The 57,671-nt window shown below is 52.9% G+C and carries 44 protein-coding genes and 2 tRNA genes (1 of these 46 running past the window's edge); 29 read left to right on the top strand and 17 right to left on the bottom strand.

What is annotated here, in order from left to right; translation table 11 throughout:
- From hrpA to L2731_RS18315, 6 genes are all read left to right on the top strand, one after another.
- On the top strand, positions 1 to 80 hold the end of the coding sequence (gene hrpA, locus L2731_RS18340) for an ATP-dependent RNA helicase HrpA (RefSeq protein WP_249254778.1). 3,808 nt of this gene lie to the left of the window's left edge; the window shows 80 of its 3,888 coding nt (coding positions 3,809-3,888); its start codon lies off the left edge, out of view; its stop codon occupies positions 78 to 80.
- 419 nt (positions 81 to 499) lie between these two features.
- Positions 500 to 658, top strand: coding sequence for a periplasmic nitrate reductase, NapE protein (locus L2731_RS18335; RefSeq protein ID WP_239850383.1), 159 nt, complete (start codon positions 500 to 502; stop codon positions 656 to 658).
- 39 nt (positions 659 to 697) lie between these two features.
- Positions 698 to 955, top strand: a complete 258-nt coding sequence (locus tag L2731_RS18330; RefSeq protein WP_041406610.1) for a chaperone NapD — start codon at positions 698 to 700, stop codon at positions 953 to 955.
- A 2-nt stretch (positions 956 to 957) separates the two neighbouring features.
- Positions 958 to 3,447, top strand: coding sequence for a nitrate reductase catalytic subunit NapA (napA, locus tag L2731_RS18325; RefSeq protein WP_249254789.1), 2,490 nt, complete (start codon positions 958 to 960; stop codon positions 3,445 to 3,447).
- Between the two features lie 11 nt (positions 3,448 to 3,458).
- Positions 3,459 to 3,938, top strand: coding sequence for a nitrate reductase cytochrome c-type subunit (locus tag L2731_RS18320; RefSeq protein WP_239850384.1), 480 nt, complete (start codon positions 3,459 to 3,461; stop codon positions 3,936 to 3,938).
- Between the two features lie 10 nt (positions 3,939 to 3,948).
- Positions 3,949 to 4,536 (top strand): cytochrome c3 family protein, encoded by a 588-nt coding sequence (locus L2731_RS18315; protein WP_160793176.1) that lies wholly within the window; start codon positions 3,949 to 3,951, stop codon positions 4,534 to 4,536.
- 96 nt (positions 4,537 to 4,632) lie between these two features.
- Here L2731_RS18315 and L2731_RS18310 read toward each other — a convergent pair whose 3' ends face one another.
- Positions 4,633 to 5,553, bottom strand: coding sequence for a LysR family transcriptional regulator (locus L2731_RS18310; protein ID WP_249254777.1), 921 nt, complete (start codon positions 5,551 to 5,553; stop codon positions 4,633 to 4,635).
- A 399-nt stretch (positions 5,554 to 5,952) separates the two neighbouring features.
- Between L2731_RS18310 and L2731_RS18305 the strand changes: the two genes are divergently transcribed.
- On the top strand, positions 5,953 to 6,405 hold the full coding sequence (locus L2731_RS18305; protein ID WP_415837013.1) for an excinuclease: 453 nt from the start codon (positions 5,953 to 5,955) through the stop codon (positions 6,403 to 6,405).
- Between the two features lie 137 nt (positions 6,406 to 6,542).
- On the opposite strand, the gene ilvN is transcribed toward L2731_RS18305, so the two are convergent.
- The 5 genes from ilvN to L2731_RS18280 all read right to left on the bottom strand — a co-directional run bounded on the left by ilvN (position 6,543) and on the right by L2731_RS18280 (position 12,689).
- Positions 6,543 to 7,037 carry an acetolactate synthase small subunit gene (gene ilvN, locus L2731_RS18300; RefSeq protein ID WP_041511445.1) on the bottom strand — a complete coding sequence of 165 codons (495 nt, stop codon included), beginning with the start codon at positions 7,035 to 7,037 and terminating at the stop codon, positions 6,543 to 6,545.
- Complete coding sequence (locus L2731_RS18295; RefSeq protein ID WP_249254776.1) at positions 7,037 to 8,758, bottom strand: acetolactate synthase 3 large subunit; 1,722 nt, start codon at positions 8,756 to 8,758, stop codon at positions 7,037 to 7,039. The genes ilvN and L2731_RS18295 overlap by 1 nt, the downstream gene beginning before the upstream one ends.
- 404 nt (positions 8,759 to 9,162) lie before the next feature.
- Positions 9,163 to 10,311 (bottom strand): multidrug effflux MFS transporter, encoded by a 1,149-nt coding sequence (locus tag L2731_RS18290; protein WP_415837020.1) that lies wholly within the window; start codon positions 10,309 to 10,311, stop codon positions 9,163 to 9,165.
- A gap of 347 nt (positions 10,312 to 10,658) precedes the next feature.
- Complete coding sequence (locus L2731_RS18285; RefSeq protein WP_249254774.1) at positions 10,659 to 11,531, bottom strand: class II glutamine amidotransferase; 873 nt, start codon at positions 11,529 to 11,531, stop codon at positions 10,659 to 10,661.
- 504 nt (positions 11,532 to 12,035) lie between these two features.
- Positions 12,036 to 12,689 (bottom strand): glutathione S-transferase, encoded by a 654-nt coding sequence (locus L2731_RS18280; RefSeq protein WP_249254773.1) that lies wholly within the window; start codon positions 12,687 to 12,689, stop codon positions 12,036 to 12,038.
- A 238-nt stretch (positions 12,690 to 12,927) separates the two neighbouring features.
- Here L2731_RS18280 and trhO point away from each other — a divergent pair, with 238 nt between their 5' ends.
- The 4 genes from trhO to L2731_RS18260 all read left to right on the top strand — a co-directional run bounded on the left by trhO (position 12,928) and on the right by L2731_RS18260 (position 17,327).
- Positions 12,928 to 13,908, top strand: a complete 981-nt coding sequence (gene trhO, locus L2731_RS18275) for an oxygen-dependent tRNA uridine(34) hydroxylase TrhO (RefSeq protein ID WP_249254772.1) — start codon at positions 12,928 to 12,930, stop codon at positions 13,906 to 13,908.
- Positions 13,909 to 14,745: 837 nt separating this feature from the next.
- Positions 14,746 to 15,225 (top strand): transcriptional regulator SlyA, encoded by a 480-nt coding sequence (gene slyA / locus L2731_RS18270; protein ID WP_249254771.1) that lies wholly within the window; start codon positions 14,746 to 14,748, stop codon positions 15,223 to 15,225.
- A gap of 5 nt (positions 15,226 to 15,230) precedes the next feature.
- Complete coding sequence (locus tag L2731_RS18265) at positions 15,231 to 16,289, top strand: HlyD family secretion protein (RefSeq protein ID WP_239884457.1); 1,059 nt, start codon at positions 15,231 to 15,233, stop codon at positions 16,287 to 16,289.
- Between the two features lie 9 nt (positions 16,290 to 16,298).
- Positions 16,299 to 17,327: a DUF2955 domain-containing protein gene (locus L2731_RS18260; protein ID WP_041511438.1), complete on the top strand. Its 1,029-nt coding sequence runs from the start codon at positions 16,299 to 16,301 to the stop codon at positions 17,325 to 17,327.
- On the opposite strand, the gene L2731_RS18255 is transcribed toward L2731_RS18260, so the two are convergent.
- Together L2731_RS18255 and L2731_RS18250 are read right to left on the bottom strand one after the other, a co-directional pair.
- A complete protein-coding gene (locus L2731_RS18255; protein ID WP_249254770.1) occupies positions 17,324 to 18,127 on the bottom strand; it encodes a slipin family protein in 804 nt (267 codons plus the stop codon). The genes L2731_RS18260 and L2731_RS18255 overlap by 4 nt on opposite strands.
- Positions 18,128 to 18,136: 9 nt before the next feature.
- Entirely contained in the window at positions 18,137 to 19,651 is a 1,515-nt protein-coding gene (locus tag L2731_RS18250; protein WP_249254769.1) for an NfeD family protein, read from the bottom strand.
- 137 nt (positions 19,652 to 19,788) lie between these two features.
- Between L2731_RS18250 and yegD the strand changes: the two genes are divergently transcribed.
- Together yegD and L2731_RS18240 are read left to right on the top strand one after the other, a co-directional pair.
- Positions 19,789 to 21,171 (top strand): molecular chaperone, encoded by a 1,383-nt coding sequence (yegD, locus tag L2731_RS18245; RefSeq protein ID WP_249254768.1) that lies wholly within the window; start codon positions 19,789 to 19,791, stop codon positions 21,169 to 21,171.
- 59 nt (positions 21,172 to 21,230) lie between these two features.
- Positions 21,231 to 21,725 (top strand): CreA family protein, encoded by a 495-nt coding sequence (locus L2731_RS18240; protein ID WP_239850396.1) that lies wholly within the window; start codon positions 21,231 to 21,233, stop codon positions 21,723 to 21,725.
- Between the two features lie 263 nt (positions 21,726 to 21,988).
- Here L2731_RS18240 and L2731_RS18235 read toward each other — a convergent pair whose 3' ends face one another.
- From L2731_RS18235 to pdsR, 3 genes are all read right to left on the bottom strand, one after another.
- A complete protein-coding gene (locus L2731_RS18235; protein ID WP_249254767.1) occupies positions 21,989 to 23,191 on the bottom strand; it encodes a cystathionine beta-lyase in 1,203 nt (400 codons plus the stop codon).
- Positions 23,192 to 23,310: 119 nt separating this feature from the next.
- The gene (gene pdsS, locus L2731_RS18230) at positions 23,311 to 25,482 is read right to left on the bottom strand and encodes a proteobacterial dedicated sortase system histidine kinase (protein ID WP_249254766.1); all 2,172 of its coding nucleotides are present in this window, start codon (positions 25,480 to 25,482) and stop codon (positions 23,311 to 23,313) included.
- Positions 25,483 to 25,484: 2 nt separating this feature from the next.
- Positions 25,485 to 26,177: a proteobacterial dedicated sortase system response regulator gene (pdsR, locus tag L2731_RS18225; protein ID WP_011865589.1), complete on the bottom strand. Its 693-nt coding sequence runs from the start codon at positions 26,175 to 26,177 to the stop codon at positions 25,485 to 25,487.
- A 219-nt stretch (positions 26,178 to 26,396) separates the two neighbouring features.
- On the opposite strand from pdsR, the gene pdsO reads away from it, so the two are divergent.
- The 3 genes from pdsO to L2731_RS18210 are packed head-to-tail and all read left to right on the top strand — an operon-like array spanning position 26,397 to position 30,145.
- Positions 26,397 to 27,152: a sortase-associated OmpA-like protein PdsO gene (gene pdsO / locus L2731_RS18220; protein WP_249254765.1), complete on the top strand. Its 756-nt coding sequence runs from the start codon at positions 26,397 to 26,399 to the stop codon at positions 27,150 to 27,152.
- A gap of 39 nt (positions 27,153 to 27,191) precedes the next feature.
- Complete coding sequence (locus L2731_RS18215) at positions 27,192 to 29,477, top strand: marine proteobacterial sortase target protein (RefSeq protein ID WP_249254764.1); 2,286 nt, start codon at positions 27,192 to 27,194, stop codon at positions 29,475 to 29,477.
- Positions 29,477 to 30,145, top strand: coding sequence for a class GN sortase (locus L2731_RS18210; protein WP_249254763.1), 669 nt, complete (start codon positions 29,477 to 29,479; stop codon positions 30,143 to 30,145). The genes L2731_RS18215 and L2731_RS18210 overlap by 1 nt, the downstream gene beginning before the upstream one ends.
- A gap of 3 nt (positions 30,146 to 30,148) precedes the next feature.
- Here the strand turns inward: L2731_RS18210 and L2731_RS18205 are convergent, their stop codons facing one another.
- The 4 genes from L2731_RS18205 to L2731_RS18190 form a co-directional block, all read right to left on the bottom strand.
- A complete protein-coding gene (locus tag L2731_RS18205) occupies positions 30,149 to 31,168 on the bottom strand; it encodes a GGDEF domain-containing protein (RefSeq protein WP_249254762.1) in 1,020 nt (339 codons plus the stop codon).
- A gap of 156 nt (positions 31,169 to 31,324) precedes the next feature.
- A complete protein-coding gene (locus tag L2731_RS18200; RefSeq protein WP_249254761.1) occupies positions 31,325 to 33,949 on the bottom strand; it encodes a PqiB family protein in 2,625 nt (874 codons plus the stop codon).
- Complete coding sequence (locus L2731_RS18195) at positions 33,936 to 34,568, bottom strand: paraquat-inducible protein A (RefSeq protein WP_041511400.1); 633 nt, start codon at positions 34,566 to 34,568, stop codon at positions 33,936 to 33,938. Before L2731_RS18195 ends, L2731_RS18200 begins: the two co-directional genes overlap by 14 nt.
- Positions 34,561 to 35,187: a paraquat-inducible protein A gene (locus tag L2731_RS18190; protein ID WP_249254760.1), complete on the bottom strand. Its 627-nt coding sequence runs from the start codon at positions 35,185 to 35,187 to the stop codon at positions 34,561 to 34,563. Before L2731_RS18190 ends, L2731_RS18195 begins: the two co-directional genes overlap by 8 nt.
- A gap of 509 nt (positions 35,188 to 35,696) precedes the next feature.
- Between L2731_RS18190 and L2731_RS18185 the strand changes: the two genes are divergently transcribed.
- The 13 genes from L2731_RS18185 to L2731_RS18125 all read left to right on the top strand — a co-directional run bounded on the left by L2731_RS18185 (position 35,697) and on the right by L2731_RS18125 (position 56,516).
- Complete coding sequence (locus L2731_RS18185) at positions 35,697 to 35,981, top strand: YebG family protein (RefSeq protein WP_041511398.1); 285 nt, start codon at positions 35,697 to 35,699, stop codon at positions 35,979 to 35,981.
- A 17-nt stretch (positions 35,982 to 35,998) separates the two neighbouring features.
- A complete protein-coding gene (locus tag L2731_RS18180; RefSeq protein WP_239850406.1) occupies positions 35,999 to 36,457 on the top strand; it encodes a GAF domain-containing protein in 459 nt (152 codons plus the stop codon).
- A gap of 272 nt (positions 36,458 to 36,729) precedes the next feature.
- Positions 36,730 to 37,374 (top strand): RNA chaperone ProQ, encoded by a 645-nt coding sequence (gene proQ / locus L2731_RS18175; RefSeq protein ID WP_041511396.1) that lies wholly within the window; start codon positions 36,730 to 36,732, stop codon positions 37,372 to 37,374.
- 31 nt (positions 37,375 to 37,405) lie between these two features.
- On the top strand, positions 37,406 to 39,451 hold the full coding sequence (gene prc / locus L2731_RS18170; protein WP_249254759.1) for a carboxy terminal-processing peptidase: 2,046 nt from the start codon (positions 37,406 to 37,408) through the stop codon (positions 39,449 to 39,451).
- A gap of 72 nt (positions 39,452 to 39,523) precedes the next feature.
- Positions 39,524 to 42,085, top strand: coding sequence for an aminopeptidase N (gene pepN, locus L2731_RS18165; protein ID WP_249254758.1), 2,562 nt, complete (start codon positions 39,524 to 39,526; stop codon positions 42,083 to 42,085).
- A 127-nt stretch (positions 42,086 to 42,212) separates the two neighbouring features.
- Positions 42,213 to 42,431 carry a DUF2835 domain-containing protein gene (locus tag L2731_RS18160; RefSeq protein WP_415837014.1) on the top strand — a complete coding sequence of 73 codons (219 nt, stop codon included), beginning with the start codon at positions 42,213 to 42,215 and terminating at the stop codon, positions 42,429 to 42,431.
- A 325-nt stretch (positions 42,432 to 42,756) separates the two neighbouring features.
- The gene (locus tag L2731_RS18155) at positions 42,757 to 44,820 is read left to right on the top strand and encodes a DUF1302 domain-containing protein (RefSeq protein ID WP_249254757.1); all 2,064 of its coding nucleotides are present in this window, start codon (positions 42,757 to 42,759) and stop codon (positions 44,818 to 44,820) included.
- A gap of 18 nt (positions 44,821 to 44,838) precedes the next feature.
- Positions 44,839 to 46,203: a DUF1329 domain-containing protein gene (locus tag L2731_RS18150; protein WP_239850409.1), complete on the top strand. Its 1,365-nt coding sequence runs from the start codon at positions 44,839 to 44,841 to the stop codon at positions 46,201 to 46,203.
- A gap of 93 nt (positions 46,204 to 46,296) precedes the next feature.
- On the top strand, positions 46,297 to 47,310 hold the full coding sequence (locus tag L2731_RS18145; RefSeq protein WP_249254756.1) for a WD40/YVTN/BNR-like repeat-containing protein: 1,014 nt from the start codon (positions 46,297 to 46,299) through the stop codon (positions 47,308 to 47,310).
- 12 nt (positions 47,311 to 47,322) lie between these two features.
- Positions 47,323 to 49,626: an efflux RND transporter permease subunit gene (locus L2731_RS18140; protein WP_249254755.1), complete on the top strand. Its 2,304-nt coding sequence runs from the start codon at positions 47,323 to 47,325 to the stop codon at positions 49,624 to 49,626.
- Between the two features lie 264 nt (positions 49,627 to 49,890).
- Positions 49,891 to 54,735, top strand: coding sequence for an NAD-glutamate dehydrogenase (locus L2731_RS18135; protein ID WP_249254754.1), 4,845 nt, complete (start codon positions 49,891 to 49,893; stop codon positions 54,733 to 54,735).
- A gap of 62 nt (positions 54,736 to 54,797) precedes the next feature.
- Positions 54,798 to 55,823 carry a quinone-dependent dihydroorotate dehydrogenase gene (gene pyrD / locus L2731_RS18130; protein ID WP_249254753.1) on the top strand — a complete coding sequence of 342 codons (1,026 nt, stop codon included), beginning with the start codon at positions 54,798 to 54,800 and terminating at the stop codon, positions 55,821 to 55,823.
- A gap of 159 nt (positions 55,824 to 55,982) precedes the next feature.
- Complete coding sequence (locus tag L2731_RS18125) at positions 55,983 to 56,516, top strand: cell division protein ZapC (protein WP_249254752.1); 534 nt, start codon at positions 55,983 to 55,985, stop codon at positions 56,514 to 56,516.
- A gap of 820 nt (positions 56,517 to 57,336) precedes the next feature.
- Here the strand turns inward: L2731_RS18125 and L2731_RS18120 are convergent.
- Positions 57,337 to 57,413 (bottom strand) — tRNA-Met (locus tag L2731_RS18120).
- Positions 57,414 to 57,563: 150 nt separating this feature from the next.
- Positions 57,564 to 57,640: transfer RNA gene (locus tag L2731_RS18115), tRNA-Met, on the bottom strand.
- Positions 57,641 to 57,671: the final 31 nt, after the last annotated feature.

Genomic DNA, 57,671 nt, shown 5'->3' with positions numbered 1-57,671 from the left:
TCTCCTGTTTCGCCCAGGTGTTAGGCACCGCCTATCCGATTTCGGAGAAGCGCATCCTCAACCGCATCGCCGAAGCCTAATCATTGTCATAAAGACTAAGGAAGCACCCGCAACGGGTGCTTTTTTTATGCCCGTGAAAATCACGCCTACCCCCATCGATATATTTTAACGATTTAGATCACACTTTGACTTACCTATTCGCCGTTTTATGACTATGTTTTAGTTGTTTATGAATAGCTAATTTATTCATTTTGTTGCTTTCTCAATCGAAATTGCTGTGTAGGAGAAGTGATCTGAGTTTTATCTGCTGCAAAAGGATGATCCAGATCAAACCTGCATGGAATTTACCGATTTAGGGGTATACAGAATGTTAAGAAGTTATTGATACCATAAAAAACAGGAAGAAAAGTATGGTCTTTAATGTTTGATTGACACAATCCAACCAGAAGTAGACCAACTTTATCTGCTATGAAAACCGGCATGACCCGTTGGAGGATGCATGAGTTCCACATCTAATGAAGAGAAAAGTTTAGAGCTAAAAATATTTGTGTTTCTAACCGTTTTTCTTGCTCCCCTGCTGTCAGTGTTACTCGTTTCTGGTTTGGGCTTTGCTATCTGGTTTAGCCAGATACTTACTGGCCCACCAGGTGCAGGTTAACCCACTGTATTCGAACAATTATTAAGAGTGAAAATGTCAATGAGCAATGAACTTCACGTCACCAGTTTAGTGGTTCAGGTTAAGCCTGAATTTATGTCCAGTGTCAGACAGACAATCATGAAGATGGAAAACGCAGAGTTGTCTGTTAACGATGAGGTCAAGTTGGTGGTTGTGCTGGAAGGCATGACCCAGAAGGGCCTGATGGCTGATATTGAGGCGATCAACAAGATTGAGGGCGTGCTGTCCGCAGCCATGGTGTATCACCAAAGTGAAGTGCTTGAAGAGGTTGAAAAATGAAGATGAATCGACGCGAATTTATGAAGGCAAATGCGGCCATTGCCGCTGCCTCGGTGGCTGGTTTGGCCTTGCCCGCAACGGCAAGCAACCTAATTACCAGTTCAGAGCAGACTAAACTTGAGTGGAACAAGGCACCTTGTCGTTTCTGCGGTACAGGTTGTTCAGTGATTGTTGCTACCCGCGATGGCAAAGTGGTGGCCACCCATGGTGACGCCGAGAGTGAGGTGAACCGTGGTCTTAACTGTATCAAGGGTTACTTCCTGTCTAAGATCATGTATGGCAAGGACAGACTGCAGACACCTATGCTGCGTATGACCAATGGTAAATACGACAAGCACGGCGAATTTACACCGGTAAGCTGGGATACTGCCTTCGACACCATGGCAGAGAAGTGGAAAGCCACCATCAAGAAGAAGGGCCCAACCGCTATCGGTATGTTCGGCTCAGGCCAGTGGACCGTTTGGGAAGGTTATGCCGCCTCTAAGCTAATGAAGGCGGGTTTTGGCTCTAACAACATCGACCCTAACGCCCGTCACTGTATGGCGTCAGCTGTAGGTGGCTTCATGCGTACCTTCGGTATCGATGAGCCTATGGGTTGTTATGATGACATGGAAAACGCCGATGCCTTCGTGCTTTGGGGTTCTAACATGGCCGAGATGCATCCTATCCTCTGGAGCCGTGTCACCGACCGTCGTTTGAGCGCGCCTCATGTTAAGGTGTCTGTGCTGTCTACCTTCACCCACAGAAGCTTTGACCTTGCCGATCTGGGTATCGTCTTCACGCCGCAGACCGACCTGGCCATTCTGAACTTTATCGCCAACTACATCATTCAGAACGATGCGGTAAATTGGGATTTCGTCAATAAGCACGTCAACTTCCGCAAGGGTGAGACCGACATAGGTTATGGCCTACGCCCAAGTCATCCACTGCAGCAGAAAGCCAAGAACGTTAAGACCGCCGGTAAGTCTACCCCAATCGAGTTTGACGCCTTCAAGGCCTTCGTTGCCGATTACGATGTCGCCTCTGTCAGCAAGCTTTCAGGTGTACCGGAAGATAAGCTGATTGAACTGGCGAAACTCTACGCCGATCCAAATACCAAGGTGACCTCATTCTGGACCATGGGCTTCAACCAACATACCCGTGGCGTGTGGTGTAACAACCTGATGTATAACATTCACCTGCTAACAGGTAAGATTTCGACGCCGGGTAACAGCCCATTCTCTCTCACTGGTCAGCCTTCGGCTTGTGGTACCGCCCGTGAAGTGGGTACCTTCTCGCATCGCTTACCGGCAGACCTGGTAGTGAAAAACCCAGAGCACAGAAAGATTGCCGAGAAGATCTGGAAGATCCCGGATGGCATCATTCCACCTAAGCCTGGCTATCACGCGGTTGAGCAGAACCGTCGCCTCAAAGATGGTGACATCAATGCCTACTGGGTGCAGGTGAACAACAACATGCAGGCCGGCCCGAACATTAATGAAGAGGGTCTACCTGGCTACCGTAACCCTGAAAACTTCATTGTGGTATCAGATGCTTACCCAACTGTAACCACTCAGGCTGCCGACCTTATTCTGCCAACCGCCATGTGGGTTGAGAAAGAGGGTGCCTATGGTAACGCCGAGCGTCGTACCCAGTTCTGGCACCAGATGGTGAAGGCACCTGGCGAGTCTCGCTCGGATCTGTGGCAGTTAATGGAGTTCTCTAAGCGCTTCACCACAGATGAAGTTTGGCCAAAAGAAGTACTGGCGGCGAACCCTCAGTACAAGGGCAAGACACTGTTCCAGGTACTTTACCAGAACGGTAACGTGGATAAGTTCCCGCTCGAGCAGGCCGATCCTAAGTACATGAACGATGAAGCCAAGCACTTTGGTTACTATGTACAAAAAGGTCTGTTTGAAGAGTACGCCGCCTTCGGTCGCGGCCATGGTCACGATTTGGCAGACTTCGATACCTACCATGAGGTGCACGGCCTGCGCTGGCCTGTGGTTAACGGTAAAGAGACCAAGTGGCGCTTCCGTGAAGGCAGCGATCCTTATGTGAAACCAGGTACTGGCTTCCAGTTCTACGGCAAGCCTGATGGTAAGGCGGTTATCTACGCATTGCCATACGAGCCTGCCGCCGAGTCGCCAGATGAAGAGTTCAACCTCTGGCTCTCTACCGGTCGTGTACTGGAGCACTGGCACTCAGGTTCTATGACACAGCGTGTACCTGAGCTGTACCGCGCCTTCCCGGATGCCGTCTGCTTCATGCATCCAGATGACGCCAAGAAACGCGGCCTGCGTCGTGGCGACGAGGTGAAGGTGGTTTCTCGCCGCGGTGAGATCAAGACACGTGTCGAGACCCGTGGCCGTAACAAGCCGCCTGTCGGTCTGGTCTTTGTGCCTTGGTTCGATGCCAGCCAGCTGATTAACAAGGTGACGCTAGATGCGACGGATCCTTTGTCTAAACAGACTGACTTTAAGAAGTGCGCAGTTAAAGTAGTTAAGGCATAAGGAGAATCACCATGAAATCATTGAAACTTGTAACTTTGGCGACTCTGGTGACTCTCTCTGTCGGCGCGACCTTTAGCAGCCTGGCTGCCAGCGTGCCCGAAGAGAAGCTTGCCACCCTCAGGCAGGCGCCATTGAACACTAACCCGACACCACCTGTGATGCAGAAGGTGCGTAACACAGACGTTAAGCAGGTGCGTAACTATCCGATGCAGCCGCCGGTGATCCCTCACAAGATCGACGGCTACCAGATAGACCTTAAGGTGAATAAGTGTATGTCTTGCCACGCTCGCAAGCGTGTCGGGGATTCACAGGCACCTATGGTGAGTGTCACTCACTACATGGACAGGGAAAACAACTTCTTAGCGGATCTGTCTCCACGTCGCTATTTCTGTACTCAGTGCCATGTGCCACAGCTGGATGCGAAAACCATGGTCGATAATGAATTTATCGATATCGACCACCTGATTAAAGCTGAAGCTGTTAAGCACTAGGAGCGGCCCTATGTTAGATAAGTTGAAAAAGATCTGGCAGGTATTAAGAAAACCCAGCGTGCACTTTAGCTTAGGTTTTCTCACCTTGGGTGGCTTCGTCGCTGGGGTGATCTTCTGGGGGGGATTTAACACCGCCCTGGAAGCCACTAACCAGGAAGCCTTCTGTATCGGCTGTCACGAGATGGAAAATAACGTGTATCAGGAACTCAAGTCGACGATACACTTTACCAACCGTAGTGGTGTGCGTGCGACCTGTCCGGATTGTCACGTCCCCCATAACTGGACAGACAAGATCGCCCGTAAGATGCAGGCCTCTAAAGAAGTTTGGGGCAAGATATTCGGCACCATCAATACTCGTGACAAGTTTGAGGCCAAGCGCCGCGAATTGGCAGAGCATGAATGGGAACGACTGAAGGCCAACGATTCGCTTGAATGTCGTAACTGCCACAATTTCGACTACATGGACTTTACTCGTCAATCGACACGTGCGGCCAATATGCACTCCACGTCATTGGCCAGTGGCGAGAAGACCTGTATCGATTGTCATAAGGGTATTGCTCACCACTTACCTGATATGAAAGGGGTCGAAGGCTTCTAGTTAAGCCTGCTAGTTGGGCATTAGCGCTTAAGACACCATCTCCAAGTAAAAACGCCAGCATTCATCTCGCTGGCGTTTTTTTATTTGTATATGGGGTCATGCTTGCACTGCGTCGATGATCAGCTCTCTGAGCCAACGGTGGCTGGGGTCGAGATCGAAATGTTTGTGCCAGAGCAACACATAGGTGCCGGGCACCATCTCGGTGGGGATCGGCAAGGTGACCAGCTTAAACTGGCCCATCATCTCTTTGGCGTATTTAGCCGGTGAACAGAGGATAAGGTCGCTCTGCTCACACAGCTGCATGGCGCTGTTGAAGTCGGTGAGGTTAACGGCGATGTCCCGCTTGAGGTGCTTTATCTGCAACACATCATCCAGCAGCCAGTGGGAGATACCGCCGAAGGTGACTTGTATGTGGCGATACTTGAGGAAGGTACTCAGGTTCCATTCTTCGTTGAGTAGCGGATGACCTTCGCGCACCATGGCGAGCGAGTGATCCCTGGTCAGCTCGACGAAACGTAGGGCGTCGGGGAGGTTGTTGACGTGCTGCAGCGAGCGCTCGTCCCATTCGCGGCAGGCGATCCCAAGGTCGGTGTCGCATCTTAGCAGGCGCTCCATGCTCTCGCTGTGCCAGGTGTGGCTGTCTAGGGTGATCTTAGGTGCCTGCTTGAGCAGCTTGGGCATGAAGCGTGGATAGGTTAGCGAGTAGGCGGTCTCCACCAGCTCGAGCCGAAAGCGTCTATGGCTCTTGGAGGGATCGAAGTCGCTGGGGCGGGTGAGGGAGGAGACCTGGCTCAAGATCTGACGGATCTCCGGGCCCAGCTGCTTAGCCTTGGGGGTTGGACGCAGGCCGTGGGCGGTGCGCTCGAACAGCTGGTCGTCGAAGGACTCTCTGAGCTTGTTGAGCTGCTTGCTGACCGCCGACTGGCTGAGATGCAGGCGCTCTGCGGCGGCGGTGACGCTCTGCTCCTCGAGCAACACCTCGAGTAGGGGAAGCAGGTTAAAGTCGAATGTTTTCAATGGGAATTCCGTTAGGGGATGGCTTTAACTGCTGCCATGATAGCCAGCCGATAGGTTTTTAGGTAGTCCATTCTCAAAGTTTGCCTATTTATCTGTTTATCTACCTATTTACCTATTTACCTAGGACCATGGAGTTGGTTATGCTCGGCGACGCGCGTTGTGCTTGCATGGATTGTCCATCCTTGTGGCCCACGGCGATTTAAGTTGGACGCTGACAGGATTGTCGGCCTGGTAATGTTAATGGACGCCCTAGTGATACCAAATCTAGTCGCTAACTGATCATCCTAGCCTGTTGTTAAAGGTTTTTTCTCCGCTATGTTTGATCACCTAGTGACTGCAATGGGTATTAGCCAGTGCGTGGCGTGACTGTGTGTATGCGCCGAGTCAATGGAATTAGTCATGATGAAAAAGATACTGCTTGTAGGTTTGACCTCTCTCTCCCTGTGTTCGCCGCTGGCCTTTGCCAGAGACGATGTCGGCAATTATAACATCGCTTCTGTGCTGAATTCAGATATGGCCAAGTCAAAGCTGGGTAGCGACGTCAGCTTCTACTTTGGTGAGCAGGCCTATGGCGAGCCACTACAGAAACTGGGTGAGCTGAAGACCAATAAGAAGACCAATGCGTTTAATAAATCCGACCAGGAAGCCTGTGAATGGGTGTTTCTGTCGGCGATGATTGCACTTAAAAACAGTGCCGTGAAGCAAGGCGGCAACGCAGTGGTGAATATCAAGTCGAACTATAAGAACAATCTGACCTCGAGCGAAGAGACCTTCCAGTGTGGCGCCGGTGCGCTGATGGCCGGGGTTGCGCTCACAGGTGAGGTGGTTAAGCTGCCCGAGAGCTCTAACTAGGCCAATACCGCCAATTTGGGGGCAGACAATAAAAACGCCAGCAATTGCTGGCGTTTTTTGTGCCTATTCTTAAAGGCGAGTATCTTAGTTATCTAGGCGCTAGGTTTTTAGCTGCTAGGTGGTTTAGCAGCGAACACTCAGGCGCGCATCGCCTTCTCGCCGCGACATAGGCCGACGACGCCGGAGCGTGACACCTCGATCACCTTAGTCACCTCGCCGATGGCGGCGATGAAGGCGTCGAGCTTGTCCGAGGTACCGGCCATCTGAATGGTGTAGAGCTCGGAGGTGACATCCACTATCTGACCGCGGAAGATATCGGCGGTGCGTTTCACCTCTTCGCGCCCCGCGCCCTTGGCTTTCACCTTGACCAGCGCCAGCTCACGTTCGATATGGCTCGACTCGGTAATGTTAGATACCTTGAGAATGTCGATGAGCTTATGCAGCTGCTTCTCAATTTGCTCAAGCACCGCCTCGTCTGCCACCAAGGTGATGTTAAGTCTGGACAGGGTGACATCGTCCGTGGGCGCCACGGTCAGACTCTCGATGTTATAACCGCGCTGAGAGAAAAGGCCTACCACACGGGATAGGGCGCCGGGCTGGTTTTCGAGTAATACAGAAATAATTCGACGCATTAGCTTTTCTCCGTCTTGCTTAGCCACATTTCATTCATCCCGCCACCGCGGATCTGCATTGGGTAGACATGCTCTGTCTCATCGACGCTGATGTCGACAAAGACTAGCTTGTCCTTCATGGCAAGGGCCTTCTCTAGCCCGGCTTCCAGCTCAGCAGGGTCGCTGATGGTCATGCCCACGTGGCCGTAGGCCTCGGCGATCTTGGCGAAGTTAGGCACTGAGTCCATGTAGGAGTGGGAGTGACGACCCGAGTAGATCATATCCTGCCACTGCTTCACCATACCGAGGAAACGGTTGTTTAAGTTGATGATTTTGACTGGCGTATCGTATTGCAGGGCGGTGGATAGCTCCTGAATATTCATCTGGATCGAGCCATCGCCCGTGACACAGATAACCGTCTCGTCCGGCTTGGCCATCTTTACCCCCATGGCGGCCGGTAGGCCAAAGCCCATGGTGCCTAGGCCGCCTGAGTTGATCCAGCGTCTTGGCTTGTTGAAGGGGTAGTAGAGGGCGGCAAACATCTGGTGCTGGCCCACGTCAGAGGCCACATAGGCATCGCCCTGGGTTAGCTTATGCAGTGTCTCGATCACCTGCTGTGGTTTGATCCGCTCGCTGCTCTTGTCATAGGCAAGGCTGTTGCGGCTGCGCCATTGGTTGATCTCACTCCACCAATAGTCGATGGCCCCTTCATCGTTTTTCATCGATGGCTCATCGTCTAGCAGGGCCAGCATGTCATTGAGCACGCTGTCGGCCGAGCCGACGATGGGGATATCCACCCTGACCGTCTTCGAGATGGAAGAGGGATCGATGTCGATATGCAATATGGTGGCGTTGGGGCAATACTTTTCCACATTATTAGTGGTGCGATCGTCGAACCTTACGCCGATGCCGAAGATAAGGTCGGCATTGTGCATCGCCATGTTGGCCTCATAACAGCCATGCATGCCGAGCATGCCGACGCTGTTGGCGTGGGTGCCGGGAAAGGCGCCCAGCCCCATGAGGGTGCTGACTACCGGCAGGCCGAGTCTATCCGATAGCTTAAGTATTTGTTGGTCTGCGCCCGAGATCACCGCGCCGCCGCCCACATATAGCACGGGCTTCTTGGCCTTTAGCAGGGCCTGCAGGCCGCGGCGGATCTGTCCCTTATGGCCCGAGGTGGTCGGGTTGTAAGAGCGCATGTTGATCGCCTCTGGATACTGGTATTCGTGCAATATTTGCGGGTTGAGACAATCCTTGGGAATGTCTACCACCACAGGGCCGGGACGACCCGTGGAGGCGATATAAAACGCCTTCTTGATGATGGCCGGAATATCCTTGGCGTCTGTTACCAAGAAGCTGTGTTTCACCACGGGGCGGGAGATACCTATCATGTCGCATTCTTGGAAGGCATCATTACCAATTAAGTTGCTGGGTACCTGACCCGAGAGAACAACTAAAGGGATGGAGTCCATGTAGGCGGTGGCGATGCCCGTGATGGCATTGGTCGCGCCTGGGCCCGAGGTAACCAGGACCACGCCCACCTTGCCGGTGGCGCGGGCATAGCCGTCGGCCATGTGTACGGCCGCCTGTTCGTGGCGCACGAGAATATGTTCTATGCCGGATTTTTGGTGCAGGGCATCGTAAATATCGAGCACCGAGCCACCTGGGTAGCCGAAAATATGTTTAACGCCTTCATCGATTAATGATCGGACGATCATACTGGCGCCGGAAAGTTTTTCCATTGGTGATCCCTCTTAAGTTACCGCGACGGTATGCAGTATCTTGATACAGCGACGGTAATCGCTCTAAACATAGAGTCTGGAGGGTAATCCAGACTCGCGCTTCACCCTAAAGTGACTGTTGCCAATGAACAGAATTTCATCATATTCAATAGATGAATGAATTCAAGCCTTTTATGAGCAATCTTTGCCAAGTTGAGTAAAACTCAACATCGACTCGCTCCGGAAGCAGTATAGCGTGACGGTTTGATGGGCTTTGGACGGCGTTTATAGCGTCAAGACGGGCGAATTAGACTTTAGTCTCAGAGGGCGAGTTTCAAAGGTTTAGGCTCAAAGGTTTAGCCTTAAAGGTTTTGTCTATGTGATCGCCGCCTTGAAGAGGGCGGCGATCACACAGAGTTCTTTGGTTATAACGATTTTTGCTGGGAATGCGCCAGAAACTGACAGAGACCGACTAATAGCACGGCACCTAGCATCAGCGCCGAGAAAGGCACGGCGGTGCCCGTGTAGAAGAGCGCCAGCAGCGGCCCGGCCAGGGCGCCACAGCCAAATCTCAATGTGCCGATCACCGCGGTTGCCGTGCCGGTTTCCTGCTGAAACTTCATCAGCACTATGGCGTCGGCATTGACCGACATCACCCCAAGGAAACCCATGAAGGGAATAAGCGCCGCGACGGTAAAATGATAGCTAAGGCCGAGCAGGTTAACGCTCAGCAGGCACAGACCAGCGACGGTCGCCAGCAGAGTAGATACCTTGAGCATACGCCGCGAGCCATATTTGACCACGATGCGACTGTTGATCACATTGGCCAGCATCAGGGCACCGACATTGGTGCTGAAGAGGATGGCAAACAGGCTCTTATCCAGCCCAAACACCTCCATATAGACAAACGGCGAGGCGGTGAGGTAGCAGAAAAACGCAAACGAGGTCATCACGCCGCTGGCGATATGCAACTTGACGCCGGGTTTGGTAAACACCACCGCATAGGCGCCGAAGAAGGATCGCTGGCTACGTGCGCCCGAATGAGTATCGCTAGGCATTCGCAGCTTGGTCAGTACTAGAACCAGCAGCAAGCTGGCATAGAAGGCCAAAATGAAGAAGATCAGATGCCAATCACCCAGCTCAAGGATCAGACTGCCCATGGTGGGCGCAATGAGTGGTGCCAGCATCATGATCAGGCTGACATAGGACATCCCCTTGGCGGTATTCTTGCCATAGACCTCCTTGATGTAGCCGGGGACCACTACCGTGGCGGCGGCGCCGATGAAGGCCTGAATGAATCTCAGGCCCAGGAACACCTCGACGCTGGTGACGAACGCCAGTGCCAGACTGATCAAGCCAAAGCCGGTTAAGCCGAGCAGCACCAAGGGGCGGCGGCCTATGCGGTCGGCAATGGGGCCGAAGGTAAGCATACCCATGGCATAGCCGGCCAGATAGAGACTCAAAGATTGCTGCACCGTGGTGACACTGGAATGAAAGCTGCTGGCCAGGGTCGACATGGCCGGCAGGTACATGTCGATCGCCAGCGGTGTGATGGCCACTATGGCCGATAACATGGGGATCAATAGGGCGAGATTAGGGATACCCTGGGTTTGGATAGGCTCAGATGACGGGATCGACGCTTTGTTCACTCATACCTCTTGTGACCGATTTAAGACAATTTGTGGGGGTGATAACAGGTGATGGGGATGTTATCTGGGAGAAGATCGATTGTACGGGATCTCACAGGACAAAGGCCAATGCTTTATTGTGCTTTGGCCTCTGGCTGAGGAGGCGATTTGTAACAAAACCTTGCTGCAGGCATTGGCGGTGTTGATCGCCTGATTGGCTAAAAACTCAGTTCAAAGCCCTGTTCAAAAACCTCCGCTTATAGCTCGGCTTAGATGTTGGCTTAGATGTTGGCTTAGATATCGGCCTGAAAGGGTAAATCCAACCGACGCTGACTGACCCGCTCGTTAGCGACAGCGCTGACCATGTGATTGCGCTCGACCTTGACCCAGTGATCGCTCTCATCTGTGGGGGGCTCAGAGCAGATGATGATACAGGCATCGTCATTATCATGGGGCACAAAGTCGATACCCTCTTGGCAAAGGCGGATTTCTCCCCGACCAAAGAAGAGCGAGGCGGGTTTGACTCCCTCAAGCGTGGCGAAACGTGTGACTACTGTGTGTTTACCATCAGTCACCGCAAAGTTGATGAAGGCATTGGTGTCGGCGCCCGCATCCTTACGCAGCGTCATGATCGTGGCTATGGTTTCCTCCATCGCCTGTTCCAGCTGACTCAGACTGGCCTGCTCGGCAAATTCCAGCTTGTCCATGAAGAGGGCGAAGGCATATTCCGAATCTGTGTTGCCCTTGATCAGGCTAAAGGCCCGATCCGAGAGCTGATTGAGCAGTTGACGACGAAACTTATCGAACTGATCCAGGCGGCCGTTGTGCATCCACAGATAATGCATGCAGGAGAAGGGGTGGCAGTTCGCCTGGCTAACCGGCATCCCCTTGGAGGCATCGCGCACGTGGGCAAAGTAGTGTTGCGTCTCCACCTTCTCGGCAATCATCTTGAGGTTACGGTTACTCCAGGCGGGATCCACGTTGACGAAGGTCGCCGGGATGGGGTCATTCTGGGTGGGGTACCAGCCCAGGCCAAAGCCATCGGCGTTGGTGGGCACCTTACGCTTCTGAGCATACTTGCTCTGCATCACCAGTGAGTTGGAGGCCTGAAAGATCAGGGGAGACATCAAGGCCTTCGGGCCGCTATAGGTTAAAAATCTGCACATGGACTCTTTATCCAAAATCATACCGAGTCAAAATTTAGCGCGAATCATGCAAGTGACAAAGATAAATTTACACCAGAGCCAAATTTTCTATCTGCCTGTCGTTAAACTGTTATCTTGAGGCCATGAATTCATCTTATCCCCGCCTTAGCTTTGCGCCATTTATAGCCTGTTTGTTTTCCTTTGTGAGGAGCTTACTTGGGCGTACACAGGGCAAGGATTAGCGAATGAAAAACAACATGAAAAAAACGGCAATAGCACTGCTAGTGGCGACAATGGGGCTGGCGGCCCGAGCGGTAAGCCGCTGCTGAGCATAGGCAATGAGGTGAGCGGCAGCAGCATGTATCAGCTCTCATTGCAGTGATAGTGCACTGTGACGTCAGCAGCTTATCTAAGCAACTTATGCAAGAACTGATATAAGAACTGATATAGGAACTTATGTAATCGAGTTAGGTTGAAGCTGATTTATAGATGAGTAAAGGCGCCGAAGGGCGCCTTTTTTGTCGGTTATTGCTGGAGCAGGGCGAAGCTCTCACCACTGTCTAGCCAGGTGGGATATTTTTTCATGACCGCGTTAAAGGCTGTGCTTTGCAGATGAGCGTTTAACCAGGCGCGCACCTTAGGGTAGGGAGCTTGTTGCCACCAGTGATTATCGACGTGGGCGAACTGGCGCACGAAGGGGAAGATGGCATAGTCAGCTATACTAGCAGCGTCTGACACGAGCTGGTCATGTTCGCTTAGCCTGGCTTCTAACAGGGCAATGAATCGCTCGCCCTGGGCGCGATAATCTTCTTGGCTCTGCTCTGGGTGGCGATCGGCGTATTTATACTTGTCTAGCCAGGGCTTAAAGCTATTATCGTTTGCATCGATCAGTGCCATGGCGGCTTGTTGCAGGCCAGGCTCATGGGTGAGAAGTAGGGCGTGTTTTCCCTGCTTGGCGAGCGCCCATTGCATGATGGCCAGGCTTTCGTCGACCACCCGGCCATCTTCTAAGATCAATACAGGTACTGTGCCCTTGGGGCTGGCCGCTAACATAGGCTCAGGCTTATGTTTAAGTACTATCTCTCTTAATTCCACCTCTTTCCCGGCCAGATACAGGCCCAGGCGGGCACGCATGGCGTAGGGACAACGACGAAACGAATATAAAATGGGGTAGGCCATGGGGTCTCCTTGATTGCTGGCGCTATTCTTCATGGCTTTGGCCTAAATCGCAAGTCCGTTTGCTATTACACTCTTTGGCTGAAAATACCCTTACTTTTTCTGCCTGTTTGTTTAACTGTGATTTAGGTAGAATTCGCCTCCATTTTGCGCTCTGGGTCACCTTGGGTAACCCTTTAAGTGTGAGAGCGTCTATTCATGCACTGGGGATTAAGCCTCAGCGAGCAGTTAAGAGGTTGATATGTCTCAGTTTGTAGTATGTGCGTTATATAAGTTTGTCTCTCTGCCGGATTTTGAGGCCCTGCAGCAGCCTTTGCTGAAGGAGATGGAAGCCTTAGGGATTAAGGGCACCTTGTTGCTGGCCAGCGAAGGGATCAACGGCACGGTCGCCGGTAGCCAGGCAGGTATCGACAGTCTACTGGCCTGGTTAGATGGCCAACCAGGGCTGGATAACATAGTCCACAAACTCTCCTTCGACGATGAGATGCCTTTCTATCGCACGAAAGTGAAGCTGAAGAAAGAGATAGTCACCATGGGGGTCGAAGGCATAGATCCCCGTAAGGTAGTCGGCACCTATGTTAAGCCCAAGGACTGGAACAAGTTGATTTCAGATCCCGAGGTGCTACTTATCGACACCCGCAACGACTATGAAGTCAACATAGGCACCTTCAAGAATGCGGTCGATCCTAAGACGGCAACCTTCAGAGAGTTTCCCGAATACGTGAAGCAGAACCTGGATCCTAAGCAGCATAAGAAGGTGGCCATGTTCTGTACTGGTGGCATCCGCTGTGAGAAATCAACGGCTTACCTTAAAGAGCAGGGGTTCGATGAGGTCTATCACCTAGAGGGTGGCGTGCTCAAGTATCTGGAAGAGGTGCAGCCCGAAGAGAGTCTCTGGGAAGGTGAATGTTTCGTGTTCGACAATCGCGTTGCGGTCAATCATCAGCTGGAGAAGGGCCAGTACGATCAGTGTAATGCCTGCCGTCTGCCGATCACAGAGGAAGACAAGCAGAGCGAGCATTATGTGCAGGGCGTGAGTTGCCCGCATTGCATCGACAAGCTATCCGATAAGCAGCGTAAGCGTTTCGTCGAGCGTGAGCGTCAGGTGCAACTCGCCAAGTCGCGTGGCGAAAGCCATATCGGCAGCGACGTGAAGCAGGTGATCGAGCAGCGCCGTCAGCACAAGGTCGAGCGCAAACAGCGTCAGCAGCCGGAGGGCTAATAGTCTGCGACTCTGCACGACTAGCGCTGAACCTTGGTAAAAATCGGCGCGGCAATGCCCGTGAATACAATGGCCGTGAATATTTGTGGCTGATATTTGTGCGCGAATATTTGTGATTAATGGCGAACAGCTTCTATACTTAAAGGGCTGCTAGAGATGAGTTGCATCGGGCGACCTGTCTGCTTGATGAGCAGTATTGGTGAAGATGTAGATAGCCTTTCAGTTTTTAGAGAGTCTGAGCCAATGTATTCAGAGTAAGAAGCAAAGGCGAGTGTTGTGTTATGCAATGCTCGCTTTTTTATTGGCCGCTTTTTACTCGCTAGCGAATCTTATTTGCCCATAGCGAATCTTGTTCCCCCATAGCGAGTCGTGTGGTTTATTTTCCGCCGTGTCTTTTGCGCCCTAAGCCCTAAGCCCTAAGGCTTGAGCCTGAGCCAGCCCTACTGAGTGATAGCGAGTCCTTGTCTGCTTGTAGGCTAGAGCTCGGCGTGCTCGACGGCTATTAGCCTTTTTACCATTCGACAAAATATCGCATCCAATAGACTTATCTCGCCAATTTGCAGCTGGTTATAAGTTGCCTGACGACTATTTCACTTCTTCTGCATCACCGACTAACTGCTTGCGCTTTTTCTGATCCCATCTTGCTCTTATTAGGCTTCGGCTAATGCCCACTTAAGTTGTTATTTCTAAGCGCTTTAAAGGGGGCGAGGGGCTAAGGCACCACGCCCCACATGTAATTTATTCTCATCTTGCCATTTACTTAGCCTGCTAAATAAATATAATGCTTAGCTTGCTAAGTAATTTGCCAGGTATCACAAGCCTAACGAGGAGGGCGAGATGACAGAGGAAAATCGAGATAGGGCCGAGTCATCCAACGCGGAGCGTGTGGCCAGGCTGGCACGTTTATGGCGCATGGTCGCCGATGCAGAGCTTGCGCCCCTAGGTCTGACCCATAGCCGTTGGGTCGTGCTTTGGAAACTCTATCGCATGGGGCAGGAAACCAGCCAGAAGGCGCTGGCCGAGGCGCTTGAGATAGAGTTGGCGTCCTTAATGCGCACCCTGAGTCAGCTGGAGCAGCAGGCCCTTATAGAACGTCACTGCTGCGAGCATGACAAGCGCGTGCGTCGCGTCTCTCTGACCCAGGCTGGCCTGGATCTGCTGGCCTTCATTCGACAGCGCATTATCGACCTGCGCGCCGAGCTCTATGCCGGAATCGGTGCCGAAGAGTTAAAGGTCTTCGAGTCGGTACTCAATCGCATTACAGATAACGCCTTCAATAAATTACATCCAACCGCCACAGATAAAGAGGAAAAGTAGTCAGCATGACACCGGATCAGCAATTTGCCCGTTTAGTTAAGTTTGCCAGTATTGGCTTCATCCTGTTGTTTGGTTATTTCCTGGTGGCCGATCTTAAGATGCCCTTGACCACACAGGCGATGGCGACCCGCACCATTACCCAGGTTGCCCCTCAGGTGAGTGGCCGGGTCGTGTCGGTAGAGGTCAGCAACAACCAGAAGGTGAAGCAAGGCGATCTGCTGTTTAGTTTGGATGCCACCCCCTTTCTGCTGGCCCAGGAACAGGCCGAGTTGGCCCTGGAGCAGGCGAGACAAAATAACGCCGAGTTGGATGCGGCCATTGCCGCCGCCAGTGCGGAGGTGAATGCCAAGGAGATTGCCTATGCGCTTAAGCAGCGAGAGGCTAAGCGTATTCAGTCCCTCTATGCTAACCAGAGTGTGTCTCAGCAGATGATCGATCAGGCGCAGACAGAGGTGAAGGCAAGCCGCTCTCAGCTCTTGGCCGCCAAGGCACAGCTTACCAAGGTGCAAACACTCAGAGGCTTGCCAGGTGAAGACAATCTCAAGTTGCGTCAGGCCAAGAACCGTCTGTCTCAGGCGAGACTGGCGCTGAGCTATACCCAGATCCGTGCGCAGCATGACGGTGTGGTGACCAATGTGCAGCTGGCCTCGGGCAACATGGTTAATCAGTCGACGCCTGTCATGGCGCTGCTGCTGGACAATGTCGATGTAATAGCCGACTTTCGTGAGAAGAACCTGCGTCATATCACCCCGGGGGCTACCGCGCTGGTGGCCTTCGATGGTCGTCCCGGCGAGCTGTTCAGCGCCAGCGTAAGTAGTGTCGATGCCGGTGTGAGTCAGGCCCAGTTCGATGCCAACGGGCGCCTGGCCACGCCAGCCCAGTCAAATCGTTGGGTGCGTGATGCCCAGCGTTTTCGTCTTCACCTCGAGTTAGCGCCCGATGTGCAAATCACCCTGCCGGCGGGGGCTAAGGCGACCGTGCAGCTACAGTCTAACAATGCTGTTTATGAGTTGCTGGCGAAGATGCAGATCAAGTTCATCAGCCTGCTGCACTACATCTACTAGGGGCGCCTTGTGTTAGTTCGTCATCACGCGCTTAGCCGTAACGACCTGCGCCAATGTTTGCGTATTGCCACCGGTGCCACCCTGGGCTTTCTCAGCTGTAAGGTGCTGGAGTTCAACTACGGGGTCTTCTTTACCGTGCTGCCCATGTTGTTACTTGGCATTTTGCCCAAGATGTCGATGCATGTGGTTCGTCAGGTAATGGCCTCCTCTGTCATCGCCATCTTGGAGGTGGCGCTGCTGGCCGAGTATCTGGAGTCTTACCCCTTGTTGATGGCCATGGTGGCCTTCTTACTGTTTCTCTATCGTTTCGCCTGCATGTCACGCGGCAGCCTGTTTTTGTTTGGTGCCACTGGGGTGATCAGCCTGAGTATCATGCTGCATTTTGCCAGTTATCCGGATACCGATGTGGTTGAGCTGGCAAACAATAACTTTATGGGCTGTGCGTTTTCGATTTTGATCGCCTACCTGATGATGTATCTGTTTCCCGACGTCGATGCACGGGCGCCTATGGCTGCCATGCCTAAGGCGCCCCATCGCATGCGTCACGAGGCGCTGATGGGCGCCACCATCGCCACCATCTCCTTTGTGGTGTTTCAGGTGTTTGATCTGCGTGATTCGCTGGCGGCTCAGGCGACGACCCTGTTGCTGCTCTTTCCCATGCACTGGAACGGCGCCCTGGGGTACGCCAGACGCCGCGCCATTGGGACTGTGCTGGGGGTGAGTTGTGGTGTCTTGATGCAGTTGCTGCTCTATACCTGGGCCCACGAGCTGGTGCTCTTGCTGCCGCTGTTCTGGTTGGTGACTCTGTTGTTTAGTCAGGCTCACGTCACCGAGGCGATGGGTTCCGGTGTCGGATTTGGCGCCATGACCACCTTGGGCACCCTCTATGGGCAAAATCTGACACCGAATAACGATCTGATCTATAGCAGCTTCTATCGCGCCTCGAGTATCTTAGGCGCCATAGTCTTGACCCTGATGGCCTGTTATCTGGTGCATCTGCTGCTTAATCGATTCGAGGCGACCCGCTTCGGTCATTAATCCTCGGCTTTCTTAGCCGATGACTTCTCCTGCTCGCTAGCCCGGCCGAGTACCCCCTTGAGCAGATCCATCGGCAGCGGGAAGAGGATGGTCGAGTTCTTCTCGCCGGCGATCTCCGTGAGGGTCTGTAGGTAACGCAGCAAGATGGCGTTGGGGGATTTTTTCAGGTTCTGCGCCGCTTCCACTAGCTTGGTTGAGGCTTCCATTTCCCCTGAGGCATGGATAACCTTGGCGCGTCTGATCCGCTCGGCTTCGGCTTGTTTGGCGATGGCGCGCACCATGGTCTCGTTGAGATCCACATGTTTTATCTCGACATTAGAGACCTTGATCCCCCAGCCGTCGGTGCGGCTATCTAGGATAGACTGAATGTCGGTGTTGAGCATGTCTCGATTGGCCAACATCTCATCGAGCTCGTGTTGCCCAAGTACAGAGCGTAACGTGGTCTGTGCCAGCTGCGAGGTGGCCTGCAGATAATCTTCCACGTTGATGATCGCCTTCTGGGCATCGATCACCCGAAAGTAGATCACCGCATTGACCTGTACCGAGACGTTGTCGCGACTGATCACATCCTGCGTCGGCACATCCATCACCACGGTGCGCAGATCCACGCGCACCATTTGTTGTATCAGGGGGATCACTATGATGAGGCCTGGGCCCTTGACCCGGTAGAAGCGTCCCAACATGAAGATCACCCCACGCTCATATTCGCGCAATATCTTGAAGGTGCTGATCAGTAGTGACACCAGCAGGAAGATAAGGGCGACGAAGAAGAGCTGGGTATTGTAGGCTAAGGCTTCCATGGTTACCTCCTAAGGATTGTGTGAATCGGGCTGGGTCGCCTTTGGTGTGACGATCAGGGTGAGCTTGTCGCGCCCAAGCACCCGCACCGTTTCTCCGGTCTGGGTCTGAGTGTCGGATCTGGCCTGCCAACATTCGCCGCCCAGGGTAACCAGGCCGTACTTCTCAAAGCCCTTGACGACCCGGGCACTGGCGCCGATGAGCAGATCGTCACCGCTGACATTGGCGGCCTTGCGGGCCTTCCACAGGCTGGAGAGAACCCAGAGTGAGAAGCCCGAGGCGGTGACGGTCACCGCAGCGATGAGCGGCAGCGAGATGGCGAGATCGCCAGCCTGTGCATCGATGAGAAACAGTGAGCCCAGAGCGAAGGCCGCGATGCCGCCAAGGCCCAGAATACCGAAGCTGGGCACCATGGACTCGGCGACGATAAGCGCTATGCCCAGCAGGATCAGCCCGAGCCCGGCGTAGTTGACCGGCAGCAGCTGAAAGGCGTAGAGGGCTACTAAGAGGGCGATACCACCGGTGACGCCAGCAACGCCTATGCCCGGGCTGTAAAACTCCAGCAGCAGGCCATAGATGCCGATTAGCATCAGGATATAGGCAATGTTGGGATCGGTTATGGTTGCTATGACACGGTTGCGCCAGCTCTGCTGGTGGGGCACTAATTTGGCCCCGGCCAGCGACAGGGTTTGAGTCTCGCCGTCTATCACCAGGTTAAAGCCGTCGAGTTTCGCCACGAGTTCTTCGGGATCGGCGGCGATCAGCTCTATCACATTCTGGGCGAGTGCCTCATCTGAGGTGAGGGTGGCGGCGTCGATGACGGCTTTCTCGGCAAACTCAACGTTGCGGTTTCTGAGTTTCGCGAGAGAGCGAATATAGGCCACGGCATCGTTGAGCACCTTTTGGGCCATGGCATCTTGGTTGTCTCTGGGGGTTGCCTGTGGCGTGGACTCGCCGGTGTCATCCTCTTGCGCGCCTTGTTTTTGGCTGGCTTTTTCTGATGAGCCGCGCTCCTTAGCACCTGAACCTGAATCCGGGCCAGAGTCTTGAGGCGAGGAGGGCATACCCAGCTGCACAGGTGTGGCGGCGCCAAGTGTGGTGGCCGGTGCCATGGCGGCGATATGGCAGGCGTAGAGCATGTAGGTGCCGGCGCTCATCGCCCTGGCACCCGGCGGCGCCACCAGACAGGCGATAGGGATCTCGGATGCAAGGATCGCCTGATTGATGCTTCTCAGACTGGTGACCAGCCCCCCCGGGGTGTCTAACACTATCATGATCAGCGGCGGTCTCTGGTCTCTTGGCAGACGGTTGGCCTGGTCAATTTCATCGCTGAGATACTCGCCTATGGCCGGGCCTATGGCGCCGCTAAATTGCAGCAGGGGGATCGGCTGGGGCGTGATTTCCGTAGCGGGCGCGTCATTTTGCTGCGCGGCAGTTTCTGCCTTAGACACGGCCGTTCCCTGGCTCAGCAGGATCAGCAAGAGCAGGGGGATAAAACTTAGTAGACGCAAGTTTAAATACTGCATAACGACTCCCAATATCCCTTTAAGTTTAGACGATTTCCCATTGGCGATAATTCTTGGTGATATTTGATTTGGCGGCTTGTCTTTTATGCTGAGTGTGTTATTTTTCTCGGCTTTTTTCATGGGCGGGAGCGCTTAGCATGTTTGTTGGATTCGATTATGGCAGCGCCAACTGCGCCGTCGGCATTATGGAAGGGGACAAGGTACGCCTCTTGCCCCTGTCGGGAGATTCTCACTACCTGGTATCGACCCTGTATGCCTTCGATCGAGAGCTTATCGCCGAGGCCGTCTATCAGCAGCTCCACAGTGACTTAAAGGCCGAGTATGCCAAGCTGCGCTCGGCTCAATTAAGCCGTGCCCGTCATGCCCGTCAGGCGCTGGATCTTGACAGCGATGAACAGGCGGTATTCGTCGGCGAGCAGGCGGTGCAGCACTATCTGGAGATGCCGGAAGAGGGTTTCTATGTTCGCTCGCCCAAATCTTTCCTCGGCGCGACAGGTTTGCGAGCGGATCAGATAGCTCTGTTCGAAGATATCGTTACCCTGATGATGATGCATATCAAGGCCTTAGCGGATAAACAACTAGGGGCCAAGGGCTGTGCCACCCACGCGGTGATCGGCCGTCCGGTAAACTTCCAGGGGATAGGCGGCGAGGAGAGCAATCGCCAGGCCGAAGCCATCCTAGCACTGGCCGCCAGACGCGCCGGTTTCAGTGAGGTGAGTTTCCTGTTTGAGCCCCTGGCGGCGGGAATGGATTTCGAGGCCAGCCTGACCCAGGATAAGACGGTACTTGTGGTGGATGTGGGCGGCGGTACCACTGACTGCTCTGTGGTGAAGATGGGACCGTCCCATATGGCAAAGGCCGATCGCAGCGCGGATTTTCTCGGCCACAGCGGGCAGCGTATAGGAGGTAACGACTTGGATATCGTCCTGGCCATGAAGGCCTTTATGCCCTATTTGGGACTGGGCTCTCAGATGGTTAATGGCTTGCCGGTACCCAGTCAGCCCTTTTGGAACGCGGTGGCGGTCAACGACATCAGTGCCCAGCGCGACTTTGTCAGCCTGACGACCCGTAAGATGCTCGAGGAGCTGATTAAAGATGCCGAGCGCTCGGATCTGCTGTCGCGTTTGCTCAAGGTGCAGCGGGATCAGCTCGGCTATCGCTTGGTTCGCAGCGCAGAGGGCGCCAAAATTGCCCTGTCGGACAGTGCGACCACTCAGACGAGTCTGGATTATGTCGATGCGGCGCTGAGCGCCGAGGTAGACCAGCAAGGTTTCGTTGATGCGATCGCCCAGCCTGTGAGCCTGATTCAGTCCTTGATGGCCGAGGCGATGACGCAGGCCCAAGGCGAATTAACCCAGTCACAAGCGGACATCATCTATGTGACCGGTGGTACGGCAAAGAGCCCGGCGATTTACCAGAAGATTGCGCAGATGTATCCTGATACTGAGATAGTGGTCGGCGATCATTTTGGTAGTGTGACGGCTGGACTGACGCGCTGGGCGCAGAAGGTGTTTGGTTAACGCAATAAGGTGTTAGGGCGTCAAGGCAATAAGACCACAAAACAACGAGACAACAAGGAATGAAGATGAAAGCTTGGATTGGAATGATGGGTGTTGCGGCAATGACCCTGCTAACAGGCTGCGGCGATGACGTGGGCAAGGTGAGTCTAGGGGTCTTTACCACTAAGGATGTGATCATCGAGGCCAGGCAAGATCCTAAGATCTCCGGGGTGACCTGTCATATCAGCCGTATCGAGGCGAACCTGGATTTTGCCGACCCGTCAGATATGGGCATAGCCTGTCGCCAGACAGGGCCTATTCTGCCAGCGGATCTTGCCAACATAGACAAGAGTCACGGCGGTGAGGTGGTGTTTAAGGCCTCCCTGAGCATCTTGTTCAAATCGCTTAAGGTGAGACGTATCTATGACGCCGACAATCAGACGCTGATCTATCTCTCCTATTCCACCAAGGAAACAGATGGCAGCCATAAGCACAGCCTGTCGACCGTGCCGCTCTATGGCACCCAGGCCTGGCAGGCGCCCGCAGCAAGGCCTGCGACGCAAGCGCCTAACTAATACCAATCGTAATAAATAATTGATCATTCTAGCTTGTTAAAACGCTCGATAACTGTATTAGTATTTTTAATTGTAGAATAACTACTTATCTAAAAATCCTGCTTTGTTCTCAAGCGTTTTTCCTGCGCTATTTCTGATCACATGTTTACTGTGATTGGTATAAATTGTATTAGCAAGCAATATTAATCGAAGAAAAACGCCGTCATCTCTGACGGCGTTTTTTATGGAATCAAGCTGGGTTAGGGCTAAGCAAGTTAAGCAAGCTAAGCTGATGGCCCCTCACCGGCAGTGCCTTGCAAAACCGCATTATAGCGGGCAAAACCTGCCTCGAGATCTTTGATGAGATCTTCAGGGTTTTCCAGGCCTACATGCAATCGAATCAATGGTTTGCTGCTGTCCCACTGGGTAGCGGTGCGCAACTTGTCGATGCCGAAGACGCCCAGGATCAGGCTCTCGTAACCGCCCCAGGAGAAGCCCATCTTGAAATGCTGCATGTTTTCCACGAAGGCGGTGACTGCCTTAATGTTGCCGCGCTTGAGCACGAAGGAGAAGAGGCCGTTTGAGGCGCTGAAATCCCGCTCAAAAAATTCATGCCCAGGGCAGGTGTCGAAGGCGGGATGGCGCAGATGATCAACCTCGGGGCGTGTGGCCAGCCAGTTGGCGACCTCGAGGCCATTCTTCTCATGTTGGGCCATACGTACGCCCAGGGTACGCAGGCCGCGGCTGGCGAGATAGATATCGTCTGCCGAGGTGCATTGTCCCATCAGGTAGCTGTTTTCCCTCAGTTGGTCCCAATGGGCCTGGTTGGCGGTGGCCGTGCCCAGCATCACATCCGAGTGACCGACGATATATTTGGTCGCCGCCTGAATCGAGATATCGACGCCCAGCTCGAAGGGACGACAATTGATTGGCGATGCCCAGGTGTTGTCCAGCATCACCACCATATTATGTTTATGGGCTATGGTGCTCAGGGTCGGCACATCCTGCACCTCCAGTGTGATGGAGCCTGGAGACTCGAGAAACAGCACCTTGGTGTTGGGGCGGATAAGCTCCTCGATGCCGTCGCCGATGAGGGGATTATAGTAAGTCGTTTCTATGCCGAAGCCCTTGAGTAGCTTGTCGCACAGATCCCGCGTGGGTTCATAGGCGGTGTCGACCATCAAGAGATGATCGCCCGCCTTGAGGAAGGAGAGCAGGGCGCCTGAGATGGCCGCCGAGCCAGAGGGATAGAGGGCTGTGCCGACGCCACCTTCGAGTTCGGCAATCGCCGCCTGAAAGGCGAAGTGGGTAGGGGTACCGCGGCGACCATAGAACATCTCGCCGTTGGCGCGGTTCTTGGTGGCGTGGCGCATCTCTTCTATGGTGTCGAACACCACGGTGGAGGCGCGAAACACAGGCGGGTTGATCACCCCCTTGCTCCATTTCTTGTCGCGGCCGACGCTGACTATTTTGGTCTCTCTTTTCATCCCATACTCTCGTGTTGGCAACTAAGTGTAGCCATCTTAACATCTATACGGCTAAATGAAAGTGAGATTTATTGGAGTCGTTTCCGCTTTTTCTGAGCCTTATTAGTCCTGAACCCTTATTAGGCCTTTAGCGGCAGACGGACATGGATAACCACCCCGACGGCCTGATTATCCTGCATCAGGTTTTCGGCGCGAATGGTACCGTTGTGGAAGTAGGTGACCAAGCGGGCGATATAGAGGCCGAGTCCAAGGTGAGGCTTGTCCTGCGCCTTCTGGGCACGTACAGATACCATAGACTCGAAGATCTGCTCGCCCATGTTGGCGGGCAATGATGGCCCATGATTGCTGACGCTCAGTAGCGCCTGTCTGCCCTTGGCCTTGAGTGACACCTTGATCGGCGTATCGCTCTGGCTGAACTCGATGGCGTTGGCGATCAGCTTATCCATCAGCTGGGCGATATACTCGGGAACGCCGCGCATGGTCATGGGGTCCTTGTCGATCTCCAGCTCAAATACCTGATTGGCGTAGGTCATCTGATAGCCCTGCATGCAACCGGCTACCACCTTGGAGAGGGGGAAGTTGTCCACCTCGGCATCGGTCAGTGCCTCTTCGAGGCGGGTGGCTTCGCTCATGTTGTTGAGGATCATGTTGAGTCGGCTCACCCCTTCGTGGGCTCTGTCCACATACTTTTGATGCTGGGGCGGCAGATCCTGGCTGTTGAGATGTTCGAGGGACGAGCGCACCACGGCCACAGGGGTACGCAGCTCATGCCCCAGGCGTGAAGACATATTCTCCAGATAGTGGGTGTATTGGCTCAGACGCCCGACTATGCTGGCAAAACTGCGGCTGAGATCGCCGATTTCATCGCGCACCTTGGAGCCGACGATCGCCTTTCTGATCCTGCCTTGGCTGTCGATGGCCTGTTCGGCATCGTCTCTCAGCTTACGAATACGGCTGGAGATGCTGGAGGCGAAGAAGAAGAGCGCCAGGGTGCCCATGCTCATAATGGTCAAGATGACGTTGAACAGCTTCTCCAGCGCCTTGTTACGCAGGGTGCGGATGCCGTGGGTGGTCTCTTCGGCGATCACCACGCCCATCACGTCATCGTCTATCCAGATAGGGCTGGCGGCGGCCAGGATCACCGCCTTGCCGTCCGGGGTTAGTCGCCAGGTGGAGCCAAATTGGCCGGCCAGGGCCTTGCGGATATGGCTGCCCTCCAGCACGGTAGAGTCCTTGAGCGAGTCGACGAAATGCTTAGGTGGGGTGGTCAGAATACGATAGTAGAGCGGGTGCAGGAACTGCTGCTTAAAGCGGCCCCAGAAGGTATCCGGCGTCTGCTCGGTCGCCGTCTGCGCCCACACGTTGGTGCTGCTGTAGATGTCGCCCGACTTTGCCAATACCCGGCCGTGGCGATCCACCACCCAGATCCGTGAGCTGTTATGGCTCATCCCCTTGATGATGCTCTCGATCTCAGGCGAGGGCACGAGCACAGTACCTAACTTGCTGACATCATCTGTGGCCGAGGTGCCGACTATCGCCTCGACATGACGTTTTTTCCTGTCGTTGACATCGACAATGGCAAAGCCCAGCTTGCTGCCCACCATCTCCAGCGGCATCCTCAGCTCGATATTGTAGCCTTTGTCGGTTTTTAGCCACTTGCCCTGGATGCGCACCTCTGGGGTGACCGGCTGTGACTTACGTGGATCGGCGGGTAGCTCGAAGGCGCTGATCCAGCCGTCGCGTATGGTGGCCACGATATAGCGACGAAATTGGCCATCGGGCGCCAGGGTGGCGATGGCCAGATGATCGTTGTTGTCGATGCGCAGGCTGTTGGTGCCGCGGTAGATCACCTTAGGATCTGTCACCTCGAAATAACCATAGAGGTAACCGGCGTACTTACCCACCATGTGGGTAAAGCGGATGTTGAGCGGCTTGCCGTCATCTGCCTTAAACAGCTGATGGTCGGCGCCATAGGTCAGAGCGCGGTGACGATTATCGGCCCATTCGCCCAGCTTGCCGTCCAGATGGATAGGGCCGGTTAACGGGTAGGCGTAGAGATCCCGCCCCTTCTTGACTTGTGACAGAAAACTCGCCTGCTTGTCGAACAGCTTAGGACGTTCATGCAGGGCGGTGGCTAGCGCCTGGGTCGTGCCCTCCAGGGTCTTCTCCTGACCGTGGCGCAGGTATTTTTCCATCTCCCACACATATTGGTAGCCAAGCCAGGGCAGGCAGAGCAGAAAGAGAGAGAGTATGGCGACCTTAGTGCGCAGGCCGATGGGCAGATTAAACATGCTTAGTCTTGGGTATCCCAGCGGTAGCCCATGCCGTAGACGGTATCGATGCAATCGAACTCAGGGTCTTGGCTGATAAATTTCTTGCGGATCCGCTTCACATGGGAGGTGATGGTGCTGTCATCCACATAGATCTTGGCATCTTGCATCAATGCCTGGCGGCTACGCACGTGGCCGGGGCGCTTGGCCAGAGCGTGCACCATCCAAAATTCGGTGACCGTCAGCTCGATAGGCTGCTGCTTCCAGTAGACCTGGATGCGGTTGACATCTATGGTCAGGTTGCCGTGCTCTATCATGCCATCTTGCGGGTTGGCGCCATTTTGGATGTCCGAGCGCCTAAATAGCGCGGCCAGGCGTGCGATCAGATGGGGGAAGCTGACGTCTTTGCTCAGGTAGTCGTCGGCGCCCAGTCTCAGGCCGCAGACGGTGTCGAAGTCACTGTCTCTGGCGGTCAAAAAGATGATAGGCAAAGTGTTCGACATGGCCCTGAGCGACTGGCACAGGGTAAAGCCACCGTCTATCTCATCTTCCAGGCCAATATCGATTATCGCTAAGTCAGGCAGACGAGTGTTGAAGGCCTCCATGGCGCTGGGGCGATTGGCGTACGCCTGCACAAAGTAGCCTTGCTGTTGCAGCACCTCTTTGTAGTTTTCGCGGATAGCCGCCTCATCTTCAACTATTGCAATACGCTTCATGATCCATCCATTACAGCTTAGTGTTTCTGGAGTGTGACTATACAGCAAAATGCCGGGGAGAAAAGTGGCCCGAGACAAATGCCATTTTCTTGCCACATTTGGTCTGCGCATCGTCATTTTTGCACCCCGGACTTGCCATTTCACTCATGTTTAATGACCTCATCGACAGGACCACAAGGTTCTGATTAAACCCATCCATGTCAACTTGAGGATTTTCCCATGAAGAAGCAGATCATCGCCGCATTAATCAGTGTTTCATTATTTGGCAGCTCAATGGCTTTCGCTGCCCCCGCAACTCAAGCGACGCAAACGACAAACAGCAGCACGACAGATGAAGAGGCGCTTATCGGTGTCGGCTCAGGCATAGTGCTGGGCGCCGTGGTAGCCGGCCCTGTGGGCGCGATTATCGGCGCCTTTACCGGTGGCATGATAGGCCAGACGGTGGCCAACGACAGCGAGATCAAACAGCAGCAGGCTGCATTGGCCGAGAAGGAGAGTCGCCTGATGGCGCTCAAGCAGCAAAACGAGGCGCTGCTGACGGTGCAGCAGGAGTATCAAGAGGCCAAGGTAGAACTGGCACAGCTTAGACAGCATCAAGGCACCCGTTTAGAAGAGTTGGCCCTGGGGCTCAACGTCCAGTTTAAGACGGGCTCATCGACCGTCGAGCCTCACTTTAAGGGGCAGCTCGATGAGGTGGCCGATGCCATGGCAATCTCGCCCCAGCTCAAGCTGGATCTGACTGGTTACGCCGATAGACGCGGCGACAGCAGCTATAACCAGGCGTTGTCTGAGCAGCGCGTCGCCGAGGTAAGAAGTTACCTGGTATCTAAAGGCGTGGATGAGGCCAGGCTCGATGCCAAGGCCTATGGTGCCAGCGCACCGGTTAAGGATGAGCAGAGCTTCGAAAATGATTTCTTCGATCGCCGCGTGACCATCAAGTTGCTGCCTGGCGATACCGCTCTGGCTTCAAACTAGATTTTGCACCATGAAGCAACGCGTAAAAGGAGAAATAAGATGTTGCCACGCCCGTATTTCAGGATGAACCAGACCGACCTTTGCCCCCCGAGGGGGGCGTTTTTTTCTCGCCAGCGTCTGGTACTTGCCGCCTTGATGTTAAGTGTTACTGCGCTCAGCTCGGCGGCGCCTGCCTTTGGGCGCATGAGTCAGCTATCCGAACCTAATGTGCAAGGTGCCAGATTTGACGAGCAGCTGCACCATTTTGACCTACCGGTAGCCGACGAACCTATTCTGGGGCAGGGCATGCTCGAGTATCGTCTAAATGGCGTTCAATTGGGCAAAGGCTTGCCGGCGACGGCGCTTGCGGTGGATACCCAGGTGCAGATGAACATCTCCGGCTGGATCAATCGGGTGTCGGTAAAGCAGGTGTTTGTGAACGACAGCGAGCATTGGCTCAATGGCCGCTATCAATTTCCGCTGCCTCATGATGCGGCGGTCGACAGCCTCAAGCTGCATATCGGCCAGCGGGTGATAATCGGTGAGATCCAGCCCAAGGCTGTGGCGAGGCAAACCTTCGAACAGGCAAAGGCCAGCGGCAAGAAGGCCAGCCTGGTAAGTCAGCAAAGACCCAATATTTTCACCTCAGAGGTGGCGAATCTGGGCCCGGGCGAGGCCTTGGTCGTTGAGATCGCCTATCAGCAGCAGGTGCGTTATCAAGATGGCGAGTTCAGCCTGCGTTTTCCTACGGCCATCACCCCGAGATACTTTCCCAAGGGGCAGGCTCCAGACTTAGAACAAGCATCAGTTAACGATGCACAAGGACTTAACGCCCTGAATGAGGGCGCACAGAGCGATGAGCAGAAGCTCTATCTGGATGTGGTACTGGATGCGGGTATGGCCATCAGCCGACTGGAGACCCCTTATCATCAGATGCGCCAAACCCAGCTTGGCGGCACCAAGATAGGCCTGAATCTCACCTCTAGCCTCAGGCCTGACAGAGACTTTCTGCTCAAGTGGCGCCCACAGCTTGCCGAGCAGCCAAGCGCCGTGATGTTTGCTCAGCTGGGCAAGACACATCAGCCGCTAGCCGTTTCATCCGCTGGTAATGATGAGGCGCAGAGCTACGAGCAAGGCATGCAAAAACTTGCTCAGCAAGACAGCTACGCCCTGGTCATGCTGATGCCGCCTCAGAATAAGGCACGCCTGCGTCTACCAAGAGAGTTAACTTTGGTCATCGACACCTCGGGCTCCATGACCGGCGACTCTATCGCGCAGGCAAAGTCGGCTATCTTAAATGCCTTAGCCGGGCTGAGTAGTCAGGACACTTTCAATGTGATCGCCTTTGACAGCAGCGTGCGTAGCCTGTCGCCGGTGGCGCTTTCGGCCACCGCCGCGAACTTGGGCAAGGCCAACCTGTTCGTGCAGAGTCTTGAGGCCGATGGCGGCACAGAGATGGCGCCGGCGCTGCTGAGGGCACTGAGTCAGCCGGACACAGGCGTCTCGTCCATTGCTTCATCGGGGAGACCCGAGCGGTTGAAGCAGGTGGTGTTTATTACCGATGGCGCCGTGGGTAACGAGGCGTCGCTGTTTGCGCTTATTGCCGCCAATATCGGACATCAGCGTCTGTTTACCGTAGGGATAGGTTCGGCGCCGAATGGCTACTTCATGGAGCGCGCCGCCAGGGCGGGACGTGGCACCTATACCTATGTGGGCAAGATCAGTGAGGTGGACGCCAAGATAGGCGAGCTGCTGGAGAAAATTGAATCGCCACAGATTAGCGATGTGACACTGACCCTGGATGATGGCTCTATTCCCGACTACTGGCCGGTACAGATTGGCGATCTCTATGCCCATGAGCCCATCATGGTGGCGATGAGGCTAACCCCTGCGGAGCGAGCCCGAAGTGATGCCCTGATCATCTCGGGCGATCTCGATGGCAAGCACTGGCAGCGTCGCTTGGCCTTGGTGGGGGGCGAGAAGCCAAGGGGAATCGATCTCATCTGGGCGCGCAATCAAATTGCCAGCCTGCAACTGAGCAAGAATGTGCAGAACCAAGCCGCGATAAAAGAGCGTGTCACCCGACTGGCGATGGATTACCACCTGGTCAGCCCCTACACCAGCCTGGTGGCGGTGGATAAAACACCTTCACGCCCCGAAGCGATGGACGCCTTGGAGCTGTTTAAACCCGCACCTATGCCTGTGCAATCTCAGTGGCCGCAAACCGCTACCGAGAGCCGTCTCTATCTGGCGCTGGGGGCCATGATGTTGCTGCTGATTGGCGCCTATTGGGTGAGTTATCTTCCCTGCTTGCAGGGGCTGTGGCGCAGACGCCAGGAGGCCTGATGATGAATCGTCGCAGACGCCTGGGACTCAGGCATGTCCTGCTGTTGACCGCACTGATGGCGGCCATGACACTGATCTTTAAAGGAGGTTATATGCAAGCCAAGGCACATTTTGCTCAGTTCCTCATTGAGCGGGCATGGGATAGAACCCTAGCGGATCGTAAAGCCCACAAGCCATGGAGCTGGGCCGATACCTACCCGATAGCTAAATTGCATTTTGCCGACGAGCAGGGGCGTCGCCGTGGTGCGCCCCTCTACGTGCTGGCGGGCGCCTCGGGGCGTAATCTGGCCTTCGGGCCTGCCGCGATCCTGGCGGATAATCAGATCAATCACTGGGGCAATACGGTCATTGCCGGTCACAGGGATACCCATTTTGCCAGGCTCGAGGGGATCTACCCGGGGCAGGTGATCACCCTGCAGGATGCCTCGGCGCAGGTAGTGAATTATCGCGTGCTGGGGACTCAGGTGGTGGATGAACAAGATACGGCGCTGCTGGCTCAGGAAGATGCCCTGCGCCTGACCTTAGTGACCTGCTACCCCTTCGATAGCTTAGGCGGGCAGAGCCGCCAGCGTTTCGTGGTGATTGCCGAGCCTATGGAGGAGGCGGTGGCGACGCGTTTACCCGCGTCGTCAGAGCCAACCCAGTCATCGGGTCGACTCCAATCGTAGGGATTAGAGGGGCATTACCCGGTTTCGGCCCAGGTTTTTGGCGTCATAGAGGAAACCATCAGTGCGCTCGATAAGCGATTCGAAGGTGTCATTTGCCTTCCATTCGCTAACCCCGAAAGAGGCGCTAATCTTATCGATTGTCTGATTCTTGCGTCTGTCCTTGAGGGAGATCTTCTCCAGGGCCCGGCGCATGGCATCGGCCAGATGGCGGGCCTTGCGTTGATGGCTGTTGGGCACGATGAGGGCAAACTCTTCGCCGCCATAGCGATATAGCTTGACCCCGTCACGGCAGGATTCGCTGAGGCGCTTGGCCACCGCCTTTAACACGTTGTCGCCGAGATGGTGGCCATAGGTGTCGTTGAAATTCTTGAAATGGTCCACATCGGCCAAGATCAGGCAGGTGCCCTCAGGGCTCTGAGCCAGTACGCCCTTGAGATCCTGGTCGAAGGCGCGGCGGTTGAGCGCGCCGGTGAGGGCGTCATGGTAAACGTCTTGTTCCGATTGTTTCAGGGCTTCTCTCAGGGCGGCGATCTCTTCCTGGGCCTTGTCTAGGCGACCGGTAAAATACTCTGTACTCTGGCGTATATCATCGGATTCTTTCACCAGATCCCGTACCAGCCCCAATACCTTCTCCAGGCTCAGGCCTTCCTCCTCGATGCGATTGAGACGGTTGAAGTTGCTGTTGACCTTCTGTTGAAACGCGGTAGCGTCTTGGTTGGTATCCTTGATCGACTGTGACAGCTCTATGGTCATGGCCTCCAGATTCTGGCGCATGTTGAGCACGTTAACCTCGCTGGGATCGGCAATATGCTCGCGGTAGAGCAGCTCGCCAGTGACCGGCGGGCAGGTATTGTGCTCATTGACTATCTTATCCATCTTGGTGATGAGTTCGGGGTTTTGCTGGCCGACATAGGCATACCACAGGGCATAGTTGGTGGGGGTCGTCGGGATCTGATGCTTGAGCATCAAGGGGACCGCTTTCTTGAGGTTGATAGCGGCTTCGCGTAGCAAATCTTTGCTCATTTCGACTCCAGGATAAGGTGAGCTCGGCGGTGCCAAACAGGTTTCGGCGGTGCAAAACAGGTCTTAGGGCACAAGTTGGCAGCTAGTTTCCTTAATGGGTGGCTATGTAAAGCATAGCCACCAAGTCGACTCCCTGCCTTTCTATACTAGTGAGCCTTAATGCAGACTTTGTTGATTTGGCGCCCATTTTAACCAATCGGGATCCAGTTTGGGCTGCAGGCTAAAGATCTGATGCTGACCTATGCGATTTTGCTCCGTGGTCGCCGATTGGGTTGCCACGCCAATACCACCGGCGATGATAGTCTCCAGTGAGCCGGTTTCGATCTGTGCGCCGGAGAAGAGGCCGAGATCGACCTTGATACCCGACAAATCCCAGAACTGACTGCTCTGATTGATCAGATGACGATACCCGCTGGCCACCTGAGCTGTCATCTCGACCTGAGTGCCAGTGGAGGACAGTTGTACCTGCTTGACTTCGCCTATCTTGATACCGCGGAAGATGATAGGGGTGCCTATCTTGACCGAGCCCAGGTTGTCATCCACCAGAGTGAAGGTGAGTGCGTCTTGGGCGAGTAATGCCGGGGACTCGACGCTGCCCATAAAGTCATGCACTATGTTGCCACTCTCACCCGGCAGTACGGACACATAGGGGCCGGTAATTAGGGTCTCGGCGGCCGTGATGCCTGAGAGGGAGATATTGGCGTCGACGATAAAGTATTGGGCATCGTCGGCCAGGAAAGGCGCTGCGTAGTCGCCATAGAGGTAGGCATCGACGCTGACACTGTGCAAGTCTTGGGATAGTTTTACCCTCTCGACTTGCCCTATCTGATGGCCCTGATAGCGGATCGGCGCGTGGGCACTCAGGCGTGTGCTGGCATCGAAAACTATGCTGATGGGCGTTGCCTTAGCGCGGGCCAAGGTCTCTGAGCCATAGAGGTGGCTCTGGTTACCGATATCGTCTTTGTCCAGCAGCCCAAGGGATACGCTGCCCTTTAATGCGCCTTCAAGTGGCGCTACATCCAGCTTGACGCCATTTAGGCTGGCATCGACGCTCAGGGCACCGTTACGCCAGAAGATGGTGCTTGGCTTAACCAGCGAGGCGAACTGCTTGTCGATACCCAGCTCGATGGCAAAGTCTTCGCTGCTGGCGCGCCAGTTGACTCCTTGCACCTCACCGATCTGCATCTTCTTATAGTAGATAGGGGAGTGGGCGGCGAGCCCGGCACCATCCGGACTCGCAAGCACTATTTTGAGGCGACTCTGCTTAGCCAGATACCCCTCGGCCTGCTTGGCATTGGCAAACAGTGGCAGTGATCTCTCAGGATTGACGGCTTTCTTACTGCGGCCCTGCATCAGGCTGATGGCGCCTTTGGTGAGGGTGGACAGATCCCGGGTATTGACCTTGATGCCGTCCAGGGAGGCATCGATCGCCAGGGCCGATTCGGCAACGAAGTAGCTCCCCTGATGGATAAGCTTGGCAAATTCGGGCCAGATCTGGATGCGGTAGGCTAGGCCGGAAAAGTCAGGTTTAAACTCGACGCCGTCGACCTGACCTATGGGCAGTTGTTTGTAGCGCACCTCGGCGCCTGCGCTGATCCCTGGGTTTTCCTCGGCGCTCAGGCTGAGCAACAGTGGCGGCTGTGTGTGCTGCGGTGCCTTAGCCAGCAGTGGGTAGCTGGCCTGATGTTCGCCGCTGCCGGGCATGAAGGCTACCACATTCCCGGTAACCAGTCGGCTGGCATGCTTGATGCCGCTAAGCGATAGATCGGCACCTTCGAGCCAGAATTGACTGTCTGTGCCGAGAAGCTCGGCATATTGAGTGGCGATATTTGCATCGAAGGTCACGCCTGACTCGGTTAGCTGGGTGTGGGTGATCTGGCCTATGGTGATGCCGCGATAGACGATGTCGGCGCCTGTGCTTAGGCTATCTGCGTCATCGGCCGTGAGGCTGAAGCTAATGCCGCCCAGGGCATGCTCTTTATCCTCGAAGATGGTGAAGGTCTGATTGACGTTCGCCTGCTCGCTGCTGCTTTGTGAAGAGAAACTGACGCCACCGGCGAGGATGGCCGAGAGGCTCTCTGTCTTAACCTTGATGCCAGATAGCGAGGCGTCCAGCGCCAGCCCGGAGACATTCCAGAAGCGTGAGTCCTGTTTTACTAGGTGGGCATACTTCTTCTCTATGTAAGCATTGAAGAGGATGCTGTCGTCGTTCACCAGGCGATAGCTGACTATTTTTCCGACCGGGATCTGACGGTAAAACACCTGAGAGCCCACATCCAAAGAGCCGAGGGATGGGCTGGTGAGTTCGATCATCAAACCATCTGAGCCAGGAGCCACCGGCGGGGCCTGATCTTCGGCGGTAAACTCGTTCTTGTAATCGCCTTCGCCTGGCTGGATGGCGATATAGTTACCCGAGAAGAGGGCGTCTAGCCCTTCTACACCCGTGATCGATGCCTTAGGGGTCACCAGCCAGAACTTGGTCTCATCGCGTAGGAAGGGGGTCGAGCGATAATCCATCAGCAGATCCACATAAACGCCCTGGAGTTGATCGTCGATACTGATATCAACCACCTTACCCACGGTTAATCCCTGGTATCTGACCAGCGTCTTACCCACGTCTATCCCTGTGGCGCTGGGGAAATGGATGCGCACTTCGACGCCGGACTCACGAATGCTCTTGATCCCGAGCCAAGCTCCCAGGGCCAAAGCGATCAGAGGAAGTAGCCAGATGGGAGAGAAGAGTTTTTTCTTAACGACTTTTGGTGTTTCAATTTGTGTCATCTTTCGATTCCAATCGGTCCCAGAGTAAACGCGTGTCTAATACTTTTGCGGCCAGCTGTGTTAACAGAATCACCAAGGCGAAGGCGGTGGCCGCAGGCGCCGGCTTGGCATCCCAAATCTGTCCCATGTTAATGAGCGCCGCGGTAATGGAGATCACAAACAGATCCAGCATGGACCAGCGACCTATCCATTCGATGATATGAAAGCCAGCCATAAGTGTTTTTTTCGAGATCGGCAGGCGATAGCTGATCGCCGTCAGGTAAAGCGCCAGGCCAAAAATTTTCAACATAGGCACTAAGATACTGGCGGTAAACAGAATAATGGCAATAGGTAAAAGGTCTAGGTGCACCAGGTGGTTAATGCCGCTGAAGATGGTGTCCTGGCGTACCTGCCCCTGACTGGTCATGATGGTGATGGGGTAGAGATTCGCCGGAAACAGCAAGATGGCGGCGGTGATCAGCAGTGCCCAGCTCTTTTGCACACTGGTGCGATCCCGGCTCTGCACCGCCTGTCCGCAGCGTGGACAGCTGCCCTGATCGAGATGGCACAGAAACTTACAGGTAGGGCAGTTGGTCAGCCCCAATGATTCGCCCTGGGGAGGCCTGCTGAGCTTACTCATCCAGTACGCTCCACATATGCTCTATGTCATATTCCCGTTGCATGAAGATCACCATGATAAACAACATGGTGAAACAGAAAGTGCCGATTCCGAAATAGAGATCGGTGTAATCTGAGAGCTGAAATACCGAGACGAATATGCTGATCATGTAGATCTCAAGCATGGAGAGCTGTGCCAATAAGCTGTGCTGCTTCAGCAGCTTCTTATAGATATTGCGAAAGAAAGGGATCTTGAGTCGGTATTTTACGATCAGCACCTGGGTGAGTATCGACAAAATAAGCAGGCCGGGGGCGATCACCGCCGCCACCAATACGGCAATGCCCACGACCCAATAGCCCTGAGCGGCCACGGCCATGGCGCCTCCGGCTATGGTGGTGGTACGAATGCTGCCGAGAAAATGCATCTCGAGCACAGGAAAAAAGTTGGCGGGAAAATAGAGCACCAGCGCAGTGATACACAGGGCTAACATGCCGTTGACGGAGCAGTAGGGGGTATCATAGAGATTGGTATGGCAGCGTGGGCAGAGGGCCCGCACCCCAGTTGGCAAGGCGCGTTTTCTCACGACCAGATCGCAAGCACGGCAAAGAACGATACTCTTATCTAACACCTCTGTTTTCATATCTGTTCTGGGGCGCTTCCTGTCATCTAAGGCTATATCAATAGTGAGAATTTCTTGATATAGACCAGTAATCTATTGCCAATAAGATATTACTATAGTCAATCTATTGAAATACCTAGGGCCTGTTGAGCTTTGCTGTTTGTTTTTGCAGCAATTTGTAGGTGGTTTATACAAGGCAGAGCCTGTGTTGTGTAGTATTCTACACCAACGGGCGATAACGCAGTAGAAATGGCCTACAAAAGCTGCCCAAAGGGTTCATCTAAACGCGCGCTGCACTTTGTTGCTCGCCATTCACATAGAGTAACTATGCTTCATGACTCTCGCCTCGCGCAAAATGCGTTTAGATTGAACAAAAATTAAACTTGAAAGATCAACAGGCCCTAATAAGGTGGCTCCCAAATCCGGAGCTAATAGTTGCGCAGATTCTAACAGATAAAGTTTGAGACTTGCATAAGAAGTTGTATTTATGAGATTCTACAACTGTATATAAAAACAGTGTGAGGGCGAATATGGCAGTTATAACGAAATTTGTCGTAGTCAGAGAAGGGGTGGAGAAGATGACATTCACATCTAAGAAGGAGGCGGATGCCTACGATAAGATGCTCGATATCGCGGATAATCTTCTTCCTTTTATTGAGCAAGTTGATTTAGGCTTAGATGAAAATGCATTAGAACAACTTTGTTTCTACATGGCAGAACATAAAGATCAGCTCATGGGACTCTTGAAAGGCGGCGCAGCAACTAAGGCTGCACCGGCAAAGAAACCCGCCAAGAAAGCTGAAACGAAAACATAAATTGTTAGGAAATTTGTATGAGTACACCTTGTTACACGACGCTTACCCGTCAAGTTGAAGCCCTGTTTAGCGGCGAAGATAACCTCGTCGCGGCGATGGCAAACTTCTCGGCGCTGCTCAACGAGCATCTGGATGATATTAACTGGGTCGGTTTCTATTTGCTGCAAGGTGATCAGCTGGTGCTGGGCCCCTTCCAAGGCAAAGTGGCTTGTACCCGTATTCCGGTGGGGAAGGGAGTATGTGGCACGGCGGCCCAGAGTGATACCACTCAGCGCATCGAAGATGTCCATGCTTTCGACGGTCACATCGCCTGTGATGCCGCCAGTAACTCGGAAATTGTGATCCCACTGCGCCGTGACGGTCAGGTGATCGGCGTACTCGATATTGATAGCCCCTCCTTCTCTCGCTTCGACGAGGCGGATCAATTGGGGCTAGAGTCCTGCGTAAAAAGTCTGGAAAAGGCTTTATTTGCTTAAACTACAACCAATTTTGCACAATTGATGGTCGCTTTCGTCTGGCGCGCCCTTATAATAGGCCGCTTGATGAATTCAAAAACACGCCGTGAGATTTTTCATTAGTTGAAATGAATACATGGCGTTTATTGACTGTAATTGATAAGGTATGTTGGATTGTGTGGTCGCCGCCTAGCGGCATGTAAGCGACCCGATGTCTAACCAATATGAACGACACGCCAGTGCCGACGTTAACCCGGCGAGGTGATAGTCCCTTTTAAACTGTGGAAGTAATGATGGAATCAACAGAAAAGTTGACCGACACCAACGCAATTCTTGCGTATTTATATGAAACATTTCCTTTATGCTTTATCGCTGAAGGTGAAACTAAGCCTTTAAAAATAGGATTGTTTCAAGACTTGGCTGAAAGGTTAGCTGATGATTCTAAAGTCAGTAAAACGCAATTAAGAATCGCCTTACGCCGTTACACCAGTAGCTGGCGTTACCTGAAAGGGGTTAAGGCTGGGGCACAGCGTGTCGATCTCGACGGCAACGAGTGTGGCGAGCTTGAGCAAGAGCATATTGACCATGCACAGGCTACACTGAAGGAGAGTCAAGAGAAGGCTAAGGCAAAGCGTGCAGCGAAAGCGGCGGCAGAAAAGGCTGAGAAGCCTGGTCCTAAGTCTGAGAAGAAAGCCTTCAAGAAGCCACAGCCTAAGCGCAGCAGCAAACCAGCGCCTAAAGCGGCTAAGCCACAGGTTGAAGCCAAGGATTTAACCCCGGCAACACTGACCGAGTTGAAACCAAATCAACGCGTGAGTGTCAAACTAGGTAAATCACCTGTTGCAGGTGTTGTCCTGGACATCAAGAAAGAAGATGTTCAAGTACAGTTAGATTCAGGATTGACGGTAAAAGTCCCGGTAGAGCATATCCTGTTATAACTGTTCATCGTTTAAAAGGAGTAACTTGTTGATGCGAAAACTCACTCTGGCAGCATCCATTGCCAGCATCTTTGTAGGATTCTCGGCATGGGCACTGACGCCCAGTATTCCATCTAGCGAGTTGCCCTCTCTAACGCAAGAGCCGCAACATAAAGTAGCGAGCAAGCGAGTGACGGGTCTGTTCACTCGCGCCCATTATCATAGATTCGATCTGGACGATGCCTTCTCCGAGCAGGTGTTCGAGCGTTACCTTAAGCAGCTCGATTATCGCCGCAATGTCTTGCTTCAGAGTGATATCGACAGTTTCAAGCCTTATGCGACCCAATTTGACGACATGCTGAAAAGCGGTGATCTCACCGCCGCCTACAAGATCTTCGATCTGGTGCAGCAGCGTCGTTATGACCGTTTTGCCTACGCCTTATCTCTGCTCGACAAAGAGATGGACTTCAACGCCCCCGGCGACAGCTATCAGTACGACAGAGATGACGCCGCCTGGCCAAAAGATGAGGCCGAGCTCAATGAGCTGTGGCGTCAACGCGTCAAGTACGATGCCTTAAACCTTAAGCTGACCGGTAAAAACTGGGATGAGATCGTTAAGGTGCTCGAGAAGCGCTATAACAATGCCATCAAGCGTCTTAGCCAGACCAAGAGTGAAGATGTCTTCCAAGGTGTGATGAACGCCTTCTCTCGCAGCGTCGAGCCGCACACCAGTTACCTGTCGCCACGCAACGCCGAACGTTTCCAGATGGAGATGAACCTGAGCCTCGAAGGCATAGGCGCCGTGTTGCAAATGGATGACGACTACACAGTGATCAAGAGCCTGGTGGCTGGCGGCCCCGCGGCCAACAGCGAAAAGCTGGCACCGGAAGATCGTATCGTGGGTGTCGGCCAGGAAGGTAAAGAGATAGTCGATGTGATCGGCTGGCGACTGGATGACGTGGTCGAGCTGATCAAAGGGCCTAAGGGCAGTAAGGTCATTCTGCAGATCCTGCCTAAGAAGGGCGGCTCTTCTGCCAAGCCAATCGACGTGACCATAGTACGTGACAAGATCCGTTTAGAAGATCGCGCCGCGACCTCAGAGGTGATCGAGCCTGAAACCGGTAATTATGCCGGCCGCAAGGTTGGGGTGATTAAGATCCCAGGTTTCTACATGAACCTGTCTCAAGATGTCACCAAAGAGTTAGTCAAGCTCAAAGAGGCCAAGGTTGAAGGTGTTGTTATTGACCTGCGCGGTAATGGCGGCGGTGCATTAACCGAGGCGACGCTGTTAACAGGCCTGTTTATCGAGCAAGGCCCTGTGGTGCAGATCCGTGATGCTAACGGTAAGGTGTCGCAAAATCGCGACAACGACGGCCGTGTGACCTATTCAGGACCGCTCACCGTGATGGTAGACCGTTACAGCGCCTCGGCGTCAGAGATCTTCGCCGCCGCGTTACAAGACTATGATCGCGCGCTTATCGTGGGTGAGTCGACCTTTGGTAAGGGCACAGTGCAGCAGCATAAGAGCCTGGGCCGTATCTATGATATGTATGACAAGCCTATCGGCCATGTGCAGTACACCATCGCCAAGTTTTACCGTATCAACGGCGGTAGCACTCAGCTCAAAGGTGTGACACCGGATATTCCGTTCCCGAGTGCACTCGAGCCGGGCGAATACGGTGAAGCCGAGGAAGCCAACGCCTTGCCTTGGGATAAGGTGCCTGTGGCCCAATACGGTACGCTTGGGGATATTACCCCTGAGCTAGTGACCAACCTCGATTCGCGTCACCAGCAACGTATCAAGAAAGATGTTGAATTTGGCTATATCGATCAAGATATTGCCGAGTTTAAGAAGAGCCACAAAGAAACCAGCGTCTCTCTGGTAGAGAAAGAGCGTGTGGCCGAGCGCGAAGCGAATGATGAGAAGCAACTTGTTCGCCTCAACGAGCGCCGTGCGGTGGCAGGCCTAGAGGCACTTAAGTCTCTGGATGACGCCGAAGAAGATGTGAAGGCGCCGGACGCATTTCTCGACGAGACAGTCTATATCACTCTGGATTTAGTGGATATGGAAAGAGTGGCTAAAAACCAGGCGAAATAATATTGAGCCAAATTTTTTAAAAACGCGCTATTGGCGCGTTTTTTTATAATCTTTTCAGATGAGGGAATCTAAATGGCACAGGTTAAGGCCAAATATTTAAAAGACTATCGCGCACCGGATTTCACAATTTCTCATGTGGAGCTCTCTTTCGTGCTCGATGGTGCCAATACTCAGGTCACCGCGGTGAGTCAGGTGAAGCGTTTAAACGACGCCGCCCAGACGTTGGAGCTTGATGGTGAAGGGCTGAGCGTGAGCCAGCTACTGCTTAATGGTAAGACTCATGATTATCGCGTCACCGATGGCCAGTTAAGCATAGAAACCGACTTAGCTGACTTCGAACTGACCATAGTGACTAAGCTGGATCCCCAGGCTAACCTGGCGCTAGAAGGCCTATACATGTCAGATGGCGCCTATTGTACTCAGTGTGAGGCAGAAGGTTTCAGACGCATCACCTATTTCCTGGATCGCCCCGATGTACTGGCGGTCTACAAGGTGCGTATCGAAGCCGACAAGGCGGCGTTTCCTTACCTCTTGAGTAACGGTAACCGCGTCGACACTGGCGATCTTGAAGGCGGGCGTCACTTTGTTTGCTGGGAAGATCCTTTCCCGAAACCGGCATACCTGTTTGCCCTGGTAGCAGGGGACTTCGATCTGCTGGACGATAGCTTTACCACCAAGAGTGGCCGCGAGGTTGCGCTGCAGGTCTTTGTCGACAAGGGCAATCTGCACAAGGCACACCACGCCATGGCATCGCTGAAGAAGTCGATGGCCTGGGACGAGAGCCGCTTCGATCTCGAATACGATCTGGATATCTACATGATAGTCGCGGTGGATTTCTTCAACATGGGCGCCATGGAGAATAAGGGCCTCAACGTGTTCAACACTAAATATGTGTTGGCGGACAAAGACTCGGCGACGGATGAGGATTACCACGGTATCGAGTCGGTAGTGGGACACGAGTATTTCCATAACTGGACGGGCAACCGTGTCACCTGCCGTGACTGGTTCCAGTTGAGCCTCAAAGAGGGCCTGACGGTATTTCGCGATCAGGAGTTTAGCTCAGACGTGGGCTCAAGGGCGGTCAACCGTATCCATGCCATTAAGGTCATAAAGAACCAGCAGTTTGCCGAAGATAGCGGCCCTATGGCCCACGCGATTCGTCCCGAATCTGTGATTGAGATGAATAACTTCTATACCGTCACTGTGTATAACAAGGGCGCAGAAGTGATCCGCATGATGCACACCCTCTTGGGTGAGCAGGGCTTCCAGGCCGGAATGAAGTGTTACTTCGAGCGCCACGATGGTCAGGCGGTCACCTGTGATGATTTCGTGGCGGCGATGGAAGATGCCAGCGGCGTGGATCTGACTCAGTTCAGACGCTGGTATAGTCAATCTGGTACCCCAGAACTCACGGTTGAGGAGCGCTATGACGTCGAAAAACAGGAATATCGCCTGAGTCTGCGTCAACATACGCCACCGACGCCGGAGCAGAGTGAGAAGTTGCCGCTGCACATTCCGCTCGATCTCGAGCTTATCGGCAGCGATGGCCGCTCGCTCCTCAGTCAGGTCTTTAGCATCACAGAGGCCGAGCAAGAGCTAGTGTTTAGTGACATGAGCGAGCAACCTGTGCCTTCGCTGCTGCAAAACTTCTCGGCGCCGGTGAGGCTCAACTTCGCCTATAGCGTGGATCAACTGATCCATCTGATGCGTTACGCCAGCAGCGAGGTGGCTAAGTGGGAGGCCTCGGCGGCACTCTTTAGTCAGGCGGTTTGGCAGAATGTGGCGCACCTTAAGGCGCAAAAAGCGATGTACGTCGACCCTCGTTTGGTCGATGGCGTTAAAGGTTTGCTGCTAGACGAGCAACTGGATCAGGCGCTGCTCGCCGAGGTGCTTAAGTTCCCTAGCCTGAATACCCTGGTAGAGCAGGTGAGCCGCGTGGATCTCGACGCCCTGGCATCGGCCCGCGAATTTATGCTGGAGGAGATCGCCTCAGGTTGTGAAGATGAGTTGCTGGCACGTTATCGTGAGCTCTTATCTTTTGACAGCGCCGGAGCAAGGGCCCTTAAGAATGCTTGTCTGGGATTATTGCTACAGACCTCGGATGCGCATCAGAGCCTGGCGCAGCATCAATATGAGCAGGCAGCTAACATGACAGATAGCTTGGGCGCGCTGGCTGCGCTTAACCTCGAGCAGTCTGAGTTACGTACCAGCCTGCTGCAAGATTTTCAGCAAAAATGGGCCGACACCCCCTTGGTAATGGATAAATGGCTGACGCTGGAGGCGTGCTGCCCGGGTGTAGATCGCTGCGATGCGCTGCGAGAGCTTACTCAACATAGTGCCTTTAGCTTTGCCAATCCAAACAGGGTACGCTCCTTAATCGGCGCCTTTGCGGCAGCTAACCCTGAGGTGTTCCATCGCATCGACGGCAGCGGCTATCGTTTCCTGACCGAGGCGATCATCAAGCTCAATACCCTGAACCCTCAGGTAGCGGCACGCATCATCACACCACTTATTCAGTTTAAGAAGTTTGATGAGCAGCGCCAGAGGCTAATGCGAGCAGCCCTGGAAGAGATTTTGGCCTTACCGGATCTGTCGAAAGACCTCTATGAGAAGGTGTCTAAGGCCCTAGCTTAGCGCTCTTAGCCTAAGACCTAAGATTACGGGCCTAGATAAGCGCCTAGCCTATGGGCTAGCGATTGGCCTAAGATAGAGAGGGCGGGGTGCTTGGCATCTCGCCCCTTTTACTGTTAGATGATAGATTATGATGATATTTACCTTTCCCATGCAGGTGAGTTACCAGGAGTTTCTCAATTATTATCAAGGCAGTATTGATAAGATTGAGGTGAAAGATAGTTCTGGTAAGACACTGTGGATCCACGCCCGTCACTTCAGACCCTTTCTGACAACCTCCGGTATCAGGGGTTACTTTCGTCTACAACTCGATGATGAGGGTCAACTCGTTTCCCTCACCCAGCTCTAAGTTTTTTAGAGTATATACTTCAAACGAGTGATTTCGTTTCATCTCTGCCTCAGTTCACTAGGATACAAGTTTAATTACCTGTTTATGCTTGCTTTTTCAACGGACGTTTTTCATCTGGTACGACTTGTTATAAAGGATTTAAATCGTGTGTTTGAATTTACGTAAGCCCTTTAGCTTAAGTGTACAAATATCAAGGTAATTTTCTGTTTTTTCGCCTTGCTCATCACCCCTAAATGCTGTAACAATGGTGTTACCTGTACGCTAACAAGATGTTGGCCATCATTCCTATAACAAAGAATCCAGCAGGTTACGGAGAAGAGCTAAAATGAAAAACGTTAAAAATGGCTTTAACAAGTCAGCGCTAGCTTTGGGGATCGTCGCAGCGTTGAGTCTTGGAGCGACATCAGGCGTGCAAGCCGTGTCGTTCGATTGGGGAGAAGTGCAAGGCTCGTTCGATTCAACATTCAGTGCCGGTGCAAGCTGGCGTGTTGAGGAGCGAGACTGGGATAACCAGATTGGTAAGGTGAATCACCCGCGCTTCGACTGGTCAAATTATTCCGCATTCGGTAACACTAAATATACCTCGGCCGAGATTTGGGCTCAGCCGGGTTCTTACTCGAGCAACGGTGACTTGAGTAACATGCTCTATTCTCAGGGTGACGTAACCTCAATGGTGTTCAAGGGATTGCATGAACTGTCGCTTAAGTATGAAAATTTCGGTCTGTTTGCCCGTGGCATGTATTTCTACGATCAGAAGGCCAACAACGGCAGCTATGGCTACAGCGACCCGATAACCGGCAAGGAGTATGACCCTTGTGCCGACTCGGAAGCCTCTAAGGTACAGTGTAAAGATGTGCGCCTGTTAGATGCCTTCATCTATGGCGATTTCGATTTCAACGACGGTGCTAACCCACTGAGCGTGCGTATCGGTAACCAGGTGGTGTCATGGGGCGAAAGCACACTAATTCCGCACGGCATCGGGGTGATCAACCCGGTCGATCTTAACATCCTTAATGCACCGGGCGCCGAGCTTAAAGAAGCCTTTAGACCACAAGGCATGATTTGGGCGTCACTGGGTGTAACAGAGTCTCTTTCTGTCGAAGCCTTCTATCAATATGATTGGGAGCCAGTTTGGGTGCCCACCCCTGGCTCATACTTCTCGACTAACGATTTTGCCGGTTACGGCGGCTATTCACAAAATGCCCAGCTGGGCTTTAATGCCAACCCTGACATCAACCTAGAGTTCCTGATAGACGAGTATCAGAAGCTGGCGGCCATGGTGGCATCGGGTCAGTACGATGCGGCGACACTGGGTTCATTGGCGTTAGCCTACCCGACTAAGGTGACCCTGATGCAAGATCAGGCGAGCGCCAGCGATTCGGGTCAGTACGGTATCAAGCTGGGTTATTACGCACCAGAGCTGGGCGAGACAGAGTTTGGCTTCTACTACATGAACTATCATAGCCGTCGTCCGCTGATCAGCGGCACTACTGCTAACTTTACTGCCGAAGCAATAGGTGCAGATCTGGCACAACTTGGAATGCTTGGTGGTACTGGGGCAACAGTGGATCGTCAAACATTGCTCGGTTTAGAGACCTTCTCAAAGGCGCAAATCGTTTACCCTGAAGATATTCAACTCTACGGCTTTAGTTTCAACACTCTGATTGGCGATACCTCCGTTGCCGGTGAAATTGCTCATAGACTGGATGAACCATTACAAATTGATGACGTTGAGCTTTTGTTTGCGGCGATGCCGCAGCAATTAGCGAACATTGATCCTAACCTCCCGCACTATAGAGGCGATCTCGATGGGATCTCACAGGTGCAGAATTATGGACCGGGCGAATATGCAGAAGGCTATATCCGCCGCGATACCACTCAGGCACAGGTAACCTTTACCCATCTGTTCGGTCCGACACTGGGCATGGATAATCTGGTGATGCTGGCCGAGGTAGGTGGCGTTTGGATCCATGACATGCCAGGCTTCGATGAGCTGCGTCTCAATGGTCCTGGCACGGCGCGTTCGGGCGGTAACCCAGATATGCCTGGTATCATCGAGGCGGTACATAACGGCCCTGAAACGAATCCTTTCCCAACGGATTTTGCCTGGGGTTATCGTTTAGTCGCCAAGGCCGATTACAACAACCTGTTTGCCGGTGTAAACATGTCGCCGCGCATCATCTTCTCCCATGATGTTGACGGGATCACCCCAGATCCTATGTTCCTGTTCACCGAAGGTAAGAAGTCCGTCGCTATTGGCGTGAACTTCGATTATCAGAGTCGTTGGGGCGCAGATTTCTCATACAACTCCTTCTTCGGTGGTGTCGGCACGACGAATCTGATGTCAGATCGCGATTATGTGTCGTTTAACATCAAGTATTCAATCTAATTCACAAGGACAATAAGAATGAAAAAACTAACACTATTGTCGGCTGCTGTGATAGTCGCATTGACCGCACCAACAGCCTTTGCGAAAGTTTCAGAGGCGCAGGCGGCCAAGCTTGGCACCGAACTCACGCCACTTGGCGGTGAAAAGGAGGGCAACGCCGATGGTTCTATTCCGGCTTGGGATGGTGGTATCACTAAACCTGTCGCCGGCTACGAGAAGGGAATGCATCATCCCGATCCTTTCCCGAACGACAAGATTGAATTTACCATTACCAATGCTAACAAGGCGCAGTACAAAGACTACCTGACCCCAGGTCAGATGAAGTTGTTCGAACTGTACCCTGATACCTACAAGATGAATGTCTACCAGACACGTCGTACCGCTTCCGTGCCTCAGTTTGTCTACGACGCAACCAAGGCCAATGCCACACGTGCCGAGCTAGTGGCAGACGGCAACGGGATCTCTGGTGCCTCAATTGGCGTGCCTTTCCCGGTGCCACAAAATGGGCTTGAAGCCATCTGGAACCATGTGCTGCGTTTTCGTGGCGTAGACGTCGAGACGGCCCGTAGTCAGGCGGCACCAACGGCATCTGGTGGTTACACCCTGGTGGAAACCGCCGAAGAGATCCGCTTTCAATATTCGCGTCCCGAAATGACGTTGGATAAGTTAAAAGAGTCTAATACCCTGTTCTACTTTAAGCAGGTGGTGACTCAGCCGGCACGTCTGGCGGGTACCGCGCTGTTGGTTAAAGAAACCATGGATCAGGAAGCACTGCCACGTCAGGCCTGGACTTATAACACAGGACAGCGCCGCGTTCGTAAGGCGCCAAACGTTGCCTTCGATACGCCGGGCACCGTATCTGATGGTCTGCGCACCACAGATGATTTCGATATGTTTAACGGCTCACCGGTTCGATACAACTGGGAGCTTGTGGGTAAGAAGGAGATCTACATTCCTTACAACGACTACAAGTTGCACTCAGACAAGTTGAAATATGAGCAGATCCTCAAGCCAGGTCATATCAACCCAGATTATGTGCGCTGGGAAAAGCACCGCGTATGGGAAGTTAAGGCACAGCTTAAGGATGGTATGCGTCACATCTACAAGACCCGCGTCTTCTATCTCGATGAGGACTCTTGGCAGGTGGCTATGGCAGACATGTATGACAACCGTGATGAGCTTTATCGCGTAGCCGTGGCACACGCCATCAACTACTACGAAGTGCCGACTCACTGGACCACACTTGAAGTGATCCACGATCTGCAGTCTCGTCGTTACCTGGCCATGGGTCTGGATAACGAGGGTCGTATGTATAACTTCGATGCCAAGCTGAGCGAAGCGAACTTTACGCCAGCGGCATTGAGACGTGCTGGCATCCGTTAAGCACTCGTTCGTTAAGCACTTATTTTTAAGTACTTTTTAAGAACTTAGGGGAGAGGGGCCTGTTGGCCCCTCATTTTACGAAAGGAAGTTTGTATGTGGTTTAGCATGCTTCGGCTTGTCGCTTTATCTTCTCTGTGTTTTGTCACCCTAGCCGGGGCCCAAGCGGCAACCGAGGTGGCATCTTCCGATATTCAGCCGCTGGCGACACAATCCCTGGTATTGGATATTGCCAAGCAGGGAGAAACTATGATTGCCGTGGGCGATCGTGGTCATCTATTTCGTTTTACCGACAGCTGGCAGCAGGTGATCTCACCGAGTCGCGCCTTGCTGACCAAGGCGACGCTGCTGACGCCAGAACTGGGGTGGGCTGTGGGTCACGATGCCACCATCTTACATACCCAGGACGGGGGCAAGAGCTGGGTGGCGCAGATGCGTTCCCCCGAGATTGAAAAGCCTTTCCTGGATGTGCTCTTCTTCGACGCCAACCATGGCATAGCGATTGGCGCCTATGGACTCTTCTATCGCACCCAGGATGGCGGTAAACAGTGGCAGCAGGAGTTTCATACCGAGCTCTTATACGAAGAGGATCAGGCCTATCTCGATGAACTCAAGGCGGAAGATGAAAGCCTGTATCTAAAAGAGCGCAGTACATTATTACCCCACTTTAATCGTGTGGTGCGTCTAGCCGATGACCGCCTGTTGATGGTGGGTGAACTTGGTCTGGCGGCCGAGTCACAAGACAATGGCCTTAGCTGGCAGCGCATCGAGTTTCCCTATGAGGGCTCGCTGTTTAATATCTTAGTGGCCAAGCAGGGGATCTATGTGCTTGGCCTGCGTGGGCACCTGTTTAAGAGCGCCGGCGACCTAGAGCAGTGGCAGGCGATCGAGCTGCCTTCCAAGTCGACGCTGAATGGTGGAATTGTGCTAAGTGACGATAAGGTCAGGCTGGTCGGCAATGGCGGCGTGGTGATCGACGTAACCGCCGATGATGGCGTGACTATGGTGACTCAGCGTCAGGGGGAAAACCTGGTCGCTATCGGCCAGGATAAGTCAGGTACACTTTGGATTGCCGGTACCAAAGGCTTAGTTGCATTACAACAAAAATAATAAGGCCATGGCATGTTAGATAAATTAGTTAATGGATTAGAATCCTTCCTGTTTCGGCAACGGGCCTATGTGATATTCGCCTTCTTGCTGGCAACCCTGTTTCTCGGCTTTCAGGCCAGCCATCTGAAGATGGATGCGGCGTTCGTTAAGAATATCCCGCTTAATCATAGCTATATGCAGACTTATCTGAAGCATCAGAAGCAGTTTGGCGGCGCAAATAGCATCATGGTGGCGGTGGAAGATACCAGTGGCAACATCTTTAACCCCAACTTTTTCGATACCTTAAAGCAGGTACACGACCAGCTGTTCTTCATTCCTGGTGTCGATCGTGCCCAGGTTAAATCACTCTATTCGCCATCGACCCGATTTACCGAGGTGGTGGAAGATGGTTTCGCAGGCGGCCCAGTTATTCCGGCAGATTTTTCTACCACGCCCGCCGGGCTCGAGGTGGTTCGCAGCAACATAGAGAAGGCGGGTATCGTAGGGCGCCTCATCGCCGAGGACTACTCGGCGGCCATGGTGACGGCGCAGTTGATGGATTTCGACCCCCAGACCGGTGAACCCCTCGATACCTTGGCCTTCGCCAGTCAACTCGAGAAGGAGCTGCGTGGTCAGTATGAAAATGATGAGATAAAGATCCATATTATCGGTTTTGCCAAGATGGCCGGTGATGTGGCCGAGGGGGCAAAGGGGGTCGTACTCTTCTTTGCCATCGCTATATTAGTGACCGCCGTGATGGTGTATCTCTTCTCCCATTCGGTCAAACTAACCCTGCTTCCTCTGGTTTGTAGCCTGGTGGCCGTGGTTTGGCAGCTAGGCCTGCTTACCGTGGTCGGCTTTGGTCTGGATCCCATGTCGATTCTGATCCCCTTCCTGGTGTTTGCCATCGGGGTGAGTCATGGCGTGCAGATGATCAATGCCGTCAGACGTCGCGTGGGGGAGGGTGAGAGCACCAAATCTGCCGCCGCACTAGCGTTTCGCAGTCTGCTGATCCCTGGTGGCGTCGCGCTGCTCTCTGACACCGTAGGCTTCATGACCTTGCTGGCCATCGATATCGGCATCATTCGTGAGCTGGCCATCTCGGCATCCCTGGGGGTGGCGGTGATCATCCTGACCAACCTGGTGCTGTTGCCTTTGCTGATCTCCTTTACTGAGGTCAAGGCGCTGCCGACAAAATCAAACGGCAAAGTGGAGGCTATCTGGCGTAAACTCTCCTGTTTCGCCACGCCTAAGTATGCGCTAGTCGTGCTGATCGCCACTGCACTCCTCTACGGGCTTGGGTTGCAGCAGGCCAATAAGATGAAGATTGGCGATCTACAGGGCGGGGCGCCGGCACTGCATTTCGACAGCCGCTACAACCAGGACACCTTCTATATTACCGATCACTTCTCTATTACGACGGACGTGATGACAGTGATCGTCGAGGCCTTTCCCGAGGCCTGTACCTACCATGATGTGTTGACGCAAATCGACGAGTTCGAATGGCAGGTGGCCAATACCCCTGGTGTCGAGTCGACCGCCAGCCTGGCGTCTATCGCCAAGCGGGTTAACGCAGGTTTCAACGAGGGTAACCCTAAGTGGCAGGTGCTACCACGCACTACCGCAAGTCTGGTGCAGGCGGTAGGGCAGATCCCGACCACCTCGGGTTTGCTAGACGGTAACTGCTCTGTGATGCCTGTTTATCTGTTCCTTAAAGATCATAAGGCGGAGACCATTGAGCTGGTGATCGATAAGGTCAAGACGCTGTCTGCCAAGATGGATAACGACAAGCTCAAGTTTAAGCTGGCTTCTGGCCCGGTTGGGGTAATGGCCGCGACCAACGAGGCGGTCGCCGAGGCACAGCTGCCTATGATGCTCTATGTCTATGGCGCCGTGTTTGTCCTCTGTCTCATCAGTTTCAGATCGATTCGCGCGACCGTGGCGGTTATCCTGCCCCTGTATGTGGTATCGACCCTGGCACAGGCGCTGATGACCCAGCTCGATATCGGCCTGGCGGTGAGCACGCTGCCGGTGATCGCCTTGGGCGTCGGTATCGGCGTCGACTATGGTATCTATATCCTCTCGACCATGGCGGTTAAGCTCAGAGACGGCATGCCGGTGCAAACCGCCTATCACCAGGCGCTGATTGAGCGGGGCAGTGCGGTGATCTTCACCGGCCTGACACTGGCGATTGGTGTCAGTACCTGGTTCTTCTCGGCGCTTAAGTTCCAAATGGACATGGGCATACTGTTAACTTTTATGTTTTTGGTGAATATGTTGGGGGCAATAATTATTTTGCCTGCGATAGGCGCTATTTTCTGGCGTAAGCCGCGATAGCAGACTGAAAGAGAGAGCATTGGCTCTCTCTTTTTTTGCATAGTTACGCTCACTTTACGATTGTTTTTTCATCATGCACTCCGATATGGCCGCAAAACCCCGAGGGATGAGGATCTACCACTAAAATAGTTCTCGAAAATTGGCACATTTAGTAATAAACTTCGCGCTATGACTTAGGTCACATAATTAGATTTGGCCTGTCATATGCTCAAGCATCCATAAAATTACAAAAACGCTGCCATAGACCCTAAAGGAAACAGCAACATGGCCTTGAAAGATGCAATGCCTTCAGTACTACTCGAGAACGTAGTCAGCCTAATTCATTCGAAAGTTCCCAATACACAAGCCAAACAAGTTGAACAGTTCGCAACTTGTATTTATGCCCACATGTCGAAAGATGACTTGCAGCACCGCAATGACAGTGATCTTTACGGCGCCGTCCTCAGCCTTTGGAATGCCGCGAACAAGACGCCTGTCGGCGAGACCCATATTCGTGTGTTTAACCCGAGTCAATCTAAGCATGGTTGGAAATCATCCCACTCAATCATCGAGGTGATTCAACCAGATATGCCTTTCCTTGTTGACTCTGTAGGCATGGCGCTTAACCGCATGGGCATCACCACTCACATGATGTTGCACACGCCGTTAACCGTGAAGCGTGATCAGGGCGTGATCACTGGTGTTAGCTACAACGACGATAAGGATGAGAGCAACGACAAGGTTGCCGTGTTCCTGATCGAAGTCGACAGACTGAGCAGCGATGCCGATATCAAGAGCCTGGAGAAAGAGATCCAATCTGTATTGGGTGATGTGGCTGCATCGGTCAACGACTGGCAGGCGATGTCTAACAAGCTAAGCGAGACCATCGCTGAGCTGGCAGACCGTCCTTTCCCGGGTAAGAAGCGTGATCTGGATGAGGCCATCAACTTCCTCACCTATCTCAACAACCATCATTTCACCCTGCTGGGCTACCGCCGTTATGACCTGCACAAGGTCGAAGGTGATCTCGAGCTGTTGCCAGTTAACGAGACCAGCCTTGGTCTGATGAATGTACCGGGTAAGCCTAAGAGTTCTAAGGGACTCATGCTCTCTAGCCTGTCAGATACCGCACGTAAAGAAGCGCTCGACAACAGCCTGCTTATTTTGACCAAGAGCACAGAGAAGAGCCGTGTACACCGCCCGGCCTATGTCGACTATATCGGCATCAAGCGTTTCGACGAGCAGGGTAACGTGATCGGTGAAGACAGATTCATCGGTCTGTATGCCTCAAACCTTTATAACCGCAGCCCTCGTGAGATCCCGCTGCTGGCAGAAAAACTGCAGCGCGTACTGGACGACTCAGGTCTGACGCCGCACTCGCACGACTACAAGGCCTTGATGCACATTCTGGAAACCTTGCCACGCGATGAGCTGGTTCAGGCGCGTGAATCAGAATTGGCCAGCATGGCTCACGGTGTTCTGGAGATGCAAGATCGTGACAAACTTAAACTGTTTGTGCGCAAGGATGGCTTTGGTCGTTTCCTCTCTTGCCTGGTTTACGTCTCTAAAGACAGATACAACACTAAGCTGCGTGAAGATACTCAACGTATTCTGGCGCAACACTTCAACACTAAAGAAGATGTTGAATTTACAACTTATTTCTCTGAGTCTACGCTCGCGCGTACTCACTATATAGTCAAAGTCGATAATAATATTACGGATGTAGATGTGGCTGCCATCGAAAACAATCTAATTGAAGCTGCGCGTTCATGGGAAGACAAGTTAAACACAGCGCTGATCACTGCCCAAGGCGAAGAGTCTGGCAACCGTTTGGTCAAACGTTATGTGAATGCGTTTCCACGCAGCTACAAAGAAGATGTGTTGCCTAGCTCTGCCGTGGTGGATATCGAGCACTTAGAAGCGTTGGATGATGATCATAAGCTTGGCATGCTCTTCTATCAGCCACAGGAAACGGCACTTAAAGACAACAAGGTACGTCTGAAACTATTCCATAAAGATGAGCCAATCCATCTGTCTGATGTATTGCCGATGCTGGAAAACTTCGGCCTACGCGTGATCAACGAACGTCCCTATGAAGTGATGACCGCCGATGGTTCAACCTTCTGGATCTTGGACTTCTTGATGACAGTACAAGGCGCGGCGGTTGATAACTTGGCCGACAGCCAAGACAGATTCCAGACGGCCCTGTCACAGGTATGGCGTAAAGAGCTGGAAGATGACGGCTTTAACCGTCTGGTATTGGCAACTGGCCTCTCTGGCCGCGAAGTCTCTGTACTGCGTGCCTATGCTAAGTATATGCGTCAGATCGATGCGACCTTCAGTCAGGCCTATATCGAAGAGACCTTCAGCAGCTATCCACAAATTGCCGATCTCTTGGTGAAGATGTTTATCCGTAAGTTCAACCCTAAGCTGAAGACTCGTACTCTGGCTAAGTTTGTTGAACAAATCGATATGCGTCTGGAAGAGGTGTCTAGCCTGGATGACGACCGTATCATCCGTCGTTACCTGGATCTGATCAACGCCACTCTGCGTACCAACTTCTATCAGGTGCTGCCAGATGGTAACAACAAGCCTTACGTGTCATTCAAGTTCTCACCTGAAGAGATCCCTGAGATGCCGCGTCCGCTGCCTAAGTTTGAGATCTTCGTCTACTCACCAAGGGTAGAGGGTGTACACCTGCGTGGTGGCAAGGTTGCCCGTGGTGGCCTGCGCTGGTCTGACCGTCGTGAAGACTTCCGTACCGAGGTACTGGGCCTGGTGAAAGCCCAGCAGGTGAAGAACACTGTAATTGTGCCTGTGGGCGCCAAGGGTGGCTTCGTCTGTAAGCAACTGCCGACCGAAGGTGGCCGCGATGCCTTCTTCACCGAAGGCCAAGAGTGCTACCGCTTGTTTATCCGCGGTCTGCTGGATATCTCTGACAATATCATCGAAGGCGAAATTGTTCCTCCTGCGAACGTGGTACGTCACGATGAAGACGATCCATACCTGGTTGTGGCGGCCGATAAGGGCACCGCGACCTTCTCAGATATCGCCAACGCCATCTCTGAAGAGTATGGCTTCTGGTTAGGCGATGCCTTCGCATCGGGTGGTAGTAACGGTTACGACCACAAGAAGATGGGTATCACTGCCCGCGGTGCATGGGAATCGGTTAAGCGTCACTTCCGCGAAATTGGTATAGACTGTCAGACGACAGATTTTACCTGTTTGGCAATTGGTGACATGGCCGGTGACGTATTCGGTAACGGTATGCTGCTCTCTGAGCACACTCGTCTGGTGACTGCATTTAACCATATGCACATCTTTATCGACCCGAATCCTGATGCGGCCAGCAGCTATAAAGAGCGTGCACGTCTGTTCGAGATGCCACGTTCAAGCTGGGAAGACTACAACAAGGACTTGATCTCTAAGGGCGGCGGAATATTCCTGCGCTCGGCCAAGTCAATCACCCTGACGCCAGAAATGAAGAAGATGCTGGACACCAAGAAAGCATCTATGACACCAAACGAGCTGCTTAAAGAGCTGCTGAAGATGAAGGTGGATCTGATCTGGAACGGGGGTATCGGTACCTACATCAAGGCGACCAGCGAGACACACGCCGAGGTGGGTGACCGCGCCAACGACGCACTGCGTGTCAACGGTAACGAGGTTCAGGCGCGCATCATAGGCGAGGGTGGTAACCTAGGTTGTACCCAGCTTGGCCGTATCGAATATGCTGCCAATGGTGGCCGCATGAACACCGACTTCGTCGATAACGTGGGTGGTGTGGATTGTTCGGACAACGAAGTTAACATCAAGATCTTGCTTAACGCCATGGTGGCCGAAGGTGAGATGACAGTTAAACAGCGTAACCGTCTGCTGGTTGAGATGACTGACGAAGTCAGCCGCATCGTACTGCAAGACTGTAAGGATCAGACCCGCACCATCTCTGTGACTCAGGTGCGCGGCGCCGAGCAGTTGAAAGAGCAGATCCGCTTCATCCATTACCTGGAGAAGGAAGACAAGCTCGATAGAGCACTCGAGTTCCTGCCAAGTGATGACGAGCTGGCAGAGCGCCTAGCAAACGGTAAGTCACTGACTCGCCCTGAGCTATCTGTACTTGTGGCCTACGCCAAGATGGTATTGAAAGAGCAACTGCTGACGCCGGAAATTACCGACGATTCATTCTTGAGTCAGCTGCTTATCGAATACTTCCCTCGTCAGCTACAGGAGAAGTACAGCGAGCGTATGGTCAACCATCCGCTGCGCGCCGAGATCATCGCGACCTCGCTGGCCAACGAGTTGGTTAACGACATGGGCTTGAATTTCGTTCAGCGTATGCAAGATGAGACAGGTGCCTCAGTCGCCGAAGCCGCTATCTGCTACACTATGGCTCGTGAAGTATTTGGTTTAGCTGATTTAACTAAATCGATCACGGCGCTAAACGGTGTGGTGCCTGCTGTGGTTCAAGGCGAGATGCTGCATCAGTTGCGTCGTAATCTACGCCGCGCGTGTCGTTGGTTCTTACGTCATCGTAACCGTAACCAAAGCATCGAGCAGGTTGTGGCCTTCTTTAGCCCAGTGTTCCAGGAACTTCGTCAGAATGTTCACCAGTATCTGGTGGAAGATGAAGTCAACGGCATCCGCGCCGAGATTGCAGCGCTGGTGAAAGAAGGTGTACCAGAACAGGTTGCGACCGATGTCGTGAACATGAGTACACTGTTCTCGGCGCTGGACATCTCGCAAATTGCCGAGCTGGAAGACAAGCCTGTGGCCTTGGTTGCCGAGACCTACTACAAGTTAGGTGCTCGTATCGACCTGCACTGGTTCCTCGAGCAGATCAGTGCGCAGCCTGTGGCGAACCACTGGCAAGCGCTGGCGAGAGCGGCATTTAGGGAAGAGCTTGATTGGCAACAACGTTCACTGAGTTCTGCAGTGCTACGTACCTGCCCATCGGTTTGTGATGCTGACGCCATTATCGATCAGTGGGTCGAATCCAATCAGGGCTTATTGGAGAGATGGTTCCACATGCTTGCAGACTTTAAGACCTCGCAGACCCACGAGTTTGCGAAGTTCTCAGTCGCCCTACGTGAGCTGAATCTGTTGATCCTTCATTGCGAAGGTCAATCGTAAAAAATAAAAATTAGTTATGAGCCCTGGCAATCGCCGGGGCTTTTTTCGGTCTAGGAGAATGCATGTTTTACAAAATCGCACAGAAAGTGATGTTTCAGATGGATCCCGAGAAGGCGCATAACCTTGCTATAGGCGGTCTGAAATCAACTGCGAATTCGCCATTAAACTGCTTTTATGCACAGAAGCTGCAAGCGGCACCTGTCGAGTTTATGGGATTGACCTTTCCTAATCCTGTCGGCCTAGCCGCCGGTATGGATAAGGACGGCGAGTGTATCGATGCGTTCCACGCCATGGGTTTTGGCCATGTGGAAGTGGGCACTGTGACTCCGCGTCCACAGCCGGGGAATGATCAGCCACGCCTATTTCGTTTAAAGCCTGCCAAGGCGATTATCAATCGCATGGGCTTTAACAATAAGGGTGTCGATAACCTGGTGGCAAACCTGAAGGCGGCCAAGTCGGGTGCCATGGTTGGGGTGAATATCGGCAAGAACAAGGATACGCCGGTAGAGCAGGGTAAAGAAGATTACCTTATCTGTATGGAAAAGGTTTACCCTTATGCTGCCTATATTGCGGTAAATATTTCATCGCCAAATACCCCAGGTCTGCGTACCTTGCAGTATGGGGATCTGCTTGATGATCTATTGGGATCATTAAAAGCCAAGCAGAAAGATCTTGCCGAACGTCACGGTAAGTATGTGCCGATCGCGTTGAAAATTGCGCCGGATCTTGAGCCAGAAGAGATAGAGAAGATTGCCGAGTCGCTCATTCGTAACGAGTTCGATGGTGCTATCGCCACCAACACCACGCTGACCCGCGACGGTGTCAGCGGCTTGGTGAATTCTAATGAAGCCGGTGGACTAAGTGGTAAGCCTTTGAATTCATTGTCAACAAAAGTAATTAAACAGCTGGCCGATTGCTTAAAGGGCCAGGTGCCTATCATAGGCGTTGGCGGTATTAATAGTGCTGCCGACGCGTTAGATAAGTTGGATGCGGGCGCAACTATGGTACAAATTTATTCTGGTTTTATTTATCGGGGACCAGAATTAATTAAAGAGATCGTCGATGCATATCGCGTCAAGAGTAAATAAGATCTTCATTTAGATCTAAAAACGATCGCGCGATCTTAATTAGATCGCGTTTGATCGCAATAACATGTTGTTATCTATATCATATTTGTAATATTTTTTTTGATATTGGCTGAAATATCATCTATTATCGAGCTGTATTAAGGTATATAGGTACACGTTATGTTATTAATGCCACAAAGGGATTGGCAATGGATATATAACGATTCGTATGGGGTTTTAAGCGTTTCGTTAGGTGCGGATATGGAATTTCTGACTCCCTATAAAACGAAAGCACTTATTCCTGATGCCCTGGCAACCACGGAGTTTAATGTCGATCACGCTAAATTCTATATTGAGTTTATTGAGCGTATTGGTAAGTCATTAAATATTGCCGACGCGGTGAGGGTACAGCTGGCACTTAATGCTACCGCGGCCCATTTTCTGTTAAAACCTCAGATGCCTAAGTCGTGGTTTTTTGAGACTTCTGCCATCTGTGTCTACAGTGAACTGGGTAAGGTGTTTCAGTTGAAATGCCAAGGCGAAGTCGTGCAGGTTCTGGTGGTTGAGTCTAATATTCAGGCCTCCTTGGTGATGTTGTTATCGCCCGAATTGCGCCTGAGTGATAGCAAGGCGATGCGCCAGTTCGATTGCATTAAGGTGATGAACGATAGATTACATCCCTTAAAGGCGAATCGTCAGATCGCCGCGGCTTAATAAGCAAGACAAAATTTAATCGAATGGGGAGCTGAGGCTCCCTATTTTTATGCCTGATGTTTTTGATCTATTTATTTTATTGCAATCATCGACCGTAAATCATTTTTTCGATCCATCAGGTTTGCCTCTCTTTTACTTTCTAATCTCTTCTCCTATTCATCACTGATACTTAACTGTCTTTTTTATGATCATTTGTTGAGTTTTGAATCGATAGATTAAAACTTAAAATAAATTCTCATTCATTAGCGGGAGCAAGGCAGGCCTAACTGCAGGTGTCACAGTTTATTGTTTTCAAATGATAGTCTGAAATTCTAGATAGCATGGCGCGCCAAGTTAACTTGGCTTTTCAAATATAGCCAGATGCACTGAGCATGGTGGTTTAATAAGCGTAAGAAATAAGATGATGGGGTGAGCATAAGAAATTGGTTGTGTGAGCCGGATGTTAACTGGGCGGCATACCGTCGACGACTGTCATCGTATGTATGGCAGACTTAAGCGTGATTTGACTGAAGTTTTTGAATTGGTTGCGGGAGCCGGATTTGAACTGGGCGGCATACCGTCGACGACTGTCGTCGTATGTATGGCAGACTTAAGCGTGATTTGACTGAAGGTTTTGAATTGGTTGCGGGTACGGATTTGAACTGGGCGGCATACCGTCGACGACTGTCGTCGTATGTGTGGCATACTTAAATAGCTTGATTTGAATAAAGTTTTTGAATTGGTTGCGGGAGCCGGATTTGAACTGGGCGGCATACCGTCGACGACTGTCTTCGTATGTATGGCAGGCTTAAATTAGGTGACTTGAATTATGTTTTTGAATTGGTTGCGGGAGCCGGATTTGAACCGACGACCTTCGGGTTATGAGCCCGACGAGCTACCAAGCTGCTCCATCCCGCGTCCGAATGTGATGCAAAGCGTTTTAATTCTTGTTTGAGGAATTGGTTAGGGGAGTGGATTAAATCGACTACCTTTGCCGCGGTTAATATTGCGAGCCCGAATGGGGCGCTTTAACCTTTTACATCACTACTTACTGTGTCAATCAGAAATTGGTTGCGGGAGCCGGATTTGAACCGACGACCTTCGGGTTATGAGCCCGACGAGCTACCAAGCTGCTCCATCCCGCGTCCGATGTGATGCAAACCGTTTTAATTCTTG

It is taken from the genome of Shewanella aquimarina, assembly GCF_023349185.1.
GTDB classification, from domain to species: Bacteria; Pseudomonadota; Gammaproteobacteria; order Enterobacterales; family Shewanellaceae; genus Shewanella; species Shewanella aquimarina.
Note: the sequence above shows the minus strand (reverse complement) of the source record. Positions and strands in the feature narration are given on the sequence as shown.

Excerpts from the sequence above, each read along its gene's own strand:
- pdsR (WP_011865589.1), bottom strand. The coding sequence starts at position 26,177 with ATGAAGCGTATTGCAATAGTTGAAGATGAGGCGGCTATCCGCGAAAAC.
- L2731_RS18335 (WP_239850383.1), top strand. The coding sequence starts at position 500 with ATGAGTTCCACATCTAATGAAGAGAAAAGTTTAGAGCTAAAAATATTT.
- L2731_RS18185 (WP_041511398.1), top strand. The coding sequence starts at position 35,697 with ATGGCAGTTATAACGAAATTTGTCGTAGTCAGAGAAGGGGTGGAGAAG.
- L2731_RS18320 (WP_239850384.1), top strand. The coding sequence starts at position 3,459 with ATGAAATCATTGAAACTTGTAACTTTGGCGACTCTGGTGACTCTCTCT.
- L2731_RS18240 (WP_239850396.1), top strand. The coding sequence starts at position 21,231 with ATGAAGATGAAAGCTTGGATTGGAATGATGGGTGTTGCGGCAATGACC.
- L2731_RS18125 (WP_249254752.1), top strand. The coding sequence starts at position 55,983 with ATGTTATTAATGCCACAAAGGGATTGGCAATGGATATATAACGATTCG.
- trhO (WP_249254772.1), top strand. The coding sequence starts at position 12,928 with ATGTCTCAGTTTGTAGTATGTGCGTTATATAAGTTTGTCTCTCTGCCG.
- L2731_RS18155 (WP_249254757.1), top strand. The coding sequence starts at position 42,757 with ATGAAAAACGTTAAAAATGGCTTTAACAAGTCAGCGCTAGCTTTGGGG.
- L2731_RS18285 (WP_249254774.1), bottom strand. The coding sequence starts at position 11,531 with ATGTGCAGATTTTTAACCTATAGCGGCCCGAAGGCCTTGATGTCTCCC.
- L2731_RS18180 (WP_239850406.1), top strand. The coding sequence starts at position 35,999 with ATGAGTACACCTTGTTACACGACGCTTACCCGTCAAGTTGAAGCCCTG.
- L2731_RS18145 (WP_249254756.1), top strand. The coding sequence starts at position 46,297 with ATGTGGTTTAGCATGCTTCGGCTTGTCGCTTTATCTTCTCTGTGTTTT.
- L2731_RS18140 (WP_249254755.1), top strand. The coding sequence starts at position 47,323 with ATGTTAGATAAATTAGTTAATGGATTAGAATCCTTCCTGTTTCGGCAA.
- yegD (WP_249254768.1), top strand. The coding sequence starts at position 19,789 with ATGTTTGTTGGATTCGATTATGGCAGCGCCAACTGCGCCGTCGGCATT.
- L2731_RS18235 (WP_249254767.1), bottom strand. The coding sequence starts at position 23,191 with ATGAAAAGAGAGACCAAAATAGTCAGCGTCGGCCGCGACAAGAAATGG.
- slyA (WP_249254771.1), top strand. The coding sequence starts at position 14,746 with ATGACAGAGGAAAATCGAGATAGGGCCGAGTCATCCAACGCGGAGCGT.
- L2731_RS18255 (WP_249254770.1), bottom strand. The coding sequence starts at position 18,127 with ATGGAAGCCTTAGCCTACAATACCCAGCTCTTCTTCGTCGCCCTTATC.
- ilvN (WP_041511445.1), bottom strand. The coding sequence starts at position 7,037 with ATGCGTCGAATTATTTCTGTATTACTCGAAAACCAGCCCGGCGCCCTA.
- pdsO (WP_249254765.1), top strand. The coding sequence starts at position 26,397 with ATGAAGAAGCAGATCATCGCCGCATTAATCAGTGTTTCATTATTTGGC.
- L2731_RS18315 (WP_160793176.1), top strand. The coding sequence starts at position 3,949 with ATGTTAGATAAGTTGAAAAAGATCTGGCAGGTATTAAGAAAACCCAGC.
- L2731_RS18210 (WP_249254763.1), top strand. The coding sequence starts at position 29,477 with ATGATGAATCGTCGCAGACGCCTGGGACTCAGGCATGTCCTGCTGTTG.
- L2731_RS18290 (WP_415837020.1), bottom strand. The coding sequence starts at position 10,311 with ATGTTATCGGCCATAGTGGCCATCACACCGCTGGCGATCGACATGTAC.
- L2731_RS18330 (WP_041406610.1), top strand. The coding sequence starts at position 698 with ATGAGCAATGAACTTCACGTCACCAGTTTAGTGGTTCAGGTTAAGCCT.
- L2731_RS18200 (WP_249254761.1), bottom strand. The coding sequence starts at position 33,949 with ATGACACAAATTGAAACACCAAAAGTCGTTAAGAAAAAACTCTTCTCT.
- L2731_RS18195 (WP_041511400.1), bottom strand. The coding sequence starts at position 34,568 with ATGAGTAAGCTCAGCAGGCCTCCCCAGGGCGAATCATTGGGGCTGACC.
- L2731_RS18305 (WP_415837013.1), top strand. The coding sequence starts at position 5,953 with ATGATGAAAAAGATACTGCTTGTAGGTTTGACCTCTCTCTCCCTGTGT.
- L2731_RS18135 (WP_249254754.1), top strand. The coding sequence starts at position 49,891 with ATGGCCTTGAAAGATGCAATGCCTTCAGTACTACTCGAGAACGTAGTC.
- L2731_RS18205 (WP_249254762.1), bottom strand. The coding sequence starts at position 31,168 with ATGAGCAAAGATTTGCTACGCGAAGCCGCTATCAACCTCAAGAAAGCG.
- pdsS (WP_249254766.1), bottom strand. The coding sequence starts at position 25,482 with ATGTTTAATCTGCCCATCGGCCTGCGCACTAAGGTCGCCATACTCTCT.
- L2731_RS18150 (WP_239850409.1), top strand. The coding sequence starts at position 44,839 with ATGAAAAAACTAACACTATTGTCGGCTGCTGTGATAGTCGCATTGACC.
- L2731_RS18250 (WP_249254769.1), bottom strand. The coding sequence starts at position 19,651 with ATGCAGTATTTAAACTTGCGTCTACTAAGTTTTATCCCCCTGCTCTTG.
- prc (WP_249254759.1), top strand. The coding sequence starts at position 37,406 with ATGCGAAAACTCACTCTGGCAGCATCCATTGCCAGCATCTTTGTAGGA.
- L2731_RS18190 (WP_249254760.1), bottom strand. The coding sequence starts at position 35,187 with ATGAAAACAGAGGTGTTAGATAAGAGTATCGTTCTTTGCCGTGCTTGC.
- L2731_RS18280 (WP_249254773.1), bottom strand. The coding sequence starts at position 12,689 with ATGGCCTACCCCATTTTATATTCGTTTCGTCGTTGTCCCTACGCCATG.
- pepN (WP_249254758.1), top strand. The coding sequence starts at position 39,524 with ATGGCACAGGTTAAGGCCAAATATTTAAAAGACTATCGCGCACCGGAT.
- napA (WP_249254789.1), top strand. The coding sequence starts at position 958 with ATGAATCGACGCGAATTTATGAAGGCAAATGCGGCCATTGCCGCTGCC.
- pyrD (WP_249254753.1), top strand. The coding sequence starts at position 54,798 with ATGTTTTACAAAATCGCACAGAAAGTGATGTTTCAGATGGATCCCGAG.
- proQ (WP_041511396.1), top strand. The coding sequence starts at position 36,730 with ATGGAATCAACAGAAAAGTTGACCGACACCAACGCAATTCTTGCGTAT.
- L2731_RS18295 (WP_249254776.1), bottom strand. The coding sequence starts at position 8,758 with ATGGAAAAACTTTCCGGCGCCAGTATGATCGTCCGATCATTAATCGAT.
- L2731_RS18265 (WP_239884457.1), top strand. The coding sequence starts at position 15,231 with ATGACACCGGATCAGCAATTTGCCCGTTTAGTTAAGTTTGCCAGTATT.
- L2731_RS18215 (WP_249254764.1), top strand. The coding sequence starts at position 27,192 with ATGTTGCCACGCCCGTATTTCAGGATGAACCAGACCGACCTTTGCCCC.
- L2731_RS18160 (WP_415837014.1), top strand. The coding sequence starts at position 42,213 with ATGATGATATTTACCTTTCCCATGCAGGTGAGTTACCAGGAGTTTCTC.